At 52.3% G+C, this 57421-nt stretch carries 56 protein-coding genes, 3 pseudogenes and 2 riboswitches (1 of these 61 cut by a window edge); of the genes and pseudogenes, 40 read left to right on the top strand and 19 right to left on the bottom strand.

What is annotated here, in order from left to right; genetic code table 11:
- The 6 genes from C812_RS08695 to C812_RS08670 all read left to right on the top strand — a co-directional run.
- Nucleotides 1–389, top strand: the final stretch of a protein-coding gene (locus C812_RS08695) for a glycoside hydrolase family 13 protein (protein WP_016312297.1). 1309 nt of this gene lie to the left of the window's left edge; 389 of the gene's 1698 nt are visible here — the last part of the coding sequence; the start codon falls outside the window, past its left edge; it ends in the stop codon at nt 387–389.
- Between the two features lie 94 nt (nt 390–483).
- Complete coding sequence (locus C812_RS08690; RefSeq protein ID WP_016312296.1) at nt 484–1425, top strand: DUF7916 family protein; 942 nt, start codon at nt 484–486, stop codon at nt 1423–1425.
- A gap of 5 nt (nt 1426–1430) precedes the next feature.
- The gene (locus tag C812_RS08685) at nt 1431–1937 is read left to right on the top strand and encodes a metallophosphoesterase family protein (RefSeq protein ID WP_016312295.1); all 507 of its coding nucleotides are present in this window, start codon (nt 1431–1433) and stop codon (nt 1935–1937) included.
- Nucleotides 1938–2216: 279 nt separating this feature from the next.
- Nucleotides 2217–3296, top strand: coding sequence for an ABC transporter substrate-binding protein (locus tag C812_RS08680; RefSeq protein WP_016312294.1), 1080 nt, complete (start codon nt 2217–2219; stop codon nt 3294–3296).
- A 38-nt stretch (nt 3297–3334) separates the two neighbouring features.
- Nucleotides 3335–4249 carry an ABC transporter permease gene (locus tag C812_RS08675; RefSeq protein WP_016312293.1) on the top strand — a complete coding sequence of 305 codons (915 nt, stop codon included), beginning with the start codon at nt 3335–3337 and terminating at the stop codon, nt 4247–4249.
- Complete coding sequence (locus C812_RS08670) at nt 4249–5046, top strand: ABC transporter ATP-binding protein (RefSeq protein WP_016312292.1); 798 nt, start codon at nt 4249–4251, stop codon at nt 5044–5046. The genes C812_RS08675 and C812_RS08670 overlap by 1 nt, the downstream gene beginning before the upstream one ends.
- Nucleotides 5047–5137: 91 nt before the next feature.
- Here the strand turns inward: C812_RS08670 and C812_RS08665 are convergent.
- Both C812_RS08665 and C812_RS08655 read right to left on the bottom strand, forming a co-directional pair.
- A protein-coding gene (locus C812_RS08665; protein WP_157274712.1) for an IS3 family transposase occupies nt 5138–6282 on the bottom strand; the annotation gives its coding sequence in 2 pieces (ribosomal slippage) (nt 5138–6009 and nt 6009–6282; 1146 coding nt in all).
- Between the two features lie 128 nt (nt 6283–6410).
- On the bottom strand, nt 6411–6779 hold the full coding sequence (locus tag C812_RS08655; protein ID WP_016312291.1) for a DUF2512 family protein: 369 nt from the start codon (nt 6777–6779) through the stop codon (nt 6411–6413).
- Nucleotides 6780–6882: 103 nt separating this feature from the next.
- Here C812_RS08655 and C812_RS08650 point away from each other — a divergent pair, with 103 nt between their 5' ends.
- The 6 genes from C812_RS08650 to C812_RS08625 all read left to right on the top strand — a co-directional run bounded on the left by C812_RS08650 (nt 6883) and on the right by C812_RS08625 (nt 11075).
- Complete coding sequence (locus tag C812_RS08650) at nt 6883–7833, top strand: NAD(P)/FAD-dependent oxidoreductase (protein WP_016312290.1); 951 nt, start codon at nt 6883–6885, stop codon at nt 7831–7833.
- Nucleotides 7823–8125, top strand: a complete 303-nt coding sequence (locus C812_RS08645) for an antibiotic biosynthesis monooxygenase family protein (protein WP_016312289.1) — start codon at nt 7823–7825, stop codon at nt 8123–8125. Before C812_RS08650 ends, C812_RS08645 begins: the two co-directional genes overlap by 11 nt.
- Nucleotides 8126–8137: 12 nt before the next feature.
- Nucleotides 8138–8599, top strand: a complete 462-nt coding sequence (locus C812_RS08640) for a DinB family protein (RefSeq protein ID WP_016312288.1) — start codon at nt 8138–8140, stop codon at nt 8597–8599.
- Nucleotides 8600–8618: 19 nt separating this feature from the next.
- Nucleotides 8619–9134, top strand: coding sequence for a GNAT family N-acetyltransferase (locus C812_RS08635; protein WP_016312287.1), 516 nt, complete (start codon nt 8619–8621; stop codon nt 9132–9134).
- A gap of 29 nt (nt 9135–9163) precedes the next feature.
- Nucleotides 9164–9772, top strand: coding sequence for a TVP38/TMEM64 family protein (locus C812_RS08630; protein ID WP_016312286.1), 609 nt, complete (start codon nt 9164–9166; stop codon nt 9770–9772).
- A gap of 64 nt (nt 9773–9836) precedes the next feature.
- The gene (locus C812_RS08625) at nt 9837–11075 is read left to right on the top strand and encodes an MFS transporter (protein ID WP_016312285.1); all 1239 of its coding nucleotides are present in this window, start codon (nt 9837–9839) and stop codon (nt 11073–11075) included.
- Nucleotides 11076–11129: 54 nt separating this feature from the next.
- Here the strand turns inward: C812_RS08625 and C812_RS08620 are convergent, their stop codons facing one another.
- A complete protein-coding gene (locus C812_RS08620; RefSeq protein WP_016312284.1) occupies nt 11130–11816 on the bottom strand; it encodes a metal-dependent hydrolase in 687 nt (228 codons plus the stop codon).
- 203 nt (nt 11817–12019) lie between these two features.
- Here C812_RS08620 and C812_RS08615 point away from each other — a divergent pair, with 203 nt between their 5' ends.
- Entirely contained in the window at nt 12020–12658 is a 639-nt protein-coding gene (locus C812_RS08615; RefSeq protein ID WP_016312283.1) for a DsbA family oxidoreductase, read from the top strand.
- Nucleotides 12659–12921: 263 nt separating this feature from the next.
- Nucleotides 12922–13809, top strand: a pseudogene (gene rpoD / locus C812_RS08610) (RNA polymerase sigma factor RpoD); the annotation flags it as partial.
- A gap of 25 nt (nt 13810–13834) precedes the next feature.
- Here the strand turns inward: rpoD and C812_RS08605 are convergent.
- From C812_RS08605 to C812_RS08590, 4 genes are all read right to left on the bottom strand, one after another.
- On the bottom strand, nt 13835–14950 hold the full coding sequence (locus tag C812_RS08605) for a chymotrypsin family serine protease (RefSeq protein ID WP_016312281.1): 1116 nt from the start codon (nt 14948–14950) through the stop codon (nt 13835–13837).
- Between the two features lie 105 nt (nt 14951–15055).
- On the bottom strand, nt 15056–15427 hold the full coding sequence (gene crcB / locus C812_RS08600; protein ID WP_016312280.1) for a fluoride efflux transporter CrcB: 372 nt from the start codon (nt 15425–15427) through the stop codon (nt 15056–15058).
- Entirely contained in the window at nt 15424–15813 is a 390-nt protein-coding gene (gene crcB / locus C812_RS08595) for a fluoride efflux transporter CrcB (RefSeq protein WP_016312279.1), read from the bottom strand. The genes crcB (C812_RS08600) and crcB (C812_RS08595) overlap by 4 nt, the downstream gene beginning before the upstream one ends.
- A 41-nt stretch (nt 15814–15854) precedes the next feature.
- Nucleotides 15855–15917, bottom strand: a riboswitch (Fluoride riboswitch).
- 49 nt (nt 15918–15966) lie between these two features.
- Complete coding sequence (locus C812_RS08590) at nt 15967–16380, bottom strand: DUF4183 domain-containing protein (protein WP_016312278.1); 414 nt, start codon at nt 16378–16380, stop codon at nt 15967–15969.
- A 250-nt stretch (nt 16381–16630) separates the two neighbouring features.
- Between C812_RS08590 and C812_RS22235 the strand changes: the two genes are divergently transcribed.
- The 3 genes from C812_RS22235 to C812_RS08575 all read left to right on the top strand — a co-directional run bounded on the left by C812_RS22235 (nt 16631) and on the right by C812_RS08575 (nt 18701).
- Nucleotides 16631–17254: a DUF4183 domain-containing protein gene (locus C812_RS22235; RefSeq protein ID WP_167669306.1), complete on the top strand. Its 624-nt coding sequence runs from the start codon at nt 16631–16633 to the stop codon at nt 17252–17254.
- 89 nt (nt 17255–17343) lie between these two features.
- Complete coding sequence (fosB, locus tag C812_RS08580; RefSeq protein WP_016312276.1) at nt 17344–17760, top strand: metallothiol transferase FosB; 417 nt, start codon at nt 17344–17346, stop codon at nt 17758–17760.
- Between the two features lie 56 nt (nt 17761–17816).
- Nucleotides 17817–18701: a radical SAM/SPASM domain-containing protein gene (locus C812_RS08575; protein ID WP_016312275.1), complete on the top strand. Its 885-nt coding sequence runs from the start codon at nt 17817–17819 to the stop codon at nt 18699–18701.
- 70 nt (nt 18702–18771) lie between these two features.
- Here C812_RS08575 and C812_RS08570 read toward each other — a convergent pair whose 3' ends face one another.
- The 3 genes from C812_RS08570 to namA (C812_RS08560) all read right to left on the bottom strand — a co-directional run bounded on the left by C812_RS08570 (nt 18772) and on the right by namA (C812_RS08560) (nt 21486).
- On the bottom strand, nt 18772–19608 hold the full coding sequence (locus C812_RS08570; protein WP_016312274.1) for a 1,4-dihydroxy-6-naphtoate synthase: 837 nt from the start codon (nt 19606–19608) through the stop codon (nt 18772–18774).
- Entirely contained in the window at nt 19605–20285 is a 681-nt protein-coding gene (locus C812_RS08565; protein ID WP_016312273.1) for a futalosine hydrolase, read from the bottom strand. The genes C812_RS08570 and C812_RS08565 overlap by 4 nt, the downstream gene beginning before the upstream one ends.
- A 190-nt stretch (nt 20286–20475) precedes the next feature.
- Complete coding sequence (gene namA / locus C812_RS08560) at nt 20476–21486, bottom strand: NADPH dehydrogenase NamA (RefSeq protein WP_016312272.1); 1011 nt, start codon at nt 21484–21486, stop codon at nt 20476–20478.
- Nucleotides 21487–21638: 152 nt separating this feature from the next.
- On the opposite strand from namA (C812_RS08560), the gene C812_RS08555 reads away from it, so the two are divergent.
- Nucleotides 21639–22832 carry a transposase gene (locus C812_RS08555; RefSeq protein ID WP_016311143.1) on the top strand — a complete coding sequence of 398 codons (1194 nt, stop codon included), beginning with the start codon at nt 21639–21641 and terminating at the stop codon, nt 22830–22832.
- Nucleotides 22833–23177: 345 nt separating this feature from the next.
- Here C812_RS08555 and namA (C812_RS08550) read toward each other — a convergent pair whose 3' ends face one another.
- Nucleotides 23178–24188, bottom strand: coding sequence for an NADPH dehydrogenase NamA (gene namA / locus C812_RS08550; RefSeq protein WP_016312271.1), 1011 nt, complete (start codon nt 24186–24188; stop codon nt 23178–23180).
- Between the two features lie 178 nt (nt 24189–24366).
- Nucleotides 24367–24475: riboswitch (guanidine-I (ykkC/yxkD leader) on the top strand.
- Between the two features lie 57 nt (nt 24476–24532).
- On the opposite strand from namA (C812_RS08550), the gene C812_RS08545 reads away from it, so the two are divergent.
- From C812_RS08545 to C812_RS08535, 3 genes are all read left to right on the top strand, one after another.
- A complete protein-coding gene (locus C812_RS08545; protein ID WP_016312270.1) occupies nt 24533–24874 on the top strand; it encodes a DMT family transporter in 342 nt (113 codons plus the stop codon).
- 3 nt (nt 24875–24877) lie between these two features.
- Nucleotides 24878–25195, top strand: coding sequence for a DMT family transporter (locus C812_RS08540; RefSeq protein ID WP_016312269.1), 318 nt, complete (start codon nt 24878–24880; stop codon nt 25193–25195).
- 102 nt (nt 25196–25297) lie between these two features.
- Complete coding sequence (locus tag C812_RS08535; RefSeq protein WP_016312268.1) at nt 25298–25894, top strand: nitroreductase family protein; 597 nt, start codon at nt 25298–25300, stop codon at nt 25892–25894.
- Nucleotides 25895–25943: 49 nt separating this feature from the next.
- Here the strand turns inward: C812_RS08535 and C812_RS08530 are convergent, their stop codons facing one another.
- A complete protein-coding gene (locus tag C812_RS08530) occupies nt 25944–27770 on the bottom strand; it encodes an ABC transporter substrate-binding protein (RefSeq protein ID WP_016312267.1) in 1827 nt (608 codons plus the stop codon).
- A 140-nt stretch (nt 27771–27910) separates the two neighbouring features.
- Here C812_RS08530 and C812_RS08525 point away from each other — a divergent pair, with 140 nt between their 5' ends.
- Nucleotides 27911–28093 carry a hypothetical protein gene (locus tag C812_RS08525; protein WP_016312266.1) on the top strand — a complete coding sequence of 61 codons (183 nt, stop codon included), beginning with the start codon at nt 27911–27913 and terminating at the stop codon, nt 28091–28093.
- 49 nt (nt 28094–28142) lie between these two features.
- On the opposite strand, the gene C812_RS08520 is transcribed toward C812_RS08525, so the two are convergent.
- From C812_RS08520 to C812_RS08510, 3 genes are all read right to left on the bottom strand, one after another.
- Nucleotides 28143–29135, bottom strand: coding sequence for an electron transfer flavoprotein subunit alpha/FixB family protein (locus C812_RS08520; protein WP_016312265.1), 993 nt, complete (start codon nt 29133–29135; stop codon nt 28143–28145).
- Between the two features lie 19 nt (nt 29136–29154).
- A complete protein-coding gene (locus C812_RS08515; protein ID WP_016312264.1) occupies nt 29155–29922 on the bottom strand; it encodes an electron transfer flavoprotein subunit beta/FixA family protein in 768 nt (255 codons plus the stop codon).
- Nucleotides 29923–30196: 274 nt separating this feature from the next.
- Complete coding sequence (locus C812_RS08510) at nt 30197–30781, bottom strand: TetR/AcrR family transcriptional regulator (protein WP_016312263.1); 585 nt, start codon at nt 30779–30781, stop codon at nt 30197–30199.
- A gap of 328 nt (nt 30782–31109) precedes the next feature.
- Between C812_RS08510 and C812_RS08505 the strand changes: the two genes are divergently transcribed.
- The 7 genes from C812_RS08505 (at nt 31110) to C812_RS08475 (ending at nt 42104) form a co-directional block, all read left to right on the top strand.
- On the top strand, nt 31110–33287 hold the full coding sequence (locus C812_RS08505; RefSeq protein WP_016312262.1) for a (Fe-S)-binding protein: 2178 nt from the start codon (nt 31110–31112) through the stop codon (nt 33285–33287).
- Between the two features lie 37 nt (nt 33288–33324).
- Entirely contained in the window at nt 33325–35721 is a 2397-nt protein-coding gene (locus tag C812_RS08500; protein WP_016312261.1) for a 3-hydroxyacyl-CoA dehydrogenase/enoyl-CoA hydratase family protein, read from the top strand.
- 22 nt (nt 35722–35743) lie between these two features.
- Nucleotides 35744–36925, top strand: coding sequence for an acetyl-CoA C-acyltransferase (locus tag C812_RS08495; protein ID WP_016312260.1), 1182 nt, complete (start codon nt 35744–35746; stop codon nt 36923–36925).
- A gap of 27 nt (nt 36926–36952) precedes the next feature.
- On the top strand, nt 36953–38737 hold the full coding sequence (locus C812_RS08490) for an acyl-CoA dehydrogenase family protein (RefSeq protein ID WP_016312259.1): 1785 nt from the start codon (nt 36953–36955) through the stop codon (nt 38735–38737).
- A gap of 26 nt (nt 38738–38763) precedes the next feature.
- A complete protein-coding gene (locus C812_RS08485) occupies nt 38764–40458 on the top strand; it encodes a long-chain-fatty-acid--CoA ligase (protein WP_016312258.1) in 1695 nt (564 codons plus the stop codon).
- 73 nt (nt 40459–40531) lie between these two features.
- On the top strand, nt 40532–40948 hold the full coding sequence (locus C812_RS08480; protein ID WP_016312257.1) for a PaaI family thioesterase: 417 nt from the start codon (nt 40532–40534) through the stop codon (nt 40946–40948).
- Nucleotides 40949–41030: 82 nt separating this feature from the next.
- Nucleotides 41031–42104: a glycosyltransferase family 4 protein gene (locus C812_RS08475; protein WP_016312256.1), complete on the top strand. Its 1074-nt coding sequence runs from the start codon at nt 41031–41033 to the stop codon at nt 42102–42104.
- 64 nt (nt 42105–42168) lie between these two features.
- Here the strand turns inward: C812_RS08475 and C812_RS08470 are convergent, their stop codons facing one another.
- Nucleotides 42169–42945, bottom strand: coding sequence for a YheC/YheD family protein (locus C812_RS08470; protein WP_016312255.1), 777 nt, complete (start codon nt 42943–42945; stop codon nt 42169–42171).
- Between the two features lie 166 nt (nt 42946–43111).
- Here C812_RS08470 and C812_RS08465 point away from each other — a divergent pair, with 166 nt between their 5' ends.
- Both C812_RS08465 and C812_RS08460 read left to right on the top strand, forming a co-directional pair.
- Nucleotides 43112–43567 carry a MarR family winged helix-turn-helix transcriptional regulator gene (locus C812_RS08465; protein ID WP_244268296.1) on the top strand — a complete coding sequence of 152 codons (456 nt, stop codon included), beginning with the start codon at nt 43112–43114 and terminating at the stop codon, nt 43565–43567.
- 26 nt (nt 43568–43593) lie between these two features.
- The gene (locus C812_RS08460; RefSeq protein WP_016312253.1) at nt 43594–44859 is read left to right on the top strand and encodes an MFS transporter; all 1266 of its coding nucleotides are present in this window, start codon (nt 43594–43596) and stop codon (nt 44857–44859) included.
- A 7-nt stretch (nt 44860–44866) separates the two neighbouring features.
- Here C812_RS08460 and C812_RS08455 read toward each other — a convergent pair whose 3' ends face one another.
- Nucleotides 44867–45724 carry an SDR family oxidoreductase gene (locus C812_RS08455; RefSeq protein WP_016312252.1) on the bottom strand — a complete coding sequence of 286 codons (858 nt, stop codon included), beginning with the start codon at nt 45722–45724 and terminating at the stop codon, nt 44867–44869.
- Nucleotides 45725–45877: 153 nt separating this feature from the next.
- Nucleotides 45878–46054 carry a hypothetical protein gene (locus C812_RS22530; RefSeq protein ID WP_016312251.1) on the bottom strand — a complete coding sequence of 59 codons (177 nt, stop codon included), beginning with the start codon at nt 46052–46054 and terminating at the stop codon, nt 45878–45880.
- 307 nt (nt 46055–46361) lie between these two features.
- On the opposite strand from C812_RS22530, the pseudogene C812_RS08450 reads away from it, so the two are divergent.
- Nucleotides 46362–47516 (top strand): annotated as a pseudogene (locus C812_RS08450) (family 8 glycosyl hydrolase); the annotation flags it as partial.
- A 30-nt stretch (nt 47517–47546) separates the two neighbouring features.
- On the top strand, nt 47547–47939 hold the full coding sequence (locus C812_RS22815) for a discoidin domain-containing protein (protein WP_341860322.1): 393 nt from the start codon (nt 47547–47549) through the stop codon (nt 47937–47939).
- Between the two features lie 65 nt (nt 47940–48004).
- On the opposite strand, the gene C812_RS08445 is transcribed toward C812_RS22815, so the two are convergent.
- Nucleotides 48005–51334, bottom strand: coding sequence for a DEAD/DEAH box helicase (locus C812_RS08445; RefSeq protein ID WP_016312249.1), 3330 nt, complete (start codon nt 51332–51334; stop codon nt 48005–48007).
- 201 nt (nt 51335–51535) lie between these two features.
- Here C812_RS08445 and C812_RS08440 point away from each other — a divergent pair, with 201 nt between their 5' ends.
- The 7 genes and pseudogenes from C812_RS08440 to C812_RS08410 all read left to right on the top strand — a co-directional run bounded on the left by C812_RS08440 (nt 51536) and on the right by C812_RS08410 (nt 57132).
- On the top strand, nt 51536–52222 hold the full coding sequence (locus tag C812_RS08440; protein ID WP_016312248.1) for an FHA domain-containing protein: 687 nt from the start codon (nt 51536–51538) through the stop codon (nt 52220–52222).
- Between the two features lie 31 nt (nt 52223–52253).
- On the top strand, nt 52254–53255 hold the full coding sequence (locus C812_RS08435) for a glycerophosphodiester phosphodiesterase family protein (RefSeq protein WP_016312247.1): 1002 nt from the start codon (nt 52254–52256) through the stop codon (nt 53253–53255).
- A gap of 227 nt (nt 53256–53482) precedes the next feature.
- Entirely contained in the window at nt 53483–53917 is a 435-nt protein-coding gene (locus C812_RS08430; protein ID WP_016312246.1) for a hypothetical protein, read from the top strand.
- Nucleotides 53880–54250, top strand: a pseudogene (locus C812_RS21835) (DNA-binding response regulator); the annotation flags it as partial. The gene C812_RS08430 and the pseudogene C812_RS21835, both read left to right, overlap by 38 nt.
- A 234-nt stretch (nt 54251–54484) precedes the next feature.
- Entirely contained in the window at nt 54485–55543 is a 1059-nt protein-coding gene (locus C812_RS08420) for an ABC transporter ATP-binding protein (RefSeq protein ID WP_016312245.1), read from the top strand.
- Nucleotides 55536–56339: an ABC transporter permease gene (locus C812_RS08415; protein WP_016312244.1), complete on the top strand. Its 804-nt coding sequence runs from the start codon at nt 55536–55538 to the stop codon at nt 56337–56339. The genes C812_RS08420 and C812_RS08415 overlap by 8 nt, the downstream gene beginning before the upstream one ends.
- A 7-nt stretch (nt 56340–56346) precedes the next feature.
- Nucleotides 56347–57132, top strand: coding sequence for an ABC transporter permease (locus C812_RS08410; protein WP_016312243.1), 786 nt, complete (start codon nt 56347–56349; stop codon nt 57130–57132).
- Nucleotides 57133–57421: the final 289 nt, after the last annotated feature.

Here is a 57421-nt window from a genome sequence, read left to right as displayed (position 1 = left end):
CAGCCGAATCCGCCTGGATCCGAGTGAACCCGAATCACGAGCGGATTAATGTGGAGGAAGCGATCCGTAATCCCGATTCGATATACCATTACTACAAAAAACTAATTCGTTTAAGAAAAGAACATGCGGTGATTGTCTACGGCGCATACAAGCTGCTGCTTCCCGATCATCCACAGATCTATGCGTTTACCCGGAAGTTGGAGAAGAGCCGCTTGCTGGTAATCTTGAATTTTAGTTCCGAGGAGCCGGTATTCGAATGGCCGGTAGAGGCAATGGAGCCGGAGGACATTGAATTATTAATCTCTAACTACGCTCCGCAGGAGCACGAGAATCTATTGAATTTACAGTTGCGCCCCTATGAAGCAAGGGTTTATTTGAAACGATACTGATTCACAGAAAGTTCGCATAGTCTGAAGCATTTCGGCGTGCTACACTGGTGATACAGGTGATGTGCAGAACTTGGAACGAATGGAGGGGTAGCCCATGAAACGGATCTTGGACTGCCGGGCTTCGGATTTTCGTCAGATGGATCGCGAAGCTCTAAAGGGAGCCATTTTGGCAGCAGAAGGACGAACGGTGATGGCGGAAACGGTGGTAACATCACAGCCGCTGCTGCCCGAGATCACCAATGCGGAGCTTGCCAAAGCTTTCGGCGCGGACATGATCTTGTTGAACGTCTTTGATGTATTTCACCCGCAGATTCGCGGTATTGAGTCTCGGGATTTGTTTGCCCCGGATCGTGGCAGTGAGGAGAGCTCGACGAGCACGCGAAACCCGATCGCAGAACTGCAGCGACTCACGGGACTGCCGGTTGGCATCAATTTGGAGCCGGTCGATGAGTCAGCTGATGCGGTTGAAGGGCTTAATGAGCTGCCTGAAGGACGCAAGGCAACGGCGCAGAGCTTGGCTGAGGCTAAGCGGCTGGGCGTGGATTTCGTGTGCTTAACGGGCAACCCGAAAACCGGCGTGACCCATGAACGCATCCTGCATACGATCCATGTGGCCAAGCGAGAATTCGATGGCTTGATCATTGCTGGCAAAATGCATGGCGCGGGTACTCGCGGCAGCGTGTTGGACGGCGAGGCTGCAATTCGGTTCGCTGAAGCTGGCGCGGACGTTGTGCTGCTGCCAGCTCCGGGAACCGTCCCGGGCGTGCGCGAGGAGGAGTTAGCCCGAGTTATCGCGGAAGTTAAGGCGCGGGGGGCTTTGGTTTTGGCGGCGATCGGCACAAGTCAGGAAGGTGCGGACGAATCTACGGTGCGGCAGATTGCCCTCAGCGCCAAACGTTCTGGCGCCGACATCGTACACATCGGGGATGCTGGTTACGCGGGTATGGCCATCCCAGAAAATATCCAAGCGGCATCCATCGCCATCCGCGGGCGTCGGCACACCTATGTGCGCATGGCCGCTTCACCGTTGAGGTAACGCGTATGCGCATCGGAGTCGTATCGGATACCCATATTCCGCGCCGTGGATCGGAGCTGCCTGTCAAACTTCGCCAAACCTTCCGCACCTGCGATATGATTCTCCACCTGGGGGATTGGGTGACGATGGAGGTTTACGAGCAATTAAGAGCGATTGCGCCGGTTGAGGGTGTGGCTGGAAACAATGATCCCAATGACATTATCCGAAAGTTCGGCTGGCATAAAGTTCTCGAGCTGGGCGGCAGGCGGATCGGACTGACGCATGGTCATCTCCCAGGCGGCGGGCATGGGGCTAAGAACATTGCAGAGCGGGTCTTCGCTGGCCAACCCGTAGACGCTGTGCTGTTTGGTCACTCGCACAAGCCTTACCTCGCGGAAAGCGGGGGCATCCTGTGGTTTAATCCCGGGTCTCCTACTGACAAACGGCGGGAACCCAAATACAGCTTTGGCGTGCTGGAGATTACTCCCCATGCGATCAAGGCAAGACATATCTTTTTAGAGGCTAAAAAGTAGATCCAGGTTTATGTGGAGCTGCCAACGCGAGACCGATTTTCGGTTTTGCTTTGGAGGGCTCTTTTTTATATCAATCTTAAGGCAGAAGTCCTATAACCTGTATTGACGTATAATTGACCACCATTTAATATAGAAATCATACTTCGTGTCCATGTTGGGCGAATCCTTGTCCACGGGCGCTTTAATCCTTTCATCATTAAAAGCGTTAAACAGATTGTGCTTTACTGCTCCAACACTGCAGGGTCATTAATTTCATGAGAGAGAAAGGGGAAACAAAACATGAAGAAGAAGCTTGGGATGATTCTCGCCATGTCGCTGCTGCTGGTCGGCGTCGTTGCTTGCGGTAACAATGCCGGCAATGGGAATGCTGCAAATGGGGGGAACGCCGGGGGAACCGGAACAGAAAATACCACGGGTGCGGGGAATACGTCAGATTCCGATCAGAAAACGTACAAAATCGCGATTTCACAAATCGTGGAGCATCCTTCCTTGGATGCAACGCGGGAAGGCTTCCTGGATGCTTTGAAGGACGCAGGCATTGTGGAAGGAGAGAACTTGGACCTGGATTACAACAATGCGCAGGGGGATCAAACGAACAATATGACCATTGCGCAAAAAATTGCCGGTGAGAAATACGATCTGGTGCTCGCGATCGCTACGCCGCCTGCACAAGCTGTAGCGCAACAGGTGAAGAACTCGCCGATCCTGTTCGCGGCGGTAACGGATCCGGTGGATGCCAAATTGGTGGACAATTTGGATCATCCGGGCGGGAACATCTCCGGGGCTTCGGATACGAACCCGGAAGCGATTACGAGACTGATGGACTTCATTGCTGAGCACTTTAAGGATGTAAAATCCGTAGGTTTGGTTATCAACCAAGGGGAACCCAACGCCGTTGTTATGGCTAACCATGCTGAGAAGGCACTGGAAGCTCACGGCATCAAATTGGTGAAAGCCTCGGTAACGAATACGTCGGAAGTGAAGCAAGCAGCCGAATCGTTGGTTGGGCGTGTAGATGCGCTGTACATTACGCTCGATAACATGGTCGTTGAAGCTGTCAGCACGGTGATCCAGGTCGCGAACGATAACGACATTCCGTTCTTCTCGAGTGACCGGGATACGGTGGAGAAGGGCGCTTTTGCAACGGTCGGGTTCAAGTACTATGACCACGGTTATCAAGTGGGACAAATGGCAGTTGAAGTGCTGAAGAACGGCAAAAACGTCGGTGACCTGAAAGTGACGGTGCCGGATAAGCTCGACTTGATCATGAACCTGAAAGCGGCGGCTGAGCAAGGGATCGAAGTGACCGATGCGATGAAGGATGAAATTACGGATAAGGAAAACAATTTGATCGAATAGGCAGCACTCGCTCCTAATTTCTTGAGGAGGTACTCACCATGTTGAACTCGCTGCTGGGGGCGCTGGAATCCGGCCTGCTGTATGCGCTTATGGCGCTCGGCGTATATATTACGTTCCGCATTCTCGACTTTCCGGATCTGACGGTGGACGGTAGCTTTACGACCGGCGGTGCGATCGCTGCGGTTATGATCACAGGGGGAAGCTCCCCCTGGATTGCTACGATCGTCGCTTTTTTGGGCGGCTTGGCCGCCGGTGCGATCACCGGCATCATTCATACCAAAGGACGGATTAATGGACTGCTCTCCGGGATATTGATGATGATTGCGTTGTACTCCATCAATATGCGGATCATGGGCAAACCGAATGTAGGCTTGCTTGGGGAGACGACGCTGTTCACCTCGGTTTCGCCGTTGGTGTTCATGCCGATCGTTGTGATCGCCATCAAGCTGCTGCTGGATTTGTTCTTCCGGACGGAGCTGGGCTTGGCTCTGCGGGCCACCGGTGACAATAAACGGATGATCCGCAGTTTTGGTGCCAATACGGACAATACGATTATACTCGGGCTCAGTTTGTCTAACGGGCTTGTGGCTTTGTCCGGGGCGCTCATCGCTCAACAGTCCGGCTTCGCCGACATTTCGTCAGGGATCGGGATGATCGTCATTGGGCTGGCATCGGTGATTATCGGGGAGGCGATCTTCGGGGCGCGCACGGTATTTTGGGCCACTCTGGCAGCGGTACTCGGATCCATCGTCTATCGGGTGGTTGTCGCCCTGGCGCTGCGGATTGAATGGTTGGAGCAAACCGACTTGAAGTTGATTACGGCAGTTATCGTTATTATTGCACTAGTGGTTCCGACCGTCCAAAGAAACATGAAGCAAAAAGCGGTTGCTCGTCGGCGCGCCGCTGAAATTACGCAAACCGCCGGTCAGAAGAGCGTAGGGGGTGGGTTCTAATGCTGAAGTTAACCCAGGTCTCGAAGCTCTTTCATCCCGGTTCGCCGGATGAGAAGATCGCGCTCATTGATGTTAATCTGCACCTGAACCCCGGGGATTTCGTAACGGTGATCGGCAGTAACGGGGCAGGGAAGTCGACGTTGATGAATATGATCTCCGGTGTCATTAAGCCGGATGCCGGCGAGGTTCGCCTAGGCGGCGTCGACATCAGCCACCTGCCGGAGCATCGCCGCAGCAAGTGGATTGGCCGTGTGTTCCAGGACCCGATGGCCGGCACTGCTCCGCATATGACCATCGAGGAGAACTTAGCAATGGCTTACTCTCGCGGGAAGACACGCGGCCTTGTGCTCGGTGTGAACGCGAAGCGCCGTTCCATGTTCCAAGAGCAGTTACGCAGGCTGGGCATTGGCCTGGAGAACCGGCTGCGCGCTAAGGTCGGTACATTGTCGGGCGGAGAACGCCAGGCGCTGAGCCTGTTGATGGCGACGTTTACCGAACCGGAGGTACTGCTTCTAGACGAGCATACTGCTGCACTGGACCCAGCCCGGGCTGAGCTGGTGACGAAGCTTACGCAGGAGATCGTTAGTGAGCTGAAGCTAACTACGTTGATGGTCACCCACAACATGGAGCAAGCGATCCGATTGGGGAACCGCCTTATCATGATGGATGGCGGGCGGATTATTCTCGATGTGGATGAAACGAACAAACGCGAGTTAACGATCGAACGGCTGCTAGGTGAATTTGAGCGGATCAGCGGCCACAAGTTGTCCGATGATCGCGTCATGCTGGGCAGCTAATTTGCAACTAATCCATCTACACAAAGCGCGAGTGCATAGGGGAAGGAACTGACCCCCGTTTGTGAGACAGGGATCAAAAACACCTTGCAAGTTAAGCAGCCAGTTGTCGATAATCAATCGGTGACTGGTTGTTTAGTTTTGTTTGAATGCGAATTGAGTTATAGTAAGTAATGTAGTCTCGAACGACCTGTTCAACGATTGCTGTCGTTGTACTCGTTAAACCTTCGAGATAGAACGTTTCAGACTTTAGCGTGGAATGAAACGATTCGATGGGGGCATTATCAGCGGGCGTTCCCTTGCGGGACATGCTCATGGTAATGCCCTTTTCCTTTACAGCTTCCTGATACGCCTGGGAAGTGTAGACACTCCCCTGATCGCTGTGAAGTATCGTACCTGGTAGATTGGGCAGCTGACGGAGTGTGTCCAGTACGAACGCAGTGTCCTGCTTGTCAGCTATACTGTATGCCACAACTTCTCCGTTAAACAAGTCTAGGATACTTGATAGATACAACATTCTTCCTCCAAACGGTAAATACGTAATATCCGTAACGAGTTTTTGCATAGGTTGATCGGCCTCAAATTGGCGTTTTAGCAAGTGTTCTGCTATATAGGCTGGCTGCCCTGTAGGTTTGCGTTTCTTGACTTTGACACGGCATTGCAGCTCTTCACGCTGCATAATCCGTTGCACTCGTTTATGGTTAATCGCTTGTTCTTTCCGAAGTAGAGCGGTGATTTTACGGTATCCATAACGAAATTTATGCTGCAAACAGAGTTCGCGGATTTTCTCTACCACAGGATCGGCATCCCTGCTTCCATACTTATCCTTCCAGCGATAGTAGGTAGCACGAGAGAGTCCCGCCCAGGCACAGGCTTGTGCCACGCTAACTTCTCCTTGGATCGATTTGATCCATTCCACTACAATCTTTGAGGATACCCCCTTTCCATCTCGTTGTACTTTTTTAGGAGATCTAGCTGCTGTTTCAAAAACCTATTCTCTGCCTTTACTTTCTCTAATTCTGACGTATATTCCGGTCCTTTGCCGTAGCTATATTGTTTACCTACAGGCTGCTCAAACCGATGTATTTCTCCGTTACGATACCATCGCATCCATGTTCTCACTTGAGAATCATGTCGTATGTTCAATTGCTCCATAACTTCTTTCACTGGGATACCAGCCATTCTCATTTCAATAGCCTTCATCTTAATCTCTTTTGGGTAGCTTACTCGGGTTGCCAACGAAAAAACACCTCCAAGGTTGTCTCCCATATCATACGACATGGTTGCATTCTCTTGAAGGTGTTTTTAATTTGTCTCACACTATGGGGTCAGTTCCGAATCCCTTGTACTCGCGCTTTTTTCGTTGTTTATCGAGCATCACGCACTCGTACGCTGCTATCCCTGCGAATGCCGTCTCGCAGCATCCAAGCGTGCAAGAACCATTCAAACACACCCATCACGATGGTAATGGCAAGGATTTCGCTAAGGGACAACGTCCATTCCGCGTTGGCGGCAATCGCCCACAGGAGGATAAAGACGAGAAACGCATCCACCACGGTTGCAATCGCATTGTTCGTCCGTGGAAGGATGAAGTAGTCCCCGAATAAATACGCTAGAATAGACAACGCTAAAGCTGTCAACAGTGCTGAGATGAATGAAGCGTTGCTTAAGAGCATCACCATGACGATGACGATAATTCCATTGCCAAGTAGCTTGACGAGAAACTTGTCCAACATCTTTCACCTCCTTGTTTTACGCTTTAATTTTCTCCTAAGGGGAAAGTGGCTATACACTGAGTGAACGACAGCAATCCATAGCTAAGGAAAGCGAGATAACAACATGACTCAAACCACAAACTACGACTGTATGATCATTGGCGGCGGTATTGCAGGATTACAAGCCGCGATTCAGCTAGGTCGGTACTCGGTCCACAACGTACTCGTTATAGACACAGGTTACGGGAGATCTACGTTATGCCGGCAATATCATAATCTGCTGGGGTTTCCGGAAGGGATTTCCGGCGAAGAATTACGCGACCGGGGGAGAACACAGGCGACGTCTTATGGTGTGAAATTTGTGCAGGATACCGTAATCGAGGCAAAGAAACGGGAGGAGGGATTTCAGGTAAAAACATTAACCGGCCAAACGTATTCAGGTCGAACCTTGCTGCTCGCGACCGGTGTACTGGACCGTTTTCCCGATATCCCTGGTTTGGTTCCTACGCTTGGGCTAAGCGTCTACGTCTGCCCGGATTGTGACGGATACGAAATTGAAGGGCGTAATACGGTATTAATGGGGGCGGGGGACACCGGTGCCAAGATGGCACTCCTGCTCATCCAGCGGACCCGGGATTTAACTTATGTGAATCATGAACAGACACCTGTTGCCCCATCGCTCCTGAAACGGATGGAGGAACAGGGGATTCGCTACGAGGAAGCGGCCATCGCCGAAGTGAAGCAATCCGAAGGCTTCATCCGCAGTGTGAACTTACAGGATGGACGGAGCTTAGCAGCAGAACGGGGATTTATTGCGTTTGGCCGCAATGAAGTTCATTCCGGTTTAGCTGCTCAGTTGGGAGTGCGCATTGCCGAGAACCGTCATATCGAGACGAATCCACGGACGAAGCAGACGAACGTCCCTGGCGTGTGGGTGGCTGGGGATATAGGACTTCATGCGGAACAGGTTAGCGTGGCTATGGGGGAAGGCTCAATTGCCGCAATTTGGATTCATAAAGCACTAAGTCCGTGCTATAATCAGTTGAACGGAGGGGATGCAGAGGATGATTCTTGAAGTAGCTGAGCTGCATGTGAAGCCCGGAATGATCAATGATTTCGAAAGCCAATTCCGCAAGGCTTCCAAAATTATCAGCCGGGCGTCCGGTTATCTAGGACATGAGCTTCATAAGTGTGTAGAGACCGAAAATAAATATATTCTACTAGTGCGTTGGCAATCGATATCTGCCCATGAGGTAGGTTTCCGTCAATCTCCTGATTATGAGGAATGGAAAACGCTGCTTCATCCATTCTATGATCCCATGCCTACAGTGGAGCACTACGTTCAAATTAAACATGAAATGGACTAGGAGGGAAAGGGAATGGAAGAGATGATTTGGCGGCAGCTTGATTTTGTACGGTCCCAAACTTTGAAGCTGGTAAGAACGATACCGGAAGAGAAATTGACGATGATTCCAGCAGGTTTTCGCAATCATATGTTATGGAATTTGGGCCATCTCGCTTTGGTTTTGGATAAATACGCTTATTCCTTTACCGGGAGAACGCCAAAACTGCCGGCGATATATCAAGAACTGTTCGCCAACGGAACTGTACCGGCGGAATGGAGCTCTGAAAGTCCTGCACTGGATGAAATTCTGAAGGTGCTCGAGGATCAACCCCTGCAGGTAAAAGCAGAACTATCCGGCCGGCTTGAAGAAAAGATCGACCCGTACACGACCTCCTCTGGCTATCGGATTGAAACCGTCGGCCAGTTAATCAATTTTACAACGTATCATGAAGGCATGCATTTTAGTGTGCTTAAGCTGTACAACAAAATTGTGTAAGGACTGTGAGCATGTACATATGACGGAACATTTCGAATATACAATTGAAGACGCCACGCCGGAGGACTTGCCGGCGATCGTGGCGATTTACAATGAGACGATCGCTGGACGCATGGTTACCGCCGATTTGGAGCCGGTGACCGTTGAAGCCAGACGGAAATGGTTTGATGAGCATTCGCCTGATTTCCGGCCGCTATTGGTCATGAAATCTGAGGGAAAAGTCATCGCCTGGCTCAGCTTTCAGTCCTTTTACGGGCGACCGGCCTATAACGGAACAGCCGAAATCAGTATTTATATTACAGAAGCCTACCGTTCTCGCGGAATCGGAGGAATCTTGTTAAACCGAGCTTTTGCAGTTTGTCCTGAGATTGGGGTACATACACTGCTTGGATTCGTGTTTGGTCATAACGAGCCGAGCCTAAAGCTGCTTAGTAAGTTCGGCTTCGAACGTTGGGCGCATTTGCCCCGGGTAGCCAATTTGGATGGCGTAGAACGGGATCTCGTTATTTTGGGAAAACGGGTTGTTGAGGCTTAAAATGCTTTGGGGAATGGGGATCAAATCATTTGAACGAATGGGTTAAAGAAATCACGGACTGGTTCTTGGAGACGACGCAGTTGGGCGGATACTCGATCCTGCTGCTTACGATCCCGCTCGCAGTTGTACAGGGGCTTTTTGGATTTTTTCCATTTGCCACGATCGTGATGCTGCATCTCTCCCTGCTGGGGATCACGAACGGTTTATTCGCCAGCTGGATTGCTGGTACGGCGGCGGGGATGGTCGTTTATCTGATGTGCAGATACTTTTTCGCGGATTGGTTTCACCGTCGGTGGTTAGCTAAGCTGCAAAAATACGAAAAATGGCAAAAAGGGCTAGACCGCTATGGGGTATGGGCAGTAATCTTTCTCCGCACCATTCCGATTATGCCCAACAATCTCATTTCGTTTATGTCGGCGATTTCGAATCTAAAGCTCCATTCTTATGTCTGGTCTAACCTGGTTGGGAACCTGTCAAGTATCTGGCTGTTTGGGATCTTAAGCGCATCGATCGTGTTTCCGGGGGTAAATCTTCAGGACTTGATCTTCTCCTACGTCTTATTCTTGCTTGTGCTGGGCGTCATATTCGTGATTCGCAACCGAATCCTGTCCAAGAAGAAAGAAGGCATGAGATCTTAGCATGGATCGACCGCTTTCCGGGATAAGCTACAGTTAGAACAAGATTGGTTAGGGGGCGAGACGTTTGAATGCTCAGGAACAGGCTTTATCAGGAAGACCCGCGTCAGCACGACGGAAGCTGCTATTCAGCGCCGGGCTCAGCTGGATGTTTGATGCGATGGACGTCGGGATTATTTCGTTTATCGCTGCGGCTCTGGCTGTAGAATGGAGCTTAACGCCGCAGCAGACCGGCTTCTTTACCGCGATCAACTCCGTAGGGATGGCGTTTGGCGCAGCGATTGCCGGTTATATGGCGGACAAGTTTGGCCGCAAATCCATACTTCTATGGACGCTGTTGATTTTCTCGCTCGCCAGCGGTTTGTCGGCTGCCGCTACAAGTTTTGCGATCCTTTGCTTGCTTCGTTTTATTGCCGGCTTTGGGCTTGGCGGGGAGCTTCCGGTCGCTTCCACGCTGGTATCTGAATCGGTGTCGGTTCAGGAACGAGGAAGATCCGTCGTGCTGCTGGAGAGCTTCTGGGCTGCCGGTTGGATTGCTTCGGCGTTGATCTCGTATTTCATCATACCGGATTATGGATGGCAGGCCGCTTTTCTCATCGGTGCGATCCCCGCGTTATATGCGCTGTACTTGCGCCAATCCATCCAGGAGCCGGCCCGATTTAAACAGCAGACGAGACATCTACAAGAGCGGGGCCCTTCTTTCGGGGAGCGGTTTAAGTCCGTTTGGGATTCCCCGCACCGCCGTTCGACGGTGATGCTATGGATTTTGTGGTTTACCGTCGTCTTTTCGTATTATGGCATGTTTCTGTGGCTGCCTTCAGTGATGGTCCTGAAAGGCTTCAGCTTGGTCAAAAGCTTTGAATACGTGCTGATCATGACGTTGGCGCAATTACCGGGATATTTTACGGCCGCCTATTTCATCGAGAAGTTTGGGCGTAAGTTTGTGTTGGTATTGTATTTGCTGCTCACTGCAGCCAGCGCCGCCTGGTTTGGTAATGCATCCAGCGAAGGTATGCTGATTGCCGCCGGGATCTGCTTGTCCTTCTTCAATCTGGGGGCATGGGGCGGCATGTATGCGTATACCCCGGAACTATACCCGACGCGGGTGCGTTCTACCGGAGTTGGCTTGGCCGCTTCCTTTGGACGGGTCGGCGGCATTATCGCTCCGTATTTAGTCGGCATGCTGGTTGCCCGGCACGTCGCCATCGGAGGAATCTTCTGGATGTTCTTCGTGACAATTCTAATTGGGGCACTGGCCGTGTTTTGGTTGGGGACCGAGACGCGGGGGAAGGAGTTGGCGGATTAAAAAAACAGCAAAATTGCTGCAAAGTGCAACAATTTTGCTGTTCATCCGTTTAATTTAGAAGTTGTCCAAAGAATCGCCCGGCTTCAAGGCATGACCTGTAATGCCGATCCGTGCGAGATCTGCGACAAATTGTTCGCCGTCCTGGGCAATGGCATCGAACGTATTGTAGTGCACAGGGACAACGTGCTTGGCGCCAATCCATTCAGCTGCGGTTAGAGCATCCTCCGGTCCCATGGTAAAATGATCGCCAATCGGCAGGAATGCGAGATCGACCGGGCCGCGAGAGCCAACCAATTTCATATCGCTGAATAAGGCGGTATCTCCGGCATGATAAAGGATTGTTCCGTCAAGATCTAGCAGGATTCCAGCGGCCACGCCAAGATATACATTTACGCCGTTATGATTAACGGACGAGCTGTGCAGCGCAGGCACCCATTTTAATTTACCAAACGGGAACGTACGTGAGCCGCCAAGGTTCATGCCGACCGTTTGCAGTCCGGTGCCAGCAAAATAATCCGCCAGCTCGACTATGGCGAGAATCGGCGCATTGTTTCGCCGGGCGATGCTTTCCGCATCTGCGATATGATCGGAATGACCATGAGTCAGAAGCACATAATTGACTTGAATGTCATCGGCTGAGACAGCTGCCGAAGGATTTCCGGTGAGGAATGGATCAATGATCAACCGATGCTTTCCTGTGTCTATCAGGATGCAGGAATGTCCCAAATAAGTCACTTTCATAGAATCACCTCTTATGGAAAAATATCCTTACTTGTATATTATAGCTGCCTTAGACAAGCAAGTCACATCTTGCGGGAAGGTGCAGCATAAACGCAAGGAAATCCCATATGATGGTGATTGAACAATTCATCCTTATCGGAGAGCTGGCAGCGAATGAGGGCTAATCCGGCAAGGAGCTTGCGCTAAAAAAGGAGGAGATTGATGTGAAAATTGAAGTGTGGTCGGACTTTGGCTGTCCGTTTTGTTATATTGGCAAGCGTCGCCTCGAAAGGGCATTAGAATCTTTTAGTCATCGAGATGAGATCGAACTCGTATACCGCAGCTTTGAACTGGATCCAGGGGCACCTAAGGATACAGAGTCGAGCATTCATGAACTGTTAGCGGTCAAATACGGCCTCAGCCTGGAGCAGGCGCAGGAATCTAACCGCAATGTTGCACAGCAGGCTCAAACGGAAGGGTTGACGTATAACTTTGATACGATCATTCCTACGAATACGTTTGATGCTCATCGCTTAGCGCATTATGCTGGGGAACAGGGCAAGGCGAAGGAGATGACGGAGCGGTTGTTCCGGGCTTATTTTACGGATTCGCTGCATATCGGGGACTGGGACACATTGATTCGTTTGGCGGAAGAGGTGGGCTTGGATGGTGCCGCCGTTAGGGAAGTATTGGAGCAGAATACGTTTGCCGATGCTGTTCGCGAGGATGAGAATGAAGCAAGAAGACTTGGGATTCGCGGTGTACCGTTCTTTGTGCTGCGCGGGAAGTATGCAGTGTCAGGGGCACAACCGTTGGAAATTTTCCAAGGAGCATTGTTACGGGCTTGGGAAGATCTGTCTTAATTGATCGATTTAGAGTCATTGGCAAACCAAAAAACGCTGATCCCGAAGGATCAGCGTCTCACTCTGCGGACAAAATTAAAAATAAATGTTGTATAAAATAATGAACTGTGGTAAAATGACGGATAGCCAATCACAAAACACTCACGCAATAATCTCCTCAATAATAGCATAAAATCAATCATTTGTCAAATGGATTTACGGCTTTAGAGATATAGAAGTGGTTTTCGCATTTAATTTTTAGGGTGGGGGTCTGGAAGATGACAGAGGACTTGAAGAATAATGAATTGGATTACACCGACGATCTGACGTTACCGCCAGGAATTAAAATCGATGACCCGGTCAGAATGTATCTGAAGGAAATCGGGCGCGTGCCTCTGTTGTCCGCAGAGGAGGAAATCGAGCTTGCGCAGCGCATCGAGAACGGGGATGAGGAAGCGAAGCGCAGATTGGCTGAAGCGAATCTCAGATTGGTGGTCAGCATTGCCCGTCGTTATGTTGGGCGCGGGATGGTATTCCTGGACCTGATTCAAGAGGGCAACATGGGCTTGATCAAAGCGGTGGAGAAGTTCGATTATTCGAAAGGATTCAAGTTCAGTACTTACGCCACCTGGTGGATTCGTCAAGCGATTACCCGTGCGATTGCAGACCAAGCCCGGACGATCCGAATTCCGGTGCATATGGTGGAAACCATTAATAAATTGATCCGTGTCTCCCGGCAGCTGCTTCAGGAGATCGGACGCGAGCCGACTCCGGAGGAGATTGCGAAGGAGATGGATCTAACGCCGGATAAGGTGCGAGAGATCATGAAGATTGCTCAGGAGCCGGTCTCGTTGGAAACGCCAATCGGCGAAGAGAACGATTCGAATCTCGGCGACTTCATCGAAGATCACGATGCTCCGGCTCCGGCAGAAGCTGCAGCTTATGAGTTGTTAAAGGAGCAGCTGGAAGAAGTATTGGATACACTGACAGAGCGTGAGGAAAATGTCCTTCGCCTGCGTTTCGGGATGGATGACGGCCGGACGCGGACGTTGGAAGAGGTTGGCAAGGAGTTTGGGGTAACGCGCGAACGGATTCGTCAGATTGAAGCCAAAGCGCTGCGCAAACTTCGGCATCCAAGCCGCAGCAAGCGGCTGAAAGATTTTATGGAATAACATCGTAAGCTCCCTAAGGATACCCTTAGGGAGCTTTTTTTGCTGTAGCACGCCGACGGAGTGGTCGAGGAGATGCCGTAATCGGTCGAAGGGATTTGACTAGTTTTGCCGGTAATGGCCGAATGCATATAAATTTATTGCTCTTCCCCCGTTGGGCTCGCAGCAGTCGCCCCGACGCAGGCTTCGCTACCCTCGTGCCAAACACCTGCATAAACCATTCAATGGGATAGGAGATAGACAACATTCCGTTTTCCGATCCCGCAAAGTTGACTGCAGCGGCAAGATTGCCTTTGCTCGTCAGCCACACGGAGCCGGAATCGCCTTCCAGGGAGACGGGGCGCTTGCCGCGGATTACGCTTTGGTTCTTGAAGGTAATCGTCCCCAAATTGCCGTAATCCCCGTAGTCGACCTGAACATCGGTATGGATCGATTCCACCGTACCTGTCACCACACCGGTCGTCCGTCCTACCTTCTTGAGACGATCGCCAACTTTATAGGAGCGCACATGCCCGGGGACGATGCCAAAGACGGCATAGGCTGGTTTCAGCAAAGAGCGTCGCAAAGGTTTGGCGGTGGCCGCGTCTAAATAATTCGCCCGTTTGCGGCTCAGCTTAACGAAACGGTCCAGCTGACCGATGCGGTCCTTGGCAACGGTACCTCCATCGGCGCCTCCCGGCTGCACCGTGGCTGAGAAACGCCGGGTATTATTATTAACGAGAACGTGGTTGTTACTAAGGATTAGACGTTCACATCCGGAAGCATCGCTGACGATCAAACCAGCTGTGCCGGAGGAGTCCGAAGTGCCCACGCTGTAGCCGGCCACGACCGGGCGAATTCGGCGAGTGAACCTGATGCTGGGATCGTTACCGGAACGTTTACAGAACCTGGGGGAACGAACGATTCGAAACGGCACGCCAGCCCGAGGTTTGAGATAACGAGGTAATGCTGTGGTGCGGGGGGACTTGTTTTTTTTGGCAGCAGCGGCTTTGGACAGAGTATCGGCATATACAATAATGGCTGCGCCTCGTTTTGGGTGTTTGGGGTCCCGCAAACCGACACCTACACCATGAACTCCGTTCAACCTGAGCATCTTCCCGGCAATGCGTTGTTTCAGCAAATAAGCTCTACGAAAACTGGCCAATTGGAATCACCTTTTCTCGCAAGTTTGCGGATTTGCTGCATTATATGCCGGAGCCGAGACGCTTGATCGTTATACGGGCTGATGCCTTTGGAATGAGCGGTATCGCTAGTATGAGGCAAGCCAGCTGCCGAACCAAGCGAAAGTCACACCGAGTAAAGCCGAGGTGAGCACATACACGATAGCTTTTTGTTTTTGCCCCTTGTTGATGAGGGTGATTGTTTCATATCCAAAAGTGGAGAATGTTGTGTAGGCCCCACAAAATCCCGTGCCTATCATCAACCAACTCCAGTCAGGGATGGCCTGCCGTGTGTGGAGTCCGGCTAGGATGCCAAGCAGGAGGCTGCCGCTGAGATTGATCACCCAGGTTCCCCAAGGGAATTGCGAACCGCGAGAGGTGGTTTGGGTAGAGATCCATTGGCCTAAATAGTAACGAAGCAATGTGCCGAGAATGCCGCCAAGTCCTACGATACCGATCATGCGGAATCACCAGCCCTAGGAGCTTGTTGCTTTTGACCTAAGCGGACTCCAATCCAAGCCATGAGAAGACCGCCGAGTAAGCTGACGAACAGATAGGCTAGTGCCGCGACCAGCTGCCCGGTATGTACCGCATCAACGGTCTGGACCGTAAAGGTGGAGAACGTCGTAAATGCACCGGCAAATCCTGTGCCAGCCCCGATGCGTAGACTGGGATGGATTTTGCGCAAAGCTGCGACGGTAAACAACCAGCCGAGAAATAGGCAACCGGCCCAGTTGATGAGCAGGATCGATAGTGGGAAAGCTCCGATATTTGGAATCCAAAGGGACAGACCATAACGGAGCAGAGTACCGAGGAAGCCCCCAACAATCAATGCAAGGATATTCAATATGCTCGACCTCCTGAAAAATAGACAGACTCCTACCAGAGAATCTGGTAGGAGTCATCAGCTCCAAATGAGCGGTTCAGGCGAACTCCATCGCCTTATTGCGTTATCATTGGCAATATTTTATGCCATGAGGCGACAGCTCGTCAATATGGATTACGTGATAATCGTAATCGTAGGCGCCGATATCGTTGGCGGGGTCGTGATCGTGGAAACGACGTTGCTGAAGCTGCCCACTTCAATCATAACGGGAATCCCCGGGGTCAAGTCCACGGTGTCGAGCACGAGGCTGGCCGTGGTCAGCGTGGATAACGAAGCTTGTTGAAGTACGCCGTTAATGTAAACGTTGAGATAATCAGTGGTGGTGAGCTCAGGCAGATCCGTAATCGGTGCGTCGGCATCGTCAACGAAGCTGTCGGCGGGAATGGTCGTTTCAGTAGCACCGATCATGTCGGCTGTTAACGTGGCGAAGTAACGGGAGACCGTTGGTGTAATTACAGTAGTAACTTCACCCCCAGAGGCGACTGGAGCGGATGCTACTGCCGTAAATACGGGTTTTATTACAGGCATCTAACATTACCTCCTCATCTTTGATGGTATCGAAGGTGTCCGATATATCATATATAATGATGCAACTTCGTTAAGTGATAGGGCAGACAGCCCCCGTTGAATATGGATTTTTGGAACGACGTGAAGCCATTTGCCCAAGCATCCAAGGCGGGTTATTCATAGGATAGGGAAGTAAGGCTTGAAGAACCATCTGGCCAGGGGGAAGCGGTGCATGGGAGCGGTAAAAGCTGCTTGCAAAAAGACAAAGCGTATGAACAAACGGTGGCAACAAGTGCATAAGGTGAAGCACTGCTCGGCAAGCTCGCGTCGTCGACGCCGGAAACGGACCGTGTCTTCACTGCGGGATCGTTATCTGCAAGCAGTGAGTCTGATGCGGGAATACCGTCGTGCATTGTGGCAGTATGAGCGGTGGATACGTGAGAGAGAAGAGGGAGACCCGGCCGATATAAGGGGAGTTCCCGGGCCGGCGGGGCCGCAGGGCATGCCAGGGAGCGGAGGGCCGATGGGGCCGCCGGGACCCCAAGGTGAGTCAGGAGCAGTCGGGCCAATGGGACCGCCAGGACCGCCTGCAGTCGAAATTCTCGTAACCCCAGCCGTATTCCGTTACTTTTATGCGGCCCCTGCTGATATGACCGGGACCGTTCACATCCCTGCCAATCAATTTACGGATGACGCAGGGAATACGCCTGTAGTTTTTGCCGGGATTGGTGACGGGGCGTACACCAATTTATTTATCAACGGCATGCCGCAGGAAGGCCGATTGTTTGTACTGGAGCCGGAGTCTTTGACGTTGGTGCTGGGGCAGGATATGATAGGGGCAGGCACGCCGATTATTGTGGAAAACGTGCGAATCACCGCCAAAGCTACATCCTAAACTAGGAAAACGAAGCAAGATGAAGATTGATCGTCGTGGCAGGGCACCAGGCCTTGTCACGTTCTGTTTGAGAGAATAGGAGGATTTGCATGAAGATTAATGGCATTAATCATTTCTGTTTCTCCGTATCTGATTTGGATCGATCCATGGCGTTTTATGAGCAGGTCTTTGGCGCCAGTCCCCTGGTGAAAGGGCGCAAACTCGCCTACTTCGACTTGAACGGGCTGTGGATCGCCTTAAATCAGGAAGACCTTCCGAGGGACAGGCAGCACCGTACATATACGCATATCGCTTTTTCGATCGATGAGGGGGATTTCGAGGCTTTTCAGAATCGGCTTCGGGAATTCAACGTCGAAGTACTGCCGGGGCGTGAAAGAGATGCGCGCGACCAAAAGTCAATTTATTTTCTGGACCCGGACGGCCATATGTTCGAATTCCACACTGGGACTTTGCAAGACCGACTGGATTACTATAAAGTGGACAAAGATCATATGATCTTTTACTAACCGCCATTCATTGATAGAATAAGACAGTAACTAAAATTTAAACGAAGTAGGTCACCATGAAAAAATTTAAAAAGTTCTATATCGAAACGACCAGCATCTGCAACCTGGCTTGCAGCTTCTGTCCGCCTACCCATCGCCAGGCGCAGTTTATCAAGGTGGAGGATTTTCGCAAAATTCTGGACGACATCAAGCCGCATACGGACTATATTTATTTCCATGTTAAAGGCGAGCCGCTGCTGCACCCCAAGATCGATCAGTTGCTCGACATCAGTCACGAAAAAGGGTTTAAGGTCAACATCACTACGAACGGCACGCTGCTCCCCAAAGTGCGGCATAAGCTGCTTGGCAAGCCGGCGCTGCGGCAGATGAATTTTTCGCTGCACAGCTTTGATGGACATGAAGGTTCAACTGACCGGGAGGGGTATTTGCGAAACGTATTGTCCTTCGTGCGAGAGGCGGTAGCCGCGTCCGATTTGATCGTTTCGTTCCGGCTGTGGAATTTGACGCAGGATAATGAGACGAACCTGCAACGGATGCGGAACCGGGAGACGCTTGCCATCATTGAGGAGGAATTCAACCTAGATTACCGGATTGAGGAGAAGGTCACACCGGGAAGCGGGGTTAAATTAGCCGAGCGGATCTACTTGAACCAAGATTACGAATTTGATTGGCCGGACTTGCGCGCTCCGGAGGACGATGGCAAAGGCTTCTGCCATGCGCTGCGCAACCAAGCTGGAATTCTCGTGGACGGCACGGTCATTCCTTGCTGTCTGGATGGGGAAGGGATCATTAATCTTGGGAATGTGTACAAGACGCCGTTTTCAGAGATTGTGGAAGGAGAGCGGGCGAACCGTCTATACGAAGGCTTCTCCCGGCGCGAGGCCGTAGAGGAGCTGTGCCGGAAGTGCGGGTATCGCAAGCGGTTTGGCGGAGGGGCGTAAGGCACTAATCAAAAGAAAGAAGGGGCCGAGATTCGGCTCCTTCTTTGTTTGTTAGATCGATTGCTATTGCTCACCAGCTGGGATTCAGCTTGGCTGGATCGATTTTGGGCACCAAGCCTTCGGCTGCTGCCCGGTCCAGTAACCCTCGGATGGCCGCATAGCCGTCCTCGCCTAAATCCGCTGTATATTGGTTCACATACAGTCCGATATGTGCTTTCTGCACCTCGGGCGACATTTCCTGCGCATGGCTCATCACATACTCCGCCGAAGCGTCTGGATGCGCCCAAGCATATTCCACAGATTCCCGTGTCCAGCGGGCTATCGAGGCTAGATCCAGCGACCGGCGAGCGATGATGGCGCCGAGGGGAATTGGCAAGCCCGTGTCAGATTCCCACCAGTTACCCAAGTCTTGAAGCAGATGAAGTCCATAATTTTGATAAGTAAAACGCGCTTCATGAATCACCAAGCCTGCATCCAGTTCGCCGCGTTGAACGGCCGGCATGATCTCGTCAAACGGCATGACGACGATCTCGCCGACACCGCCGGGCACATGCTTTGCCGCCCAGAGCCGAAACAGCAGGTAAGCGGTGGAACGTTCGCTTGGCACCGCTACGCGGCGGCCCGACAGGTCGGAAGGCGAGGATGCCTTCGCCGTTAATACAAGCGGTCCGCAGCCTCGGCCCAGCGCTCCGCCGCACGGGAGCAGTGCGTATTCGTCCAGCACCCAAGGGAGCGCGGCGTAGGAAATTTTCAGCACCTCAGGTCCGGTGCCGGAAGCCGCCCAACCGTTCGTAATATCAATATCCGCATAGGAGACATCCAGCTCCGGAGCGCCCGGGATTAAGCCGTGAACCCACGCGTGGAACACAAAAGTATCGTTAGGACAAGGCGAAAAAGCGATTTTCATGATTGCAACACCTCCGGTAGTTTAGCGCAAGCTTGCTCTAAAGCCTGCAGAGCATCGCTGATTTTCCAAAGTTCCCGTTGCCTTGGACCTACAGCGTTCGAGATGGCGCGCAGTTCCAGCACGGGAACGCCGAACTGGCGGGCGGCTTCAGCCACGCCAAAGCCTTCCATCGCTTCGGCGCCGGCGCCGGGATAACGCTGGGCAAGCCGTTGTGCCGTTTCCGTCGTCCCGGTGACGGTGGATAACGTCAGGATCGGGCCGTGGTGGACCGGCAGCCCGGCCTCCCGCAGCGCCGCTGCCCAGCGAGCCGCCAGCTCGTCCGCTACGGCGATCCGCGGCGAGCCGAAGCCCAGCTCGTCCACGCCGGCGAAGCCGTCCGGCGTCTCCGCACCGAGGTCGGCGGCGATGATTTCGCTCGCAACGACCAGCGAGCCCACGCCGGCGACCTCGGCGAATCCGCCGCCAATGCCGGCGCTGAGGACGAGGCTGTACGGGCCGTCGGCAATTTGGCCAGCACGTGCCAGCGCGGTAGCTGTCGCTGCAGCCGCTGATGCCGGACCAACACCAGCCAGCTGCACATCAGCGCCTTCATAGCCATCGAGTCCGCGCAGGACGGCTTGCTGTTCGGCTTCCACCGCCGTCATGATCAGAATTTTGGAATGTGAACGATTTAGCATCGATAAGAACAACTCCTTAGTCCGTGGACAAATTCACTCTTCAAATTATAAAACGCTGCTGCAGGAAAACCAAGTCAGGTGATGCGTCATCACCAAACCCGACTGTACCAAGAAGTGAGAAGAGCACTGAACTAAGCAAAAAGACCCGTCTCCGCCAATCGCGAAAACGGGTCTGCAACACATGTCCGTTTTAGGCTCTTTGGTATTGAACCGGGCGCTCTAAGGTTGTGTTTAGAGCTTTAGCAGCATCATATGCCCAATATGGGTGGCGCAGCAGCTCGCGGCCTAAGAACACAAGATCAGCCCGCCCGTTGCAAAGTATTTCTTCCGCATGGGAGGGATCGGTGATCATACCAACTGCACCGGTGGCGATATCCGCTTGGCGGCGGATTTGATCTGCCAGGTTCACTTGATATCCTGGGTACGCGTGAATTTGTGCCGGAACCAACCCACCGGAGGTGCAATCAATCAAATCCACGCCCTGTGCTTTCATTCGGCGGGCATAATCGATATATTGTTCCAGCGAATTGCCTTGCGGATCGTATTCATTCGCCGAGATCCGGACGAACAGCGGGCCGGACCAAACCGAATTGACCGCCTCGATCACTTCGCTTAGCATCCGGTAACGATTATCCGCGTTTCCACCGTATTCATCTTCCCGATGGTTGGTTACTGGCGATAGGAATTCGTTCAGCAAAAAACCATGGGCCCCCTGGATCTCAATGACGTCAAAACCAGCTTCCTTCGCGCGGCGTGCTCCTTCGCGGAAGCCTTCCACAACTCTCCGAATATCCTCAGCATCAGCGGCTTTTGGTGTTTTTTGGCCGGGAAAAGGAATCGCCGACGGAGCGATGATCGTTTCCTCGAGATCCGCTTTCCGTCCGGCGTGGGCAAGTTGAATTCCGATTTTGGCACCGTTGCGATGCACAAGGTCAACTAGCTCCTTCAACCCGGAGACATGCTCATCGCTCCAGATGCCCAGATCCCGATATGTTATCCGTCCTTCAGGTAGGACGGCTGTAGCTTCCACAATGATCAATCCAACGCCACCAACGGCGCGGGATGTGTAGTGAACTCGGTGCCAATCCTCGACTTTTCCGTCTTGATTGTGGGAAGAATATTGGCACATAGGGGTCATGACGATCCGGTTTTTAAGCGAAACCTGTTTGATCGTATAAGGGGAAAACAGGTTGGCACTCATCTAGATCACTCCTTCTCTTACTATGAGCGTTTTGCAGTAATCTGAGGCCTTGAGCCGTAAGGATTTTCGGACATAAAAAAGGGACTTCACCCCAACTTGGAGAAGTTTTCAAGTGACCAAACCCAAAAACCTCAAGGATGGAGGAAGTCACTTTGTATATTCTCCAAGAATGTCTGTTTTCCTTCGAAGAACTTTTAAAAATTCAACCCAAGGAGAGATTGCCGATCTTCTTCAGTTCTCTCGATCTGAGACCGTATGCCAAGGAACTGAGAAGCCGTTCACCCCGAGGCGCTGAGGGATACTGCAGACAAGGTATTCTACGAGCACTCTTGGCTGCGCCGCTTGAAGGAATAAGTACCTTTTCAGGGTTGCATAAGCGTTTGGATACGGATCTCCGGTTTCGTTATCAGTGTGGTCTTCCGCTGGATCGAGAAGCTCCTTCCATATCCACATTAAGCCGAGTTTTCTCAGAACTGACGAGAAAGGACTTGGCAAAACGGCTTTTTGAGGATTTGGTCACACGCTGTCAGCAGGAAGGTATCATAGAAGGCAGTAACGTCGCCATAGACAGCGCCGCTCTCCGCGCTTACGAGAAAAAGCAGCCCAAACGCAAAAGCGAGCAAACGGGTAATGCGAACTGGGGCGCAAAAATTGATTCCTTCGGCAATAAAATCACATGGTTTGGTTACAAAATTCATCTGGCGGTCGATACGAAAAGTGAATTGCCGATCGCCTTGGAAGTAACGCCGGCGCATGTCAATGATGGAGAAATGGCGCCGGGCCTGATCGAGAAAACAGCGTCCAGGACGAGCACACGATTTTTCATACTCGATGCGGGCTACGACCAAATGAAAGTTTATGAGGCCGCCCGCAACGTCAAGGCACAAGCCATCATTCCCCTTAATCTTCGGGGGGAGAAGGAACCGCCTGCTGGCATGACCTCGAACGGAACACCGTGCTGTTCCATGGGTTATGCGATGACATACTGGGGAGTTGACGGCGATATGCATAAATTTCGCTGCCCGCATGCCACGGGTAAAGTCGACTGTCCGCTTGGCATGGCTGCCTGCTCGTCTTCAAACTATGGAATGGTCGTCAAAGTAAATGCGAAGGATGATCTCCGGCGATACAGCATCCCTCATCGGGATACAAAGCGTTGGAAGGAACTTTACAATGAACGAACCAGCGTAGAACGCTGCAACTCCCGATTGAAAACCTATTTGACGGCAGACGCCGCACATGTCCGGGGCATTCAGAAAGTCACAACTCACCAGTATTTGAATGCCATTGTTCTGCTTGCATCTGCGCTCGCCGTTTCTCATCATTCAAAACGGGCTGCCGCTTAAAAAACGAGCTGTTCTAAAATTCTGCAAGTCTGCCCTTTTCTTCATCCATATAATACCATTTTCGAAAATTACCCCTTAACGACAGTGAATATGCTATCGCTTCTTCTCTGAAACGGAATTATGCAAAACACTCACTATAAGTAAGTTAATAATAAAAAATAAGTCAATAACAATAATAGTCAATCGGACGATAACTTGCAAGTACGCATTAAAAATGAACTCATCCCGATGTTGAAGTGAGATCCTCTCCACTCTATTTGGTGTAACCGGAGCGATGATTCCTGCCCGAATGGAAAAAGACCCGTCTTCGCCAATCGCGAAAACGGGCCTGCAGCACGGGTCGTATTAAGCTCTTTGGTATTGAACCGGGCGATCTAGCGTTATATTTAAGGCTTTAGCCGCCTCGTACGCCCAATAAGGGTTGCGCAGCAATTCACGGCCTAACAGCACCAGATCTGCCCGGCCGTTACCGAGAATTTCCTCCGCATGGGAGGGCTCCGTGATCAAGCCAACCGCACCCGTGGCCACCTCAGCTTGACGGCGGATTTGTTCCGCCAGGTTCACTTGATAGCCCGGAAACGCTTGAATTTGTGCCGGGACCAATCCGCCAGAGCTGCAATCAATCAAATCCACGCCCTGCGCTTTCATTCGGCGGGCATAATCGATATATTGTTCCAGCGAATTACCTTGCGGATCGTATTCATTCGCCGAGACCCGAACAAACAGCGGACCGGACCAAACCGAATTGACCGCCTCGATCACTTCGCCCAGCAACCGGTAACGGTTATCGGCGTTTCCGCCGTACTCATCTTCCCGATGGTTGGTCACCGGCGAAAGGAATTCATTCAGCAAATACCCATGGGCTGCATGGATCTCAATCACGTCAAAACCGGCTTCCTTCGCGCGACGTGCCCCATCTCGGAAGCCTTCTACAATCCTGCGAATATCCCCGGATTCAGCAGCTTTTGGCGTTTTTTTGTCTGGAAACGGAATCGCCGACGGAGCGATGATCGTTTCCTCAAGCTCCGCTTTCCGCCCAGCATGGGCGAGCTGAATCCCGATTTTCGCACCATTGCGGTGCACTAGATCAACCAGTTCCTTTAACCCGGATACATGTTCATCGCTCCAGATGCCAAGATCTCGATACGAAATCCGTCCTTCCGGCAGAACGGCTGTCGCTTCAATAATGATCAAGCCAACGCCGCCGACGGCACGGGATGCGTAGTGAACTCGGTGCCAATCCTGGATTTTTCCGTCCTGATCGTGGGCAGAATATTGACACATGGGAGCCATGACGATCCGGTTTTTGAACGTAACCTGTTTGATCGTATATGGGCTAAATAGTTGGGCGTTCATCTCGACCACTCCTCCTTTTGGATTGGGGGTTAATAGAATAAACCTATGTCATTTCCATGTTAGACAATCGGATTATAACTTACAAGTACGTACTAAATTGTTCTATAGTATAGTTTTTGATACTGTTATCCGATCCATACTTCTTGACCCTGAAGCAGGAATCGGTTAAGATAGCTAACGAATTGTTCCCTAGGGTTCCGCGGCGGATCTGCCGACCGGACTGGTCCAAGAGGGAACGCGCGGCGCTTCATAGGCCGTGGACACGGAGGGACAAAAGCCCGGGAGATATCGCAAGATGATATCTTTCGGGTTTTATTTTTTGTATAAAGGAGAGGGGCATACGCATGAAACGCGATTGGGGCTTGGTCGGCGTTGCTGGCTTATTTGAGATCGGTTGGGTCATCGGCCTGAAGCATGCCGGGGATGCGCTCAGCTGGGTAGGGACGGCAATCTGTATCGGGATGAGCATGTATTTGTTGATCTTATCCGGACGACGGCTTCCGATTGGCACGGTCTATGCCGTATTTACGGGGATCGGTACGGCAGGGACGGTGATTGCGGAGATGGCGTTGTTTGGGGAACCGTTTCGTTGGGCCAAGCTGCTGCTCATTTTGCTGTTAATGGTTGGTGTCATCGGCTTGAAGCTGGTGACCGATGGGGAGAAGCAGACGGAAGGAGGAGCGTAACCGATGGATTGGATTCTGCTGGTGCTCGCTGGATTTGGCGAGGTGTTGGGCGTGATTGGGATCAACAAAATCAACACCCGTAAGAGCCTAGGGGCGTATGCCTGGATGGCCGGCGGTTTTTTGCTTAGCTTCCTGTTTCTGACCTTGGCGATGCGAACCATTTCCATGGGGACGGCCTATGCGGTATGGACAGGTATCGGTACGGCGGGAAGTGCTATCGCGGGGATGCTGCTTTATGGTGAATCTCGCGAGTGGCGGCGATTGCTGTTTATTGCCTTTATTTTAGGGGCTGCAATGGGGTTAAAGCTCATCAGCGAGTAGGTGGAACTAGCTTCAGGATCGGTTGGATTGATGTCGATTGGGATATATTAAGGAAGGTTCCATTGACATCAATCCAGGCAGAAACGGAGTGAAACTGAAGGAATGGGCGATTTCTGGCACGCCGTCAAAAAGAGACGAAGCATTTATGCCATCGGGAAGGACATTCCCATTACTGAAGAGCGGGTAAAGGAGATTGTAAGCAACGCGGTACTTTACTCGCCATCTTCATTTAACTCGCAAAGTGCCAGAGTGGTCGTATTGTTTAATGCGCAGCACGAGAAGCTTTGGGACATTACCAAGGAAACATTGCGCAAAATAGTTCCGGCGGACAACTTTGGCCCAACGGAAGAGAAGATGGCTTCCTTCCGGAGCGGCCGCGGTACCGTATTGTTCTTTGAGGACCAGACGGTGATTGAAGGGCTGCAAAAGCAATTTGCCTTATACGCTGAGAACTTCCCGGTGTGGTCAGAGCAATCCAACGGCATGCTGCAATATGTTGTTTGGACAGCCTTGTCGGATGAAGGCGTCGGCGCGTCGCTCCAGCATTACAACCCTTTAATCGATGAGGAAGTGCGGAAGGAATGGGGCGTACCGGAAAGCTGGAGGCTGACTGCACAAATGCCGTTTGGCAAGATCGAGGCTCCGGCAGGCGACAAAGAGTTTGCGCCGATTGACAACCGAATGAAGGTGTTCAATTAATCCAAAAAAGCGTTTGGCTCAAAGGCCAGACGCTTTTTTCTTAGGCAATTCATCCTGCTGAGGAAGCAGAGGTCAACCAGATGTCTTTAAAGTCCATCCAGCCAAGATTGTTGATCGCAACACCGCGAATGGAAGGGTGGACATACGTGTTCAACATGCTGTGCACCAGAAAAGTGACCTGCGCTTCATCTTGCAGGCGATATTCGATTTGCTGCAGCAACACCCGCCGTTTCTCAGGACTTCTGGACGCAAAAACTTCATCCACCATGCTGAACACCCAACGGCTTAATTCCGGCGGCATATGCAAACGGATGTAGCTATCTTCCTGCAAGAAGCTTTCCAACTCGCACACTTCATCCTCAGCGAAGACGAGGCATAAGAGGACGGCATCGGCTTCAAGGGCAGCCGTTCTTGCCATATCGCCTTTTTCATAATTCACAATCTCAACCGGAATTCCGATCGTTTCGCATTGGACTTTAATCCATTCAGCTTCCTCTCGATCGAGATAATGGGCTGCCAAGCGGATCGGCTCACCATTATAACCATGCGCCTCCAGCAGTTGTCTTGCGGCGGCCGGATCGTGCCGATGAACCCCCAGCATGGTGTCTTCGGTTGGCTGAAAGCTGCGTGCCGGATAACCGGATTTGCCCGTAGCTTGGATCAGCCCGGGGCGGTCAATCGCCAGGTTAATCGCCTGCCGAAACGCCAGCGATTGTTGCGGCCCCAGTCGGTTGCGATTCCAAGAAATTAGGCTGCAGCCCCGTCTTAAGGTCTGGATTCGATTCCAATCGTCCCCGGCTTTGGTGGGAACCCGTGAATCGTTGACGATCAGCTGCTCCCATCTCAACTTGGAGGAATTCGGAATATCGTCAGGCAGAAAGACCAGGGTGACGCCGTCCAAATAAGGCCGTCCGAGGAAATATCCCGCATGGACCTCAAGCTCCATCCGGTTCAAGCTCCAATGCGTGAGTCGGAACGGGCCGGTACCGCTTGGAAACTGCCAAAACGCCGTCTCGTCCTTACTGAGTAAATCGGCAGGTAGGATCGAAGCGCACGAGGAGCAAAACAGGCGAGGGAGCAGCCAGTTCGGTTGATGCAGCCGAAACAGAACCGTTCGCGTATCCAAGGATTCGATCTGATCAATGCTGGATACCAGCCAGCGGTTGGTTGAGACTTCCCTCAGCCGAGAAAAGGTGAAAACGACGTCCTCGGAGGTGAGCTCTTTTCCATGATGAAAACGCACACCTTTGCGCAAATGGAACGTCCACACCGTCCCAGTCTCATCATGATCCCAGTGATGGGCGATCATGCCGGTCACTTGACCGATCGTCTGGTCGTATTGCACCAGCCGATCGAAGATTTGCCGAACGAGGTGGGAATCCAAGTCGTAAATCAGCTTGGCCGGATCCAGCGTAAACGGAGCTTTATATACCGGCAGTCGAAAGATGTCACGGCAGCTTTGGCCTGCGGCGAGCTGTCGTTCCGCGCCGAACTGGTCATTTAGCCACTGAATAAACCGCTCTCGCGCATGGATATCGCCTTCGTGCTGATGAAGGAATTCGAAGGCCAAGCGGTATTCCCCTTTTTCCGCCAGCCTTTGGGCCAGATCGATCAAGAAATTTTCCCGATTCACCCGAAACACGAGACGGGAGCGGTGCCCGCGACCTCGACCCGGCGACCAGTCGATTAGACCTTCCTCCTGCAGCTTACGAATGACCAGCTTAGCGTTCCGCTCCGTACAGTGAAACAACTTCGTTAAATCCTCCAGCGCGACCTCAACTTCGCGAGGCTCTGCCGAATCGCCGATTCCCTCCGCATAATGATTCAGCAACGCTAAATAACGTTCTGCGGTTAACACGACCATACACACCTCCATACCCCCCCGTCCTCCTTGCAAACGGCAAAAGGGGAAATGACTTTGAAATAGTATACTCTTTTTCTTCCTGCTTTTGAAGAAGATAATGGAAATAACAAAAGGGTCGGTCATGGCCACCCTGGAAGCAAGGAGGTTATCCCATGAATTATCTAGATTTTTATGTAAGAGAGCGGGAGATTAAAGAGTTCCATCAGTCGTTGAGAAGACCGGGCACCCCATACAGCTTGGAGGGGATGACCCAACCCAAGCAACTGGTCAAGAAGCGGAAACAAGCGAGCGGCATGGGAAAGGTGCTGCGCTCGATCTTGAATATGTTTTATTGATATCTGACAAGGAAAATGCCTGCATCATGAGATGCGGGCATTTGGTTTATCAAGAAGTCCGTTCAGCGAGAACTTCTTTGAATTGCTCGGTTAGCAGCGGAACGATTTCGAATAGATCGCCGACGATGCCATAGTCAGCTACCTTGAAAATCGGTGCTTCCGGGTCTTTGTTAATGGCAATGATCACTCGCGACTGGCTCATGCCAGCCAGATGCTGAATTGCACCGCTGATCCCGCAGGCGATGTAAATCTCTGGTGTGACGACCTTCCCCGTTTGGCCGATTTGCAGCGCATAGTCGCAGTAGCCGGCATCACATGCGCCACGTGAAGCACCGACAGCGCCGCCGAGGGTGTCTGCGAGTTCCTCCAGCACTTTAAAGCCGTCGGCGCTTTTCACGCCGCGTCCTCCGGATACGACGATCTTCGCTTCGGTGAGATCGACCTTGCCGGATACCTTGCGCACCACATCCTTGAGGATCGTGTGCAGCGTTGCAGGCGCAGTAAACTCCAGCGGTACGAGCGTCCCTGGGGCAGCGGCAGGGGCTGCAGGGGAGAAGTTGTTGGGCCGAATGGTCACGATACCCGTGCCGTCTGTCAGTTCTTTTTGCTCGAAGGCTTTCCCGGCATAAAGGGGACGCGTGAACACGGCCCTATCGCCGTCCTTGGTGAGAGAGGTCACATCAGAAATTTGCCCGCAATTTAGCTGGGCCGCCAATTGAGGTGAGAGATCGCGGCCGATGGCGGTATGACCAAGCAGGATCAGTCTCGGTTCTTCCGGCAGTACAGCTAGGGCTTGCAGCACTGCTTCAAAGGCCAACTCCGGCTGATAGGCATGGAGTTCGGCATGATCCAGGATGAGCACTTGGCCCTCCACATGGCGGCTCAGCTCGGCAGCAGCATCATCCAGCTGATGACCCAGCAGTACCGCTGTAAGACGGTCGCTTTCGCCACGCAGCGTGTTTGCAACGTGAAGCGCTTCCAAAGAGACTTGACGAAGTTTACCATCCTTCGTTTCGACGATCACCACGTACGTTTTGCTCATGATTAACGCCTCCTTCGGGTTAAATGACTTTTGCTTCAGAGCGCAGCAGTCGCACGAGTTCCGCTGCCTGTTCGGCAGGTGAACCGGCAAGCAGTTTGCCAGCTTGGCGGGCCGGCGGAAGGGTGAGGCCAAGCCGTTGGGTTTTAGGGGCGATGTCGGTTTCGTTGAGTCCAAGATCAGAGAGGGTCAGTTCACGGAACGGTTTCTTCTTCGCTTTCATAATTCCGGGGAGCGATGGATATCGTGGTTCGTTTAAGCCTTGCTGGGCAGTGAATACTGCGGGTAATGCAACTTCCAGCGTTTCTGCGTCACCTTCCGCATCCCGTACGACAGTTGCCCGATCTCCGCCTACGGTCAACTCCGTAATCGATGAGACGTGGGGAAGTGAGAGCAGCTTGGCAAGCCGCACAGCGACTTGACCGGCGCCGTTGTCGACGGAGAAGTTGCCGCCCAAAATGAGGTCATAGCTTAGTGTTTGCAAATAGGCGGCGAGCAGGCGGGAGATGCCATATTCATCCGTATCGATCGTTTCCGTGACGATCCGTACCGCTTCATCCGCGCCCATCGCCAGCGCGGTGCGCAGTGCTTCGGCTGCTCTTTCCGGGCCTGCCGACACGACCGTCACCGTACCGCCGTGGGCTTCTTTCAGACGCAGCGCTTCCTCAACCGCATATTCGTCGTAAGGGTTAATGACGAACTTAACGCCGTCCTCAACAATCTTTCCGTCAGTGAGGACGATTTTTTCCTCCGTATCGAAGGTTTGTTTCAGGATGACAACGACATGCATGCGGGCCAACTCCTTTCAAATTCAAGAATGTTTCGCCTCAAGTACATGCTAACGCTTGCCAGCGCACTTATGGGGTTGTTATGAAGTGAGTTTCAATTCTAACGCTGACCAGTCACGTTATTGGCATGATTTTGGGGGGATTTGCCTCAAAAACGAGTAAATAAGCTTCGTGACAAGCGTTATATGTTGCAGATGCTAATTTTGCTGCGAATAAGGTTGATCACAAGCGTTAGAGCAGATTGGATAGGTGGGGTATTGCTCCAAAAATAACGGCTCACTTCTTAAGTGCACGCAGGAAAAAGTCCAACGTGTTCTCCACCTGAGCGGATAGGGAGTACTTCATGCCAGAGATCAGCCAAGAGGTTACGACTTCGTCTAAGGCTCCAAAGATCAGCTGACGGGATAGCTTGGTGTCCAGGTTGTCGCGGAACGAACCTTCCTCGATCCCTCTCTTCAAGATATGCTCGATCAGCGTGATATAGGGCTTTACCGCCAGACCGATCGCCTTGCGCAGTTCGAGGGAGCTTTGTCGCAGCTCGATTTGCGTCACGTACGCAAAATTTACGTTCTGCTCCAGATGAGTGAAGTGAATTTCACACACCTTTCGCAACGCTTCTTCGGCTGTGCTCGTCTCGGCGATGTTCTGATGGAACAGCTCAACCAGCTTGCCCAGTCGATCCTGGAAGAGGGAGATCAGGATATCTTCTTTATTTTTGAAATAAAGATAAATTGTGCCGTCCGCGACTCCAGCTTCTTTGGCGATTTTAGAAACTTGGGAGCCGTGGAACCCGTTCTCTGCAATGACTTTTTCCGCTGCATCCAGGATCATTTCAAATTTTTCCTGTTTCCTACTTGTCATCGAGCCACCTCAATGCTAAAATTTAAAACAACTGAATGAACCGTCATTCATTTTCTTAATCTTAGGGGAAAAACTAACCGGTTGTCAAGGGACGTTCCTTAAGATTTTTCATTTCACTCCATGTTGTAACCGTTTACCCCTGTTCACTTGTACGAGAGCCATCTTCCATCGTGTCAGGAACACATCGCAATACTGAATCACAGAACCTCAGCATTTCAAAAATCTCTCTTCATGTACGTAGCAACTTTTCCCGCACACATTGACGCACTTGAACCACCAGCGATCTCTTTGTCTCATAAGAAAATATTCGAAGGAGGGACGCCTTCTCATGGTTACGTTCTGGCTAACGCTAAACGCTCTGCTGTTTGCTGCCGTTACGGGATACGCCATTTATGTGTTCTATCAGGCTGTGTTCCGTCGTTACCTTTACCTGCGGCTAGGCCGACCCACCAACTTCCGTGCTAGGCGCGGGGGAGACCAGGGGGAATTCTGGTCACAGGTATTTGGGCAGAAGAAGCTGCTCAAGGATCGAAAAAGTGGTTTGATGCACATCGTTGTGTTTTACGGATTTATCGTGTTGCAATTTGGAGCGATTGATCTGATCGTCAAAGGGTTATCGCGCGGCGGGCACCTGCCGTTACCGGCTTACGAGATGTTCGGCTGGTTCCAGGAGTTTACCGCACTGGCTATCCTCATCGCGATGGGGTACGCCGCCTATCGCCGTTATATTGAAAAGCTGCCGCGACTCAAAAAGGGTTGGAAACCCGGAATCGTTGTAATTTTCATCTATGCGTTGATGGTATCCGTTCTGCTGTCATTAGGGTTCGAACGTGTATGGATGGGGCTGGAGTTTTCATGGTACGCCCCGGTCTCGTCAGCCATTGCTGCAGTATTCACTTGGTTGCCTGAAGCTGTTGCAGAAGCTGTATTTTACGTATTCTGGTGGCTGCACTTATTGATCTTGCTTTCTTTTCTCGTATACATCCCTCAATCGAAGCACTTCCATCTCATCACTGCACCTATTAACATCTGGCTGCGCCGCCGGGAACCGCATGGCAAGCTGCAGAGCCTGGATCTTGAAGACGAAGAAGCCGAAAGCTTCGGAGTGGGCTGCATCGAGGATTTCACGCAAAAGCAAATGCTCGACTTCTACGCCTGCGTGGAATGCGGGCGCTGTACCAGCGTCTGCCCGGCGGCGAGCACCGGTAAAACGTTGTCGCCGATGCATCTGATCACGAAGCTGCGCGATCATCTCACCGAGAAGGGCGCCGCCGTTACGGGCAAATCGCCGTGGGTACCGGCGAATGTATTTGGCTCGGACGGCGTCCATGCGGTGGCGGCAGGCGTGGCATCTGCCGCACCGGACTGGGGGCGCGCCTCGGGCATCACCGACATTCGCCCGACGCTGGACTGGCAGAAGGCGGCTTGGCAGCCAGCCGCTCAAGGTAAAGCAGTCACCGAGCTTGAGCTGATCGGGGATGTCATGACCGAAGATGAAATTTGGGCCTGCACGACCTGCCGGAACTGCGAGGATCAATGCCCAGTGGGGAATGAGCATGTTGACAAAATCGTGGACCTGCGCCGTCACCTGGTCCTCATGCAAGGCAGCGTACCTGCAGAAGGCCAACGGGCGATGCAAAACATCGAGCGCCAAGGCAATCCTTGGGGCATCAGCCGCAGCGACCGCGCAGCCTGGACGGGCGAGCTGGAGGGCATCCCTGTCCCAACAGTGAAGGATAATCCGTCATTTGAGTATCTGTATTTCGTCGGCTCGATGGGTTCTTATGATCTGCGCAGCCGTAAAGTGACGCGGGCGTTTGTCCGGCTGCTCCACGAAGCGGGCGTTAACTTCGCCATTCTTGGCAACGAGGAACGCAACTCCGGAGATACGCCGCGCCGAATGGGAAATGAGTTCTTGTTCCAACAACTGTGCCATGAAAACATTGCAACGTTCCAACGGTACGGCGTACGTAAAATCGTTACGGCTTGCCCGCATACCTTTAATACATTGAAAAACGAATATCCCGAATTTGGCTTGGAGGGAGTGGAAGTGCTGCACCATACACAGTTGCTGGAGCAGTTGATCCGCGAAGGACGATTAAAGCCGACTCACCAGGTCAACGAACGAGTGACCTATCACGATTCCTGTTATCTCGGGCGGTATAACGGGATTTATGATGCGCCGCGTGAGGTGTTGCGGGCCGTGCCCGGGGTGGAGCTGGTGGAGATGAACCGGTCCCGAGAGAACGGGATGTGCTGCGGAGCAGGCGGCGGGCTGATGTGGATGGAGGAAACCGCCGGCAAACGAATTAACTTGGCCCGCACGGAGCAGGCATTGGAGGTGGGTCCGAGCATGATCAGCAGCGCTTGTCCGTATTGCCTGACGATGCTGGAAGACGGCACCAAGCTTAAGGAAGTGGAAAGCCAGGTGAAGGCGCGGGACATTGCTGAGATTTTAGCGTTATCTGTGTTTGGTGAACAGGCGGCGGATCCGGTCCCCGCATGATCTCAATGAATTTTGAAGGACCTAGGAGGTAGATCAAATGAACAAACCGATCCGAAAAGCAGCCGTTATCGGCTCCGGTATCATGGGCTCCGGCATCGCTGCCCAACTGGCGAATGCGGGCATCTCCTGCCTGTTGCTTGACATTGTTCCGCAGCGATTGAGCGACGAGGAGATGGCCGCAGGGTTGACGCTTGACCATCCGTCCGTACGCAATCGCTTAGCAATGTCGGCGATCGCCGGCCTCTCCAAGACAAAACCCGCACCGTTATATGACAACGCTTTCGCGGAGCGAATCACGCCGGGCAATTTGGAGGATCATCTGCACCAGATTGCGGATGTGGATTGGGTGATCGAGGTCGTAGTCGAAAACCTCGCCATTAAGCAGCAACTGCTCGCTCAGGTCGAGCGCCATTGGAAGCCGGGGATCATCGTCAGCTCCAATACGTCGGGGATCTCGATCAACGCGATGGTTGAAGGACGGTCCGAGGAATTCCGCAAGTCTTTTCTTGGAACCCATTTCTTTAATCCGCCGCGTTATATGAAGCTGCTGGAGATCATTCCGGGTCAGACGACCGATCCGGAGTTGGTTCAAAGCTTAAGCCGTTTCTGCGAGCAGAAGCTGGGAAAAACGGTCGTGCTGGCCAAAGATACACCGAACTTTATCGCTAACCGCATCGGCACATATGGCCTGCTCGTGACGCTGCGCGAGATGGCCGAGAAGGGGTACACCGTTGAAGAGGTGGACGCCGTGACGGGACCTGCCATGGGCCGTCCGAAAAGCGCCACCTTCCGCACCTTGGATCTGGTCGGCTTGGACACCTTCCTGCATGTGGCCGACAACGTGTATGCGAACGTCTCGGACGAAGCGGAGAAACAGGTGTTTGCTGCTCCAGCTTCCCTGAAGGATATGGTATCGCGGGGCTGGCTCGGTGAGAAGAGCGGGCAAGGCTTTTACCGCAAAATCAAAGGGGAGAAGGGCAGCGAAATTCTGTCCTTGAACCTGCAGACGATGGAGTACGCACCGCAGCGCAAGGTGAACTCCGCTTCATTGGAGGCTGCCAAGCTGGCGAAAGGGGCAGCTGCCAAAACGAAGGCGCTGCTTGGGACGCAAGACCGCTACTCGCAGCTCGCCTGGGATGTGCTGAAGCAGGTGCTGATCTATTCCGCTGCCAAGCTGGGGGAAATTGCGGACAACATCCGCGATATCGACGAAGCGATGAAATGGGGCTTTAATTGGGAGTTGGGCCCGTTTGAAACATGGGATGCCATCGGCTTAGTGCGTACCGTTGAGAAGATGGAGGCGGAAGGGCTGACGGTACCGGCCTGGGTGAAGGACTGGATCGCACAGGGCAACACTTCGTTCTACAAAAAAGAAGGGGGCTCCCTCTTCCAAGCCGCCGCCCGAGGTTACGCACCAGTCAAGCTGCCGCCGGAACAGATCTCGCTTCGCGACTTGAAGGCGCAGAATCGAGTGGTGCGCAGCAACAGCGGCGCCAGCCTGATCGATCTTGGCGACGGCGTGGCATGCTTGGAGTTCCATTCGCCGAACAACGCGATTGGGGCGGATATTTTACAGATGATCTCGCAGAGCATGGATGAGGTGCGGGCTAACTTCGAAGGGCTGGTCATTGCCAACCAGGGACGTAACTTCTGCGTTGGCGCCAACCTGATGCTGCTGCTGATGGAAGCGCAGGACGAGGAATGGGACGAAATCGACGACATTATTCGTCTATTCCAGAACACGATGTACCGGCTGAAACGGTTTGAGAAGCCGGTGATAGCGGCGCCGCACCGCATGACGCTGGGCGGCGGCGTGGAAGCGTGTATGCCGGCAGATCAGGTTATCGCCGCTGCTGAAACGTATTACGGGCTCGTTGAAGTGGGCGTCGGCCTGATTCCGGCGGGCGGCGGCTGTAAGGAGCTGGCGCTACGGGCCAGCCAACAGGCGATGTTGGCGGAGGCTGATTTGCAGCCCTACATCAACCACTACTTCCAAACGGTGGGGACTGCCACAGTGTCCAGCAGCGGTCATGACGCCAAACGGCTTGGGCTCATGAAATCTACCGACCGGGTGGTGCTAAATCCCGACCATTTGATTTACGAAGCGAAGCAGGCCGTATTAAAGCTGGCGGGAAGCGGATATGAGCCCATTCCCGAGACGAAGTTCCGCGTTGTCGGCTCCGAAGGCAAAGCGGTACTGCAGCTAGGCGCGCTCGGCATGTATGAGGGCGGTTATATCAGCGATCACGATCTGCTGATCGCCAACAAACTCGCCCATGTGCTTGCTGGAGGCGACGTGCCCGCCGGAACGCTGGTAACCGAGCAATATATGCTCGACCTAGAGCGCGAGGCATTCCTGAGCTTATGCGGCGAACCAAAGACGCAGCAGCGCATGCAGCACATGCTGAGCAAAGGCAAACCGCTGCGGAACTAAACGAGGGGGAGGATGAAGTTAGATGAAGGAAGCTGTGATTGTATCCATGGCCCGGACGGCGGTGGGCAGAGCCAAGAAAGGCAGCCTGGTCCAAACCCGCGCCGATGACTTAGGTAAAATCGTGCTGGAAGCCGCCATTGAGCGCGCACCTGGTCTGAACAAAGAAGATGTCGAGGACATTATCATCGGCTGTGCCATGCCGGAGGGGGAGCAGGGACTTAATTTTGCGCGGATCATGGCGCTCTACGCCGGGTTCCCGGTCACGGTGCCTGCCATCACCATCAATCGCTTTTGCTCTTCGGGTTTGCAGGCGATTGCCTTTGCTGCGGAGCGGATTATGCTAGGTCAGGCCGACGTGCTGATCGCCGGCGGCGTGGAAAGCATGAGCCATGTGCCCATGACCGGGTTCAAGGTGTCGCCCAACCCGCGGATCGTTGCGGAAATGCCGGAGGTCTACATCGCGATGGGCCATACGGCGGAACGCGTTGCCGAACGCTTTGGCATCTCCCGAGAAGATCAAGATCGGTTCGCTTATGTATCCCATCAGAAAGCTGCTCAAGCGATCGCCGAAGGCAAGTTCAAGGAGGAGATCGTCCCGTTTGAGGCAGAGCTGCGCAGCTTGGATGAGCGTGGGAAGGTCAAAGTGAAGCGTTTTGTCTTCGACACCGACGAAAGCGTCCGCAGCGACACGACCCTTGAAGCTTTAGCGAAGCTGAAACCCAGCTTCAAGCAAGGTGGAACCGTGACGGCAGGAAACTCCTCGCCGATGAACGACGGGGCAGCCGCAGTCGTCGTCATGAGCCGGGAGAAGGCAGATGCGTTAGGGCTTCAACCGTTGGCAACGTTCCGTTCGTTTGCGGTAGCGGGCGTGGAGCCGGAATTGATGGGCGTAGGACCCGTCAAGGCGATTCCGAAGGCGCTGGCAGCTGCAGGGATCACGCTGGACGATGTGGATCTGTTTGAAATCAACGAAGCGTTCGCCTCGCAATGCGTCCACGTGATACGCGAGCTGGGTCTGGATGAGAACAAAGTGAACGTCAATGGCGGCGCAATTGCTCTCGGACATCCGCTCGGCTGCACCGGGACGAAGTTGTCGATATCCCTGATTCATGAACTGCGCCGTCGTGGCGGCAGATACGGGGTCGTGTCGATGTGTATTGGCGGCGGTATGGGCGCGGCCGGCGTTTTTGAAGTTCACCCTTGAATCCATTTGAATGAAGGAGAGGATCGTATGAGCAACGAAACGAAGGAAAAAATCGTAGGCGGCAGCTTTGTCATTACCGATGTCGATTACCGTCAGGTGGTGACCCCGGAGGATTTTAGCGAGGAGCATCGCATGATCGGCGAGACGACGGAGGAATTCGTTCGCACGGAAATCCTTCCGCGGGACGAAGAGATTGAGCACTTGAATTATGAGCTGACCGCCAACCTGCTGCGGAAAGCGGGTGAAGTCGGTCTGCTCGGCGCAGACGTGCCGGAGGCATACGGCGGCATGGGGCTAGACAAAGTCAGCACCACGTTAATCAGCGAAAAACTGACGAAAGCCTCCTCATTTGCCCTCTCCGCCGGAGCCCATGTCGGTATTGGGACGCTGCCCATCGTGTTCTTCGGAACCGATGCCCAGAAGCGCAAATACTTGCCGAAGCTGGCGACAGGGGAACTGCTCGCGGCGTATTGCCTAACTGAACCTTCCTCGGGCTCCGATGCGCTGGGGGCCAAGACAACTGCGGTGTTATCCGAGGACGGGACGCATTATGTGCTCAACGGAACTAAACAGTTTATTACAAACGCGGGTTTTGCGGATATTTTCATTGTATACGCCAAAGTGAACGGCACCGACTTCAGCACGTTTATCGTTGAACGGAGCATGGAAGGGGTAAGCATCGGTCCAGAGGAGAAGAAGATGGGCATTAAAGGTTCCTCCACATGCCCGTTGATCCTGGAAGACGTGAAAGTGCCGGTTGAAAACTTGCTGTGGGAAGTGGGCAAAGGCCACTTGATCGCCTTTAACATCCTGAATATCGGACGCTTCAAATTGGCGGCGGGATGTCTCGGTTCCTCCAAGGATGCGATTGAATATGCAGCGAAATACGCCAATGAACGTACCCAATTCGGGCAAAAGATTTCGTCCTTCCCGCTCATCGGCAAAAAGCTGGCGGAGATGAATACGCGGACGTTCGTGCTGGAAAGCATGGTCTATCGCACAGCGGGCTTGTTTGACGTCGGATTAGCAGATGTCGATTACAGCAGCGCAGATGTGGGCTACCAATCGGCGAAGCAAATCGCGGAATATCAACTGGAATGCTCCATCAACAAGGTGTTTGGCTCGGAGGTGCTGGATTTCGTCGCGGACGAAGGCGTGCAAATTCATGGGGGCTACGGGTTTACTCAGGAATATCGAATCGAGCGGATCTACCGCGATTCGCGGATCAACCGGATATTTGAAGGCACCAATGAAATCAACCGCCTCCTGATTCCCGGCGCGCTGGTCAAACGCGCAATGAAGGGAGAACTTCCTCTGCTCCAGGCAGCGCAAAAGCTGCAGGCAGAACTGATGGAGCCGATCCCAAGCCGCACGTTTGAAGGCACGTTGGAAGAGGAAGCTTATCTGCTGACCATGGCCAAAAAGATCTTCCTGATGGCGGGCGCCCAAGCGGTGCAAAAATATCAGCTCAAACTGGAGCGGGAGCAGGAAGTGCTCAGCCATTTAGCGGATATGATGATCGCCATCTATGCGATGGAAAGCGCGCTGCTTCGCACGAAGAAGCGCATTGCACAAGCGGGTGAAGACAAGGCCGCGCTGTATATCGCCATGACAACGGTGTTTATTCAAGAAGAATTTGGCAAGATCGAAGCCTTGGCGAAGGAAACGTTAAGTTATATGGAGACAGGGGATATGCTGCGCACACAACTCTCCATCCTGAAAAAATTGACAAAGCGCTCGGCAGTGAATACGCTGTCATTAAAACGGCAAATTGCCGCCGAAGTGATTCGGGCGGAGAAATACGTACTGTAAAATTGCGAGGTTGGGAGGCAAGGCGTATGTCGAGTAAACCTTGGCTGAAGTTCTACCCTGCTGAAGTACCACCGACCTATGATTATCCGAAGCAAAATCTCGCCCACTTTTTAGAAGTTACGGCTGCTCGTTACCCCGAAGTTACGGCTCTGGAGTTTATGGGAAAAAAGATGAATTACCGCACCCTGCTGCAACAGTCGTACCAATTTGCGAATGCCCTGCGAAAGCTGGGCATTCGCAAGGGGGACCGGGTAGCCATCATGCTGCCGAATTGCCCGCAGACGGTGATCGCCTATTACGGAACACTGCTCATGGGCGGGATCGCCGTCATGACGAATCCACTTTATATGCCTAGGGAGCTGGAGCATCAGCTCACGGATGCAGGCGCACGCGTGATCGTGACGTTAGATCCGCTCGTGGAGCGGGTAAGAACAGCGACCAAGCTGCATCCCATGGAATATATCATTACAACCTCGATTAAGGACTATTTACCTTTCCCCAAAAATTTACTGTATCCGATCAAAGCCAAAAAAGACGGCATGCTGGTTCATTTAAACTACAATGATCGCTTAATCGCGTTTCCATCCTTTCTTGCCAGCGGCAGCCCCGAGCCCTGCCATGTGGAAGTGGATCCCGAGCAGGATTTAGCGTTATTGCAATACACCGGCGGGACCACGGGCTTTGCCAAAGGGGTCATGCTGACGCACATGAATCTGGTAGCCAATACGATTCAAAACCAGCTCTGGTTCTACCGGGCGAGGCCGGCGAAGGAGAAGTATTTAGCGGCGCTCCCATTTTTCCATGTGTTTGGCATGACGGTGCTGTTAAATCAATCCGTTTCTTTAGGTGGAACCCTGCTGCTCATGCCTCGGTTTGAAATTAATCAGGTGCTGCAGATGATCCATCTCAAAAAACCAACGGTATTTCCTGGTGCACCAACGATGTATGTTGCAATCATTAATCATAAGGACGTTGCCGGGTACGATTTATCTTCGATTAATGTTTGCGTCAGCGGTGCGGCTCCGTTGCCGCTTGAGGTCCAAACCCGGTTTGAGGAAATCACCGGCGGCAAGCTGATCGAGGGCTACGGATTAACTGAAGCATCTCCGGTCACGCATGCCAACAACATCTGGGGGATGCGGAAAACCGGATCGATCGGCATCCCATTTCCCGATACCGATGCGATGATCGTGCAGCCCGATACGCTCGAGGAGGTGCCGGTTGGTGAAATCGGCGAGTTGGCCGTACGGGGCCCTCAAGTGATGCGGGGATACTGGAACCGCCCGGAGGAAACGTACAAGACGCTGCGTGACGGGTGGCTGCTCACCGGAGATTTAGGGCGGATGGATGAAGACGGATTCTTCTACATTTTAGATCGGCGCAAAGATTTGATCATTGCCGGAGGATATAACATTTATCCGCGGGAGGTCGAAGAGGTGTTGTTCGAGCATCCGGACGTGGAAGAGGCAATTGTGGCTGGTATCTTCGACCGATATCGCGGCGAGACGGTCAAAGCGTATATCGTTCTGAAAGAAGGGGCAGTACCGGACGAGGAGGGCATCAAACGCTGGTGCAAGGAGAAGCTCGCTGCTTATAAGGTGCCGAAAGTTTACGAATTTCGGGATAGTCTTCCGAAAACGTTGGCCGGTAAAGTGCTGCGCCGTAAGCTCGTGGAGGAGGAAGAGGAACGCCAGAATCCACCTCAAGCGAAAGAAAAGTGACCGTTGGTGTGCTTAATCCGAAGCAGAATTTGGGCCTTAAGGCAGCGAACGGGATGAACGGAGGTTATCTGAAATGAAAGCGGATTCAGAAGATCTGCAGCAACGTTTAGCGTTGTGGAATCAAGCGGCGATTGGCTCGTTTGTGGATTATCTCGGCTGTGAAGTGGTTGAAGCGAATGAGCAGCGGGTTGTGATGTGCCTTCAGATTCAGCCGCATCACTTGAACTTGATCGGTATCGTCCACGGGGGGGTTCATGCGACGTTGATCGATTCGGCAATGGGACTGCTGGCGATGATTGCCAAACCGGAAGCCAGTGTGGTGACAACGAACTTAAACTTAAATTACGTCACCAAAGCCGTGAAGGGATCGATCACTGTGACTGCTGAACTGGTTCACATATCGCGTAAATCGGTGACCACGATGGCGTATGCACGGCTGGATCAAGGTGAAATCTGCGCATTTGGAACAGGAACGTTCCGCGTGACCTGACGTTTAGGTGGATACCTGCGCAGGAAGTCCTCCTAACGCATATGGTGAATAAACGCAAGGACATATGTGTTAGGAGGAGCCTATGAATATTTTGATGGTGGCGCCCGAGCAGATCCCGGTTCCCGGGAACGGCTCCGTGGAGATCAGCATGCTAGCCATCGCCAAGCAATTGGCCGTGAATCATCGCGTTACGCTGATCAGCAGAAAGGCCCGTAACTTGCCCAGCGTCAGCCGGATGGGGAACTTAACGATCGTCCGGGTGAGCAGTGGAAGCTCCAGTAAGTATATTGCCTCCGTTTTGCATTACTTGAAAGGGAGACGGTATGACCTGATTCAAGTCGATAATCGTCCGCATTATATGGCCAAAATCAAGGCGGCGTTTCCCCATACTCCCGTCACGTTGTTCCTGCATTCGCTGACGTTTGTGAAACCCACCACCAAAGTGAACGAAAGTCTGAGCCGAGCCGACCTGATTATTGCCAACAGCGATTCGCTGAAAGCGAATTTAGCCGCGCGCTTCCCACGGCATGCGGGGAAACTGCGCAAGGTGCATCTTGGTGTAGACACCGCTCGGTTTAGCCCGGCAAGCGGAGCAGGGCACTCTGAAACATTCCGCGTCTTGTTCGCGGGGCGGGTCATTCCACGCAAAGGGGTTCCGGTTCTGATCCGGGCGATTAGCCGTGTGCGCAAGGAATATGGGCCGGTTAGCTTAACCGTAGTTGGCGGCGGTAAACCCGGATATTTAAGAGAACTCAAGCGTTTAGCCAGGGCGAAGGGAGTGCCTGTCACATTTACCGGCAAAGTTCCGCATCGTTCCATCCACCGCAAGTTCCAGCAGGCCGATCTGTTTGCGTGTCCGTCACAGGAGCATGAAGCGTTTGGTCTGGTGAATGTGGAAGCGATGGCATCTGGTCTTCCCGTCGTCGCATCCAATATTGGCGGGATTGGGGAGATCGTCAAACACGGTTCGAATGGTTACCTCGTCGATGCCTACCGCAACTCTGAAGAGCATGCGAAGTGGATTCTGAAGCTGGCACGGGATCGGGAACTGACCGCTCGAATGTCCAGACAAGCGCGGAAGGACGCTGTTGAGAAGTTCGGATGGAAGCAAACGGCCAAGAAGCTGATGGGAATCTATCGGCAGTTTGGTTCATAAACCTTATCCAACCCAAAACGGACGATAGGATGCCCTGTGGCTTAGCCTTCGTCCGCTTTTTATTTTATTTCCGCTTATATTTGCCATAAGCACGAGCATATTTCATGATGGTGCGGAAGATGCTCTTATCCTTCAGTTTCTGGAAGATGAACGGATCCGGCGAAGTGTTCACCTCAAGAATCCAAGGCCGCATCTTCTGGTCAAGCGCCACATCAACACCGATTTCGCGCAACCCGGGGAAGCTCTTCCTTAAGTGATTGGCAATGTCTTCCCCAAAATTCCCTAGCATGCTGGTATAGGACTTGAGCCGCGATCCTTTCAAATAGGGGGAAAGCAGCTTTTCCACCGACACAAGCTTCCCTTCATTATGATAGTTGGTGACGATCTTCTTCGGATGGGCCAGCCTGCCGATAATACCGGTCGTCTTCCAAACCTTCTGCGGGGTACGTTGCACCATGACACGCAGGTCGAAGCGTCGCTGATCGTATTTGAGCAGCTCGATGCCTTGCTGAACGAGATACCGACCTTTCAGCTTATGTTTTCGAATCGAGTGATAGAGTTCATCCACTGAATGATGGGCCCACACCTTCTTGTCAAGCTGGTGTTGGTAGATCCCGTGTCTGGAATAAGGTTTATATTCGACCCGCATGACGCCTTTTCCCCACGTGCCATTCACTGGCTTAACGTAGACCATATGGTATCTCAGCAGCATACTATGCAAATTCTCTTTAGTAAATCGGCGGGTTTCAGGGAGATAGCTCCGCAGCGTCTTGCTATGCATCAACGCTTCATTTTTTTTCAGCTTGCTTGTGATATGACGCGGGTGACGAGCAGTTTTCATGATCGCGGTTCCCCTTCGAGATGTTTTTTATGGTAATGTATTCGTCCGCACTGGAAAAGGGAAAGATGATCACCTACCCGCCCTGAAAATAGACAGATGATTGACCTTAATTAGTTCGTTGGCATATAATTGTCAAGACAACTATTAAAGCAAGGTGTGACATATGGTGAGAAGTGAGCACTCTCAGCACGAGCTGGCCATCGGATATATCATGGGGATGGCTTACCGCAAAATCACAGCATTACTGCAGCATCGATTGAAGGATTATGACATTACCACCGAGCAATGGTCCGTACTTCATAAGATCTATAATTCAGATGGCTTGATCCAGAAAGAGATTGCGGATCGAACCGGAAAGGACAAGCCAACGATTACTCGAATTATCGACTTGCTGGAAAGCAAAGGACTCGTTCGCAAGCAAGCGGGGGAGCGGGATCGAAGATCGTTTGTCGTATTTGCAACCGAGCGGGGAAGAGAACTGATCTGTGAAACGTTGCCGATCGAACGGGGCGTAAATGAAGAGGTGAAGCAGCTCATGGATGCGGAGGAATACGAGAAGCTCGTGGAGTTGCTCCAGCGCATCCATCTTCAGCTCGGTGAAGAATCGCAAAACAAAGGTTGACAACTAAGTAGATTAGAGGCGAAGAAATGAATTTACACAAGGAATCAGACCGATTATGGACGAGATCGTTTATATCATTAACGATCTCTGCTTTTTTGTTATTTCTGAATTTGCAAATGCTGTTGTCTTCACTTTCATCTTATGTCAAAAATGACCTTGCCGCCAGTGATTTAGAGGTCAGTCTCGTGACCAGCGTTTTTGCGGTATCCGCAATTTTGGCTCGTTTCCTCACAGCAGCGATGCTGCGGAAGTTTTCACCTAACGTTCTGCTGTTCACTGGCTTAATCATCGCAGCACTTATGACTGAATTCAATCATTGGGCTGGATCGGTTGGAGGATTGATGCTGTTACGGGCCGGTTACGGTGTTGGTTTTGGGATTGGCAGCACCATTTTGCCAACGTTGGCATCACGGATCATTCCGCCAACTCGAATGGGGGAAGGCATTGGGTATTATGGGTTGTCGAGCAGCTTGGCGATGTCGATCGGCCCAATGATGGGTTTAAATATACTGCAGAAGTACGGTTTTGGCACGTTGACCTTGACGGGGGCATGGGCTGTTCTGGTAGTGATCCCGTTGTTGCTAATTACCCGAGCATTGCCAAGAAACCATAATCAAGAGATGAAAGCAAGCGAGAAGAAAACGACACCGAGAGCCGGCGCCCCGGCCCTGGAACGTCGTACGTCGTTTAACCGTAAATTTTTGTTGCCAGCATTTCTAAATATGTTATTGTCGATCACCTACAGCGGTCTGTTAAGCTTTATCGCTCTCTTCGGCGAATTTATCCACTTGGAACAAGTGGGGTTATTTTTCTTGTTTAATGCGGCCACGGTGGTCATCATTCGTCCGATCTCCGGCAGAATCTTTGATGCGAAGGGCCCTGGGGCCGTCCTGATTCCTGCAGCGCTTTTGGTAGTTGCGAGCATGGTTGTTTTGTCCTTCACCCAGTCGCTGCCAATGCTGATCGTTTCGGCGTTACTGTATGGACTTGGCTTCGGGGCGACCCAGCCTACGCTGCAGGCTTGGATGCTGCGATCCAGCACACCGGAGCAATACGGAATGGCGAACAGCATGTTTTTTAATACCACAGATTTTGGTGTTGCCATTGGTGCAATCATTCTGGGAGCTATCGCTTCCGCCACGAATTATGCGGTGATGTACCGTTATTCCGCCGGGGTTATGGGATTGTTCCTGATCTTTTACGTTGTGTCACATTTGTTGGGGAACAAGCGGTTATCCACGAAAAATGATCCGGCAGACCGCGCTGAAGTGAAGGTAAGCAGCACGAGCTAAGGCGCAGCTATTTCCCTTTGCGCGTTAACTCGGACAAGCGATCCCACTGTTCTTCTGTCACTTCGGCAAGGTCGTTAAACTGTCCGGCCCCGCGCAGCCATTCCCCACCGTCAATCGTGACCACCTCGCCGTTGATGTATCCGGCGGCATCCGAGACGAGGAAAGCGGCTAGGTCCGCCAGCTCTTCGGGGCGGCCGGTTCTTCCAAGCGGTACGCGTCCCAGCATTTTCGCCTCCAGCTCCGGAGTAGGGGAGAGGCGAGACCAGGCGCCTTCCGTCGGAAACGGTCCGGGTGCGATCGCCACCTGACGGATCCCGTGAGGTGCCCACTCGACGGCGAGGGAGCGGGTCAGCGCAAGTACGCCAGCTTTGGCAGCGGCGGAGGGCACGACGTATCCCGATCCGGTCGAAGCGTAGGTCGTGACAATGTTCAGCATCGTTCCGGGCAACCGCTGTTCAATCCAGCGTTTTCCCACCTCTAATGTCATGTAAAACGTGCCGTGCAATACGATACCCAGTACCGCATTAACAGCATTCGGCGATAAGCGTTCCGTCGGGCTGATAAAATTACCGGCAGCGTTGTTGACAAGAGTATCGATTCGACCGAAATGTTGCCATACGGCATCTACGCAATTATGGACTTGTCCGGGATCGCGAACATCACAACGTTGCCGGAAAACCTCACCGCCATATGCAGAGGATAGTTCTTCAGCGGTTTGTTCCAATACTTCTTCACGCCGCCCGCAGATAGCAACCTTGGCGCCAAGTTGCAAGAACCGACCAGCCATGGCCCGTCCCAACCCTGTACCGCCTCCGGTGATCAGAATCACCTTATCCTTTAATAAATCTTGTGTAAACGCTTCCATATTTTCACGCTCCCAGATTTCAAATCAACCTCTGTACCATGATATTCGCGCTAAAGGTTCATTATCCTGTCCTCTGGGAAGCGTTGATGGATAATAAAATATCCGCAGCGGCTCCATCCAGGAACCCTGCGGATGATCAACGAAAGAGGAAGGTTATTTCGCGGAATCTGTATCGGTGAACGGCACCGGCTTGGCCACCCATTCATCGGCTTCCGGCTCAATGTCCACGCCGTTTTCGATCTTCTTCTTCTCCGCCAATGAATCCCCTTGCTCGTTTAATTTGTTGCGCAGCTCAGCCTCATCGCGGGCTTGTTGATTTTGATGCTCCATGCTGATCCTCCTTAAGTGATTCTCTCGGTAGTAGTCATTACCTTCCATAGGGTATCCCGATCACGGTGATTTCATGTTTCAGACCTGTAGAAATTAGTTTATATTTATAAAAAGCTGGAATAAAATAGGAATTGGGACATCCTTGCGTTTCATTCGTTGCAACTCCGAAGTCGCTTAACGAAAGACAGGCTTTCCACTTTCGCTTTGAGGAGGAATGATGATGAAGCTTCAAAAGGTTTGTCTAGTTTTGCTGTGTTTCTTTATAGCCACCACGTTTGGGGCCGTTGCACCGGCTGCTCCCGCCAACGCCGCAGGGGAAATGAAGCCGTTCCCGCAGCAGATCAGCTATCCGGGAATCATCAAGCCAAGCCACGTCACCCAAGCCGCGATGAATCAGGCTGTGGCGTCATATTACGATTATTGGAAAGCGACTTATCTTCGCAACAATTTGTCTTCTTTGCCGGGCGGTTACTATGTGAAGGGCAATATTACGGGAGATCCCGACGGGTTTACCGCGCTTGGTTCCTCCGAAGGTCAGGGCTACGGCATGATCATCACCGTGCTGATGGCAGGTTATGATCCGAACGCCAAGACGATTTATGACGGATTGTTTAAGACGGCACGTACATATAAGAGCAGCGGAAATCCGAACTTGATGGGTTGGGTAGTAGCGGACAGCAAAGCCGCTCAAGGCCATTTTGGGTCAGCTACCGACGGTGATTTGGACATCGCTTATTCGTTGATTTTAGCTCACAACCAGTGGGGCTCGGGCGGGGCGATCAACTATTTGCAAGAAGCGAAAAAAATGATTACCGACGGCATTAAAGCAAGCTATGTTACATCTGGTAATCGGCTTAATCTTGGAGATTGGGACGGTAAGGATGCGCTGAATACACGGCCGTCGGACTGGATGCTCAGTCATTTGCGCGCTTTTTATGAGGTCACAGGGGATGAGACTTGGATTCATGTGATAGATCATTTGTACGACGTGTATCAACAGTTTAGCGCAACATATTCTCCGAATACCGGACTGATCTCTGACTTTGTGGTGGGTAACCCGCCAAGACCTGCGCCAGAGTGGTATCTGGATGAGTTCAAAGAAACGAATCAATATTACTATAATGCAAGCCGTGTACCGCTGCGCATCGTTATGGATTATGCGTTATACGGCGATACCAGAGCGAAAGCGCTCGCCGACAAAATGGTGAGCTGGATCAAAACGAAAACCGGCGGTGCACCTGCAAATATCAAAAATGGCTACAAGCTGGACGGCACAGCCATAGGAAATTATGCCACAGCGGTATTTGTCGCTCCGTTCATCTCGGCGGGAACGGCGAATTCCAATCATCAAGCTTGGGTGAATGCGGGCTGGGACTGGATGAAGAATAAGAAAGAGGATTACTTCAGCGATACCTACAATTTGCTGAACTTGCTGTTCCTATCGGGGAATTGGTGGAAGCCCGGCGGGGCAACTGTACCGGAAGCTCCGAATCTGGCCCTGAATAAAACAGCGGTATCCAGCACAATGGAAGGCGTGGGGTTTGAACCGGACAAGGCGATAGACGGCAACCAGATGACGCGCTGGGCCAGTCGCGAGGGGACCGATCCGGAATGGATTTACGTTGATCTGGGTGCCGTACATCAAATCACCGGCGTCAAGCTGCGGTGGGAGGTGGCATACGCCAAGCGGTACAAGATTGAAATCTCCACGGACAGCGGAGCGCCAGAGCATTGGCAGGAAGTATATTCGACTTCAAGCGGAGATGGAGGACTTGATGAAATCCCGCTTTCGCCGCAGCCGGCAAGATATGTCCGCATGTATGGCATCGAGCGGGGGACACCTTACGGGTATTCCCTTTACGAGTTTGAAGTGACAGGTCAGTGAAATGAAGAAGGGACCGGAACTGCCGAAATGATTCGGCGCTTCCGATCCCTTTTTTAAGTTACAGATTAGATCATCAAGATTTCGCGAATTTCTTGCTCGGTCAGCGCGGAAATGGCCTCTTGTCCAGGCTTCAGCACCTCTTCGACGAGGTGCTTTTTCTTCTGCTGCAGCTCGTACATTTTGTCTTCCACGGTGCCTTGGGCAACCATGCGAATGACATGTACGATATTCTTCTGCCCGATCCGATAAGCCCGGTCCGCCGCCTGCTGCTCGACCGCGGGATTCCACCATAGATCATAAAGAATGACGGTATCCGCACCGGTTAAGTTCAGGCCAGTGCCTCCGGCCTTCAGCGAGATGAGAAACAAATCGCGTTCCCCGTCGTTAAAGCGATCGCATAACTCTACCCGTTCGGCAGCTGGCGTCTTCCCATCGAGATAAAAGAAAGGCAACCCTCGGTAGCCCAGCTCTCGGCCAATCAATCCGAGCATCTCCGTAAATTGGGAGAAGATCAGTACGCGTTTGCCGGCGCTTTGGCATTCTTCGATCATTTCCATCAGTTGGTCAAACTTCGCTGAACCGCCGTCATAGCCGTCAACGAATAAGGCCGGATGGCAGCATAGCTGGCGCAGCCGGGTTAAGCCAGCCAAAATGCGAATACGGTTCTGCCCGAACGTGTCGTCATCCAAATGCTTAAGCGTCTCCTGCTGCAGCTTGGCCAGGTAGGCCAGGTACAGCTTCTTCTGTTCAGGCAGCAGCTCAGAAGGTTGAAGGGACTCGATTTTTTCCGGCAGCTCCTTCAGCACGTCGGTTTTCAGCCGGCGCAGGACGAAAGGGCGGATGCGTTTGGCTACCGTCTCCCGGGACAAATCGTTAAACGCCTGGCGACTAGGGAATAACTCTGGAAAGACGGCGCTAAAAATCGACCATAACTCTTCCAGCGAGTTCTCTACCGGAGTGCCGGTTAAGGCGAACCGGTACTTGGCTTGCAAGCTCTTCACGGCTTGGGCCGTTTGGCTGGCGTGATTTTTGAAGCTTTGAGCCTCGTCCAAAATCAGTGTATGGAACGTCAGTTCAGCGAACTGCTCAATATCGCGGCGCAGCAGTGGATAGGAGGTGATCACTACATCCGCTTGCGACGCCTCGCGCAAGGTTCGCACCCGTTCAGCTTTACTTCCGTCGGCGATTACCGCCTTAATGTTTGGTGCGAATTTCGTCAGCTCGTTCCGCCAGTTGTACACCAGGGAAGCAGGGCAGACGATCAACGCTGGCTGTCCAGATTCGGCGATCTCCGGCAGCACCGATATGAGATAAGCGATGCTTTGCAGCGTCTTTCCAAGCCCCATATCATCGGCAAGAATGCCGCCGAAGCGATAGTAGGCCAGTGTCTTAAGCCACTGATAACCGTAAACCTGGTAGTCGCGAAGTACATCGGAGAGCTGTGGCGGCACCGGAAAGTCCAGGTGGCTGGGATGCTGCAGGTTATGCAGCAACTCGCGGTACGCTTTGCCCAGCTTCACTGGGCCTTGTCCACGGTCTTCCTGGATATGCAATCCGCGGATCACCGGTACACGGAATTCCAGCCCGCGGATATCGCTTTGGCGCAAGCCAAATTCGTTCAGGAACTTGACGATCTCCTGAAACTCCTCGCTTTCAAGCGGCATTAATGCACCGTTTGGCAACCGGTAGTATTTGCGCTTCTCCTCCAGTGCCTGAAGCAATCCGCGGATTTCCGATTCACCGATCCCGGTCATGCTGAAGCGAAACTCCAGCCAATCCGTACGCTCGTCGAGCTCCACGGATATTTTCGGCGGTCGAAGGTCGGTGATAAGCCGGGTCTTGACAGCCGAGGTGGCATAAATGTCCACAAGCTTCTCCAGCTCTGGAACGACATGATACAGGAATTCGTATTCCGCCTCTTCGTCATCGAGGAAATAGGCGCTTTCGGTCCGGGTCATGTAGCCGGAATCCAACAGATTTATAATTTCCCGTTCCTTCTCAGTGTCGCGCAGTAAGATCAAATCCGTTCCTCGCTTGGGACCATGATCATCCAAGGGGTTAAACACGATATCACCGTATTGGAATTCCAAGCCCGCCAGGAGGCGGTCCTTAACCCGATCGAGGTACAGCCGGGCTTTCAGCTGGGTCCGTACCATGCGGCTGGCGACCTTCTCCTCGACATGAATAGATCCGAACTTTGTCAACCCGGGAAGCACCCGTTCAACGAAGGGCTCGATCTGGTCCGGAGAGATGAGGATATACGGTTTTCGCGCGGTAATCATCATATGTTTTAATTCAGCGAGCCGGCGAGTTTGCGAGGGCGAGAGGCGGATCAGCTTACCTTCCGATAAAATGATGCCATAGACGTCCATGACTAGAACATCATCCAGGCCCTGGGCGGAAAACTGATAGCTCTCGTCCCCGGCTTGGCCGAGTTGAAAGCTAAGTGGCAGCGGCCCGTCTGTCACTTCAAGCCCCGGCCAGATGCGGCCATCTTGCTCCAATTGCACGAGCGGAGCTTGGATGAGCAGCGGCAGCAGACCGTCCCAAAAGACAGGCGGCACCGGCAACAGTCGATCGGAAACCCCGTTCGATTTAAGGGAATATCCTCCAAGGCTCTCGTGAAACATCTGCTCATTGCGCTGGATTTCCGCCAGCTTCTGCAGGATCGCTTCATCCTCCGGCCGAAAGGCGTAACGTTCCGGGTCGTAGTTGAAATGTTTGGTGAAGCTGTATGGCTCGCCGCGTGAGATTTTATCGAGAAAATCCCGAATGTTCTTGACGATATACAGACGTTTCTCGCCGATCTTCAGCTCCAGACCGAACAAGTACTTACGGTAGCCGTACGGCACCGGATGGAGTGTAAATTCCACCTCCAGCGGCGTCCGCTGATCAAACTTTAGTCCGGTCCGCAGCGGCGGCGGGGCAGTCTCTTCAAACAAGCGCATCATATCACGGGCGATCCAGATATCGCGGGAAGGGATGTCCCCAGGTTGTTTACGCTGGATCAGGCTGTAGGATCCATTGCGATCGTCGTCCACTGAATCTTGAAGGTCATCCTGCTGCCGCAGCAGAGACGGAAACGGACGAACCGGCGCCTTACCGCCTTGCAGCATGTCATGAACCCCCAGCAAGACGGCGGCAATATGCTTGCAATAGTTGTTATAGGAATAGAAGGCGGGACAGTTGCATTCCGCATGCACGTCGCCGTGTTCATCGATTTGCAGCAACACATGATAGTGTCCGGTTCCGGACACTGCCGCTTCATAGACACGGGAGCCGTGGTCCAACCGGAGAAAGGCCACTTTCCCGGTCCGGTAATATGCTTCTCCACGCTCGTAAGCGATTCGGCCGCATAACAATTTAATGACGCGCTCCGTTAACTGAAAACTCATGCATGGATTCCTTTCTCGTATAATTTCCGTTCGTCAGGTGTTCGCCTTTTGTTCTCCCCCTATGATAACAGAAAATCGACTATTGAAAAACGAGCGTTGAAATCAGCCTGCTGTGAGGATAATATCACTGCGGTTGCTATATTCTTAAGACGTCCCTTAAGATAAGATGATGATGGTATAGAAAATGGAGGGAGCTTAGGTATGGATACCTTTGCCTGTATTTATATTCTTCGCGGGGACCCGTTTCGTCCGGGAACCTGCATTTACCTGGATCAAGAGACGACGGAAATCGGTCGGACGTCTTCCGAGAGTTTTCCGGATATGGCCTTTACGAATATCTTTATTTCTCGTAAACATCTAATGATTCGGAAAGAAGGGGACCGTGCTGTCGCCTACGATCTGGGGAGCCGTCATGGAACGGAACTGAACGGGGTCCGGATGATCCCGCATGCCCCTTATGTGCTTGAAACGAATGATATCCTGAAGTTGGCGCGGGGCACCTGTGTACTGCATTTCTCTTATTCGCCTGGAGAACAAACGCTGGAGTTTGAGCCTGTACATGAATCGACGCATTCGGAGACGACCGAGGGACCGGTGACGATCCATTGGGAGAAACGGGAATGCATTGTGAACGGCGTCAAAATTTCGATGTCGGAAAAAGAATATTTGCTGTTGCAACTGCTCCATGATCACGCGAACCGTCTGGTGACGATCCGTGAGATTAAGCAGACGGTGTGGTATGACCGTAATCCTGGCCCTGACGGGTTACCGGATGTGACGATCGATGAATTAACGACATTAATTTATCGGATTCGCAAGAAATATGGACGCGATACGTTCCAGATCAATGCGATCCGGGGGAGCGGATATATTTTAGAGACAGAATAGGACAGGTTAGGAAGGATCGGGGGAGACTGGCTTGAGCAAGATCAGGAAGATATATAGAAGCAGAACGCTATGGATATTGCTTGCCCTTATTGCTTTTGTTTACTTGAACAATACGCCTCATCTGACCGCAGCTCAGGGCGGGGAACCTAAGCTGCTGGCGCATCGTGGTCTGGCGCAAACCTTCCCGATGGAGGGGATCGAGAACGATACGTGCACAGCCGAACGGATATATGAACCGGAGCACGAATTTCTGGAGAACACCTTGCCATCTATGGAAGCCGCTTTTGCAGCCGGGGCTGATATGGTGGAATTGGATCTGAAGCCAACCAAGGACGGGCAGTTTGCCGTGTTCCATGATTGGACGATGGATTGCCGGACCAATGCGGAGGGCACAACGAAAGACTATACGATGGCGGAGCTGAAAATGTTGGATATCGGATACGGATATACCGCCGATCAAGGCAAGACGTATCCGTTTCGCGGCAAAGGGGTTGGGCTGATGCCATCGTTGCCTGAAGTGGTGGAGCATTTTCCCGGCAAGGCGCTGCTATTGCACATCAAAAGTGATGACCCCGAGGAAGGGAAGCAGCTTGCGGCATACCTGTCGACGTTAAAGAAGGAGGAGCGGGACTGGTTAACCGTTTATGGCGGCGATCTGCCCATTGCGGTCTTGAAGGAGCGCCTGCCGGACCTGCGGGTCATGTCCAAGGCAACGTTAAAGCAATGTCTGCTCTCGTATGAGGCTTCCGGCTGGACAGGGTACATCCCCGATGCTTGCCGAAACACCGAGCTGCACATCCCTGAGAAAATCGCGCCTTGGCTGTGGGGCTGGCCGGATAAATTTCTAAGCCGTATGGAGCGAGCGAACACCCGCGTTGTTATCGTCGGAGGGGACGGCAGTGATTTCTCAAGCGGCTTCGATACTTTGGAAGACGTAAAGCGCCTGCCCGCCGGATACAGCGGCTGGATCTGGACGAACCGAGTCGACCGAATCGCTAAGGCGGTTCAAACTGGAACTAGAATGAACGATTGAGAACGAAACAACCTTTAAAGAGGAAGAAATACATCTGTCAGCGATCTTCCTCTTTACTCTTGAGTCATACGAAATATCTTAAAATCTCTATAATTACTGGCTTCATGGCCGGCTTGATGTCTTTCCATAGACATTGAGCCGGCTTTTTAGATTTCGTTTAGAAGCAATTTAGACCCGGGGGCTAAGCTTAGGAAGGTGAGACAAAACAAAGGGAAAGGAAGTTGAAGATGAACTCAAAATGGATCAAGCGCGGAGCGGTATTCGGGATTGGAGCGGCCCTGCTCCTCGGCAGCGGGTTGTCCGCTATGGCTGGAACGAACGGGTATGAAACGTATAAAGCCGCTATTAAGCATACGCATGCTGCATCCAGCTTAACGAACCAAGGCAGCCTCGTGGTGATCGATGAGCAGGCTATGGCCCAAGTAGGCTGCGTCATTGAGGCGGCGGATGCGTACGACTATATGACCGGAAGGCAGAACCTTCGCCAAGCCGCACGTTGCTATCCGGAGTTACCACCTTCACGAATCGATGAGGTGCTGGAGATGACGGGCTTGACGCTGAAGCGAGTGCTGATGAATATTGCCAATAACGGCGGACAGTTAGCTTGGCGTGGGGACAACAATACTTGCACTTGCGGAGCCTTACGATTTGCTTGTACTTGATCTGATGCTGCCGGGCGTGGACGGTTTTGAGATCTGCAAGCAAGTTCGTGAAGCCAGGGATATTCCAATTCTCATGGTCTCTGCGAACAAGGAAGGACGAGCTGCAGATCCGTGGCTTGCGCATTGACAAATGCTGCTCTTTTTGGCGTTGCATCCAAACCGGGTATTTTCCAAGGATGATCTGTTTGAGAAGATCTGGGGGATGGATTCGCTGGGCGATCTGGCCACCGTCACCGTCTACATCAGCAAGCTTCGGGAAAAATTGAGCAGGACCCTTCGCAGCCGCAATATATCGAGACGATTTGGGGCGTTGGCTACCGCTTTAATTTGTAGAGATGCCTATGACCGTTTTGCTGCTTCTTTTATAGGATTATCCCTTTCGTTAAGGGAGCAAAAACCTCCGTGACTTGCGGAGAGTGGGTGTTTCTTCTTGCTCTCTGACCCAAAGGGATAATGATGACGTATGGATCTAAAAACCCTCATCCCTTAGGGGTGGTGCTTTGTTGGAAGTTACTATATAATCTTTAGCGGACTCATAAATTGATTCAAAAAAGCGAGGGATACATCATGGCTGCCATTGAAGTGCGCGATTTGCGCAAGACTTTTAAGGTGCAGAAAAACCGCGAAGGCCTCAAAGGGGCCTTTCTTGATTTATTTAAGCGGGAATACAACGAGGTGGCCGCCGTGAAAGATATTTCGTTTCAGATTCCAGAGGGAGAGATCTGCGGATATATCGGGGAAAACGGGGCCGGAAAATCGACCACCATCAAAATGCTGACTGGTATTTTGGTGCCGACGTCGGGACATTTGAAGGTTGGCGGCTTCGTGCCATACGCCGAGCGCGAAAAGTTCGTGCAGCATATTGGCGTCGTCTTTGGCCAGCGCAGCCAGCTTTGGTGGGATATCGGCGTCATCGAGTCGTTTGAGCTGCTGCGTAAGGTATATCGCGTACCGCAAGCCGATTATAAGAAACGGCTAGACGAGCTGGTGGAGCGCCTTCAGCTGCAGGATTTGCTGAACCGTCCGGTACGTAAGCTCAGTCTAGGCCAACGGATGCGCTGTGAGCTGGTCGCGGCGCTGCTGCACAACCCGTCGATCGTCTTCCTGGACGAGCCGACGATTGGTCTCGACATCGTAGTCAAATCGGAAATTCGCGATTTTCTTAAAGATATGAACCGCAACCACGGAACAACGATCTTGCTGACAACCCATGACTTGCAGGATATCGAGGCACTTTGCTCCCGCGTCATCATGCTCGACGACGGCCGGATCATTTACGACGGCGGCTTAGAGGAGTTGAAGGACCGCTGGGGGACGGGCAAGGAAGTCTTATTCCAGTTCGGAACAGCCACCAAGCTCGATCAATTGCGGAGCTGGACGGGCACGCTTCCCGTCATCTGGACGGCTGAGAACGACCTGAACGCCAAGGTCTGGATTCCGCGGGATATCGGTGTCTCCGAGGTATTGGGTCAAGTGGTCGGCCAAGCGGACATCACCGATATCAAAATTATCGAAACCAACACCGACGAAATCGTCCGCAGCATTTACCAATCCGGCTCGGCGGACAAACCGGCGAACTCTGAAGCGGAAGTGGAGAGCAAAGAAGGTGCAGTCATCCATGTCTAACCAGTGGGGGGCCTATCTCGATTTTATCCGCATTCGTTTTTTGACAATGCTGGCGTATCGGGTGAACTATTATTCGGGCATTCTGATCTATTCCTTGAACATCGGGGTTTATTATTTTACGTGGAAGGCGATTTACGGCGACGGCGGCGAGCTTGGCGGTTTCACCGCTTCACAGATGACGACCTACCTGGCCGTATCCTGGATGGCTCGGGCGTTTTATTTTAATAATCTGGATCGTGAAATCTCCACGGATATTCGAGATGGAAGCATTGCAATTCAATTTATCCGCCCTTATAACTACCTGATCGTCAAAATGATGCAAGGACTTGGCGAAGGGATGTTCCGCTTCATGATGCTGATGATCCCGGGCATGGCGATTGCGATGGTGCTCTTTCCGGTCAAATTGCCAACTGAATTAAGCGCTTGGGCAGGGTTCCTGGTGATGTTGTTCTTCAGCTTCTTGATCAATTCGCAGCTGAACGTGATTACGGGATTGATGTCTTTTTTCGTGGAAAATAACGAAGGGTTTATGCGTATGAAACGGGTGGTTGTGGATTTGTTCTCCGGCCTGATTATCCCGATCAGCTTATTCCCGGCCTGGCTGGGCGGCATCATGTCGTTCCTGCCTTTTCAGGCGATTACCTATTTGCCGGGTTCGGTCTTTACCGGCCGAATTCAAGGCGCTTCGATCTGGAACGTGCTTGGCATTCAGGTGATCTGGTTCTTGATTCTGCTCATTCCGATGATTGGGCTGTACCGTGCTTCGCGGAAACGCCTGTTCGTGCAAGGAGGTTAAGGGAAGCATGTACTACTTAGGCCTCATGGGCGAATACTTGAAAAATTACATGAAAACCCGCATGACCTACCGCGCCGACTTTTGGGTGGAGGTCATTTCCGATCTGTTGTTTCAGGCAACCAACCTGATCTTTATCTTTGTGATCTTTATGCACACCAACAGCTTGGGCGGTTGGAGTGAAAGCGAAGTGGTGTTCGTTTACGGTTTCTTTATGGTGCCGTTTGGTGTGTTTAGCTGCTTCGTCAACCTGTGGAACTTCAGTGAGCGGTACATTGTGAAGGGGGAGATGGACCGGATTATGACGCGTCCGGCGTATAATCTGTTCCAGATCTTCCTGGAAAACGTAGATCCGCCAGCTCTCGTCGGCTCGATCATTGGGGGCATCATTATGCTGATCAGCGGCGGGCAGTTGGGGCTTAGCTTCGAGTGGTGGACGATTCCTGTGCTGCTATTGTTTACGATTAGCGCTGTAGCGATATACACGGGCATCTACACGACGTTGACGTCCTTGTCGTTTTATTCGGATGCGCCAACCGGGATCTTGCCGCTGATGTACAACGTGCAGGGGTACGGGCGCTATCCAGTGACGATTTACAACCGGGCGATTCAAGTGCTGCTGACCTGGATCCTGCCGTTTGCCTTTGTTGGCGTCTATCCGGCTTCATTGTTCCTGGAGCGCGAGGAGATGTGGCGGATGGCATGGCTCACCCCGCTGGTTGGCATCGTATTCTTAGCGATTGGCCTGACCGCATGGAATTATGGGGTTAAGCGATATCGCGGGGCTGGATCGTAAACATTAGTATGAATAAAGCCGGCGTCCCTTCATGGGGCACCGGCTTATGTTCGTTCTCGTCAGCTGCTTCAACTGCAAAAGTGCAGTTCATTTTTGCAGAAACAGGCTATTTTCGTGATTTAGATGTAAAAGTACAGTTCCTTTCCGGCATTTGGAGTCGATTTACGAGAAATCTTCGTTTCTAACTGCACTTTCGGCTAGGCCCCCTAAATCCGGAGTCCTGACCTACAAGTTTTGTGTTATCGCAGTCCAGCTCATTTTCTTGTGTGTTTACATCGATTTATGGAAC

Origin of the sequence: Paenibacillus barengoltzii G22, from assembly GCF_000403375.2 — a bacterium.
GTDB classification, from domain to species: domain Bacteria; phylum Bacillota; class Bacilli; order Paenibacillales; family Paenibacillaceae; genus Fontibacillus; species Fontibacillus barengoltzii.
This window is presented reverse-complemented; position numbering and strand designations above follow the sequence as displayed.

Bases quoted from the DNA above. Each gene is read 5' to 3' on its own strand.
- C812_RS08515 (WP_016312264.1), bottom strand. From the start codon at position 29,922: ATGCATGTCGTTGTCATCCTGAAACAAACCTTCGATACGGAGGAAAAA.
- C812_RS08485 (WP_016312258.1), top strand. From the start codon at position 38,764: ATGTCGAGTAAACCTTGGCTGAAGTTCTACCCTGCTGAAGTACCACCG.
- fosB (WP_016312276.1), top strand. From the start codon at position 17,344: ATGAAGATTAATGGCATTAATCATTTCTGTTTCTCCGTATCTGATTTG.
- C812_RS08470 (WP_016312255.1), bottom strand. From the start codon at position 42,945: ATGAAAACTGCTCGTCACCCGCGTCATATCACAAGCAAGCTGAAAAAA.
- C812_RS08490 (WP_016312259.1), top strand. From the start codon at position 36,953: ATGAGCAACGAAACGAAGGAAAAAATCGTAGGCGGCAGCTTTGTCATT.
- C812_RS08440 (WP_016312248.1), top strand. From the start codon at position 51,536: ATGGATACCTTTGCCTGTATTTATATTCTTCGCGGGGACCCGTTTCGT.
- namA (WP_016312272.1), bottom strand. From the start codon at position 21,486: ATGAGTGCCAACCTGTTTTCCCCTTATACGATCAAACAGGTTTCGCTT.
- C812_RS08685 (WP_016312295.1), top strand. From the start codon at position 1,431: ATGCGCATCGGAGTCGTATCGGATACCCATATTCCGCGCCGTGGATCG.
- C812_RS08525 (WP_016312266.1), top strand. From the start codon at position 27,911: ATGAATTATCTAGATTTTTATGTAAGAGAGCGGGAGATTAAAGAGTTC.
- C812_RS08495 (WP_016312260.1), top strand. From the start codon at position 35,744: ATGAAGGAAGCTGTGATTGTATCCATGGCCCGGACGGCGGTGGGCAGA.
- crcB (WP_016312280.1), bottom strand. From the start codon at position 15,427: ATGATCGGTATCGTAGGACTTGGCGGCATTCTCGGCACATTGCTTCGT.
- C812_RS08620 (WP_016312284.1), bottom strand. From the start codon at position 11,816: ATGAAAGTGACTTATTTGGGACATTCCTGCATCCTGATAGACACAGGA.
- C812_RS08455 (WP_016312252.1), bottom strand. From the start codon at position 45,724: ATGGAAGCGTTTACACAAGATTTATTAAAGGATAAGGTGATTCTGATC.
- C812_RS08505 (WP_016312262.1), top strand. From the start codon at position 31,110: ATGGTTACGTTCTGGCTAACGCTAAACGCTCTGCTGTTTGCTGCCGTT.
- C812_RS08640 (WP_016312288.1), top strand. From the start codon at position 8,138: ATGGAAGAGATGATTTGGCGGCAGCTTGATTTTGTACGGTCCCAAACT.
- C812_RS08415 (WP_016312244.1), top strand. From the start codon at position 55,536: ATGTCTAACCAGTGGGGGGCCTATCTCGATTTTATCCGCATTCGTTTT.
- C812_RS08670 (WP_016312292.1), top strand. From the start codon at position 4,249: ATGCTGAAGTTAACCCAGGTCTCGAAGCTCTTTCATCCCGGTTCGCCG.
- C812_RS08475 (WP_016312256.1), top strand. From the start codon at position 41,031: ATGAATATTTTGATGGTGGCGCCCGAGCAGATCCCGGTTCCCGGGAAC.
- C812_RS08635 (WP_016312287.1), top strand. From the start codon at position 8,619: ATGACGGAACATTTCGAATATACAATTGAAGACGCCACGCCGGAGGAC.
- C812_RS08545 (WP_016312270.1), top strand. From the start codon at position 24,533: ATGAAACGCGATTGGGGCTTGGTCGGCGTTGCTGGCTTATTTGAGATC.
- C812_RS08530 (WP_016312267.1), bottom strand. From the start codon at position 27,770: ATGGAGGTGTGTATGGTCGTGTTAACCGCAGAACGTTATTTAGCGTTG.
- C812_RS08540 (WP_016312269.1), top strand. From the start codon at position 24,878: ATGGATTGGATTCTGCTGGTGCTCGCTGGATTTGGCGAGGTGTTGGGC.
- C812_RS08650 (WP_016312290.1), top strand. From the start codon at position 6,883: ATGACTCAAACCACAAACTACGACTGTATGATCATTGGCGGCGGTATT.
- C812_RS08430 (WP_016312246.1), top strand. From the start codon at position 53,483: ATGAACTCAAAATGGATCAAGCGCGGAGCGGTATTCGGGATTGGAGCG.
- C812_RS08410 (WP_016312243.1), top strand. From the start codon at position 56,347: ATGTACTACTTAGGCCTCATGGGCGAATACTTGAAAAATTACATGAAA.
- C812_RS08590 (WP_016312278.1), bottom strand. From the start codon at position 16,380: ATGCCTGTAATAAAACCCGTATTTACGGCAGTAGCATCCGCTCCAGTC.
- C812_RS22235 (WP_167669306.1), top strand. From the start codon at position 16,631: ATGAACAAACGGTGGCAACAAGTGCATAAGGTGAAGCACTGCTCGGCA.
- C812_RS08575 (WP_016312275.1), top strand. From the start codon at position 17,817: ATGAAAAAATTTAAAAAGTTCTATATCGAAACGACCAGCATCTGCAAC.
- C812_RS08510 (WP_016312263.1), bottom strand. From the start codon at position 30,781: ATGACAAGTAGGAAACAGGAAAAATTTGAAATGATCCTGGATGCAGCG.
- C812_RS08460 (WP_016312253.1), top strand. From the start codon at position 43,594: ATGAATTTACACAAGGAATCAGACCGATTATGGACGAGATCGTTTATA.
- C812_RS08645 (WP_016312289.1), top strand. From the start codon at position 7,823: ATGATTCTTGAAGTAGCTGAGCTGCATGTGAAGCCCGGAATGATCAAT.
- C812_RS08675 (WP_016312293.1), top strand. From the start codon at position 3,335: ATGTTGAACTCGCTGCTGGGGGCGCTGGAATCCGGCCTGCTGTATGCG.
- C812_RS08570 (WP_016312274.1), bottom strand. From the start codon at position 19,608: ATGAAAATCGCTTTTTCGCCTTGTCCTAACGATACTTTTGTGTTCCAC.
- C812_RS08520 (WP_016312265.1), bottom strand. From the start codon at position 29,135: ATGAGCAAAACGTACGTGGTGATCGTCGAAACGAAGGATGGTAAACTT.
- C812_RS08420 (WP_016312245.1), top strand. From the start codon at position 54,485: ATGGCTGCCATTGAAGTGCGCGATTTGCGCAAGACTTTTAAGGTGCAG.
- C812_RS22530 (WP_016312251.1), bottom strand. From the start codon at position 46,054: ATGGAGCATCAAAATCAACAAGCCCGCGATGAGGCTGAGCTGCGCAAC.
- C812_RS08655 (WP_016312291.1), bottom strand. From the start codon at position 6,779: ATGTTGGACAAGTTTCTCGTCAAGCTACTTGGCAATGGAATTATCGTC.
- C812_RS08535 (WP_016312268.1), top strand. From the start codon at position 25,298: ATGGGCGATTTCTGGCACGCCGTCAAAAAGAGACGAAGCATTTATGCC.
- C812_RS08480 (WP_016312257.1), top strand. From the start codon at position 40,532: ATGAAAGCGGATTCAGAAGATCTGCAGCAACGTTTAGCGTTGTGGAAT.
- C812_RS08445 (WP_016312249.1), bottom strand. From the start codon at position 51,334: ATGAGTTTTCAGTTAACGGAGCGCGTCATTAAATTGTTATGCGGCCGA.
- C812_RS08680 (WP_016312294.1), top strand. From the start codon at position 2,217: ATGAAGAAGAAGCTTGGGATGATTCTCGCCATGTCGCTGCTGCTGGTC.
- namA (WP_016312271.1), bottom strand. From the start codon at position 24,188: ATGAACGCCCAACTATTTAGCCCATATACGATCAAACAGGTTACGTTC.
- C812_RS08565 (WP_016312273.1), bottom strand. From the start codon at position 20,285: ATGCTAAATCGTTCACATTCCAAAATTCTGATCATGACGGCGGTGGAA.
- C812_RS08500 (WP_016312261.1), top strand. From the start codon at position 33,325: ATGAACAAACCGATCCGAAAAGCAGCCGTTATCGGCTCCGGTATCATG.
- C812_RS08690 (WP_016312296.1), top strand. From the start codon at position 484: ATGAAACGGATCTTGGACTGCCGGGCTTCGGATTTTCGTCAGATGGAT.